Annotated in this window: 59 protein-coding genes and 1 tRNA gene (2 of these 60 only partly in view); 14 read left to right on the top strand and 46 right to left on the bottom strand. The window is 58.8% G+C overall.

Going from position 1 to position 56,616, the window contains the following annotated elements; translation table 11 throughout:
* From cysS to alaC, 12 genes are all read right to left on the bottom strand, one after another.
* Positions 1–309, bottom strand: the 5' end (the start) of a protein-coding gene (gene cysS / locus NSJP_RS03370) for a cysteine--tRNA ligase (RefSeq protein ID WP_080885523.1). The gene continues 1,125 nt to the left of window position 1, outside the view; only the first 309 of its 1,434 coding nucleotides appear in the window; the start codon lies at positions 307–309; the stop codon falls past the left edge of the window.
* Between the two features lie 3 nt (positions 310–312).
* On the bottom strand, positions 313–942 hold the full coding sequence (locus NSJP_RS03375) for a DedA family protein (protein WP_080888497.1): 630 nt from the start codon (positions 940–942) through the stop codon (positions 313–315).
* Between the two features lie 14 nt (positions 943–956).
* The gene (gene surE, locus NSJP_RS03380) at positions 957–1,751 is read right to left on the bottom strand and encodes a 5'/3'-nucleotidase SurE (RefSeq protein ID WP_080885524.1); all 795 of its coding nucleotides are present in this window, start codon (positions 1,749–1,751) and stop codon (positions 957–959) included.
* Positions 1,752–1,889: 138 nt separating this feature from the next.
* Positions 1,890–1,966: transfer RNA gene (locus tag NSJP_RS03385), tRNA-Pro, on the bottom strand.
* A gap of 84 nt (positions 1,967–2,050) precedes the next feature.
* Positions 2,051–2,395 (bottom strand): MerR family transcriptional regulator, encoded by a 345-nt coding sequence (locus tag NSJP_RS03390; RefSeq protein ID WP_080885525.1) that lies wholly within the window; start codon positions 2,393–2,395, stop codon positions 2,051–2,053.
* A 40-nt stretch (positions 2,396–2,435) separates the two neighbouring features.
* Positions 2,436–2,711: an integration host factor subunit alpha gene (locus NSJP_RS03395; RefSeq protein WP_080885526.1), complete on the bottom strand. Its 276-nt coding sequence runs from the start codon at positions 2,709–2,711 to the stop codon at positions 2,436–2,438.
* Positions 2,712–2,814: 103 nt separating this feature from the next.
* Positions 2,815–4,503 (bottom strand): citramalate synthase, encoded by a 1,689-nt coding sequence (cimA, locus tag NSJP_RS03400; protein WP_231989480.1) that lies wholly within the window; start codon positions 4,501–4,503, stop codon positions 2,815–2,817.
* A gap of 38 nt (positions 4,504–4,541) precedes the next feature.
* A complete protein-coding gene (locus NSJP_RS03405) occupies positions 4,542–5,783 on the bottom strand; it encodes an aspartate kinase (protein ID WP_080885528.1) in 1,242 nt (413 codons plus the stop codon).
* 4 nt (positions 5,784–5,787) lie between these two features.
* The gene (locus NSJP_RS03410) at positions 5,788–7,029 is read right to left on the bottom strand and encodes a phosphoglycerate mutase (RefSeq protein WP_155969843.1); all 1,242 of its coding nucleotides are present in this window, start codon (positions 7,027–7,029) and stop codon (positions 5,788–5,790) included.
* 53 nt (positions 7,030–7,082) lie between these two features.
* Positions 7,083–8,141 carry a threonine synthase gene (gene thrC / locus NSJP_RS03415; protein WP_080885530.1) on the bottom strand — a complete coding sequence of 353 codons (1,059 nt, stop codon included), beginning with the start codon at positions 8,139–8,141 and terminating at the stop codon, positions 7,083–7,085.
* Between the two features lie 4 nt (positions 8,142–8,145).
* Positions 8,146–9,447 (bottom strand): homoserine dehydrogenase, encoded by a 1,302-nt coding sequence (locus NSJP_RS03420; RefSeq protein WP_231989481.1) that lies wholly within the window; start codon positions 9,445–9,447, stop codon positions 8,146–8,148.
* An 8-nt stretch (positions 9,448–9,455) separates the two neighbouring features.
* Positions 9,456–10,652: an alanine transaminase gene (alaC, locus tag NSJP_RS03425; protein ID WP_080885532.1), complete on the bottom strand. Its 1,197-nt coding sequence runs from the start codon at positions 10,650–10,652 to the stop codon at positions 9,456–9,458.
* Positions 10,653–10,938: 286 nt separating this feature from the next.
* Here alaC and NSJP_RS03430 point away from each other — a divergent pair, with 286 nt between their 5' ends.
* The 5 genes from NSJP_RS03430 to mutS all read left to right on the top strand — a co-directional run bounded on the left by NSJP_RS03430 (position 10,939) and on the right by mutS (position 16,804).
* Positions 10,939–11,652 (top strand): pyridoxine 5'-phosphate synthase, encoded by a 714-nt coding sequence (locus tag NSJP_RS03430; protein WP_080885533.1) that lies wholly within the window; start codon positions 10,939–10,941, stop codon positions 11,650–11,652.
* Positions 11,653–11,700: 48 nt separating this feature from the next.
* Positions 11,701–13,251, top strand: a complete 1,551-nt coding sequence (locus tag NSJP_RS03435) for an NAD(P)H-hydrate dehydratase (RefSeq protein ID WP_080885534.1) — start codon at positions 11,701–11,703, stop codon at positions 13,249–13,251.
* Between the two features lie 73 nt (positions 13,252–13,324).
* A complete protein-coding gene (gene tsaE / locus NSJP_RS03440; RefSeq protein ID WP_172834126.1) occupies positions 13,325–13,819 on the top strand; it encodes a tRNA (adenosine(37)-N6)-threonylcarbamoyltransferase complex ATPase subunit type 1 TsaE in 495 nt (164 codons plus the stop codon).
* Positions 13,816–14,163, top strand: a complete 348-nt coding sequence (locus NSJP_RS03445) for a LapA family protein (protein WP_080885536.1) — start codon at positions 13,816–13,818, stop codon at positions 14,161–14,163. Before tsaE ends, NSJP_RS03445 begins: the two co-directional genes overlap by 4 nt.
* Positions 14,156–16,804 carry a DNA mismatch repair protein MutS gene (mutS, locus tag NSJP_RS03450; RefSeq protein ID WP_080885537.1) on the top strand — a complete coding sequence of 883 codons (2,649 nt, stop codon included), beginning with the start codon at positions 14,156–14,158 and terminating at the stop codon, positions 16,802–16,804. Before NSJP_RS03445 ends, mutS begins: the two co-directional genes overlap by 8 nt.
* A gap of 76 nt (positions 16,805–16,880) precedes the next feature.
* Here the strand turns inward: mutS and NSJP_RS03455 are convergent, their stop codons facing one another.
* The 15 genes from NSJP_RS03455 to NSJP_RS03525 form a co-directional block, all read right to left on the bottom strand.
* Positions 16,881–17,564 (bottom strand): hypothetical protein, encoded by a 684-nt coding sequence (locus tag NSJP_RS03455; RefSeq protein ID WP_080885538.1) that lies wholly within the window; start codon positions 17,562–17,564, stop codon positions 16,881–16,883.
* A gap of 77 nt (positions 17,565–17,641) precedes the next feature.
* Complete coding sequence (locus tag NSJP_RS03460) at positions 17,642–18,160, bottom strand: hypothetical protein (RefSeq protein ID WP_080885539.1); 519 nt, start codon at positions 18,158–18,160, stop codon at positions 17,642–17,644.
* 345 nt (positions 18,161–18,505) lie between these two features.
* Entirely contained in the window at positions 18,506–19,726 is a 1,221-nt protein-coding gene (locus tag NSJP_RS03465; protein WP_231989482.1) for a M16 family metallopeptidase, read from the bottom strand.
* 43 nt (positions 19,727–19,769) lie between these two features.
* Positions 19,770–21,890 (bottom strand): polyribonucleotide nucleotidyltransferase, encoded by a 2,121-nt coding sequence (pnp, locus tag NSJP_RS03470; protein WP_080885541.1) that lies wholly within the window; start codon positions 21,888–21,890, stop codon positions 19,770–19,772.
* Positions 21,891–22,082: 192 nt separating this feature from the next.
* A complete protein-coding gene (gene rpsO, locus NSJP_RS03475; protein ID WP_080885542.1) occupies positions 22,083–22,352 on the bottom strand; it encodes a 30S ribosomal protein S15 in 270 nt (89 codons plus the stop codon).
* Between the two features lie 29 nt (positions 22,353–22,381).
* Positions 22,382–23,320 (bottom strand): tRNA pseudouridine(55) synthase TruB, encoded by a 939-nt coding sequence (gene truB, locus NSJP_RS03480; protein WP_172834127.1) that lies wholly within the window; start codon positions 23,318–23,320, stop codon positions 22,382–22,384.
* Positions 23,321–23,332: 12 nt separating this feature from the next.
* Positions 23,333–23,731: a 30S ribosome-binding factor RbfA gene (gene rbfA / locus NSJP_RS03485; RefSeq protein ID WP_080885544.1), complete on the bottom strand. Its 399-nt coding sequence runs from the start codon at positions 23,729–23,731 to the stop codon at positions 23,333–23,335.
* Positions 23,732–23,746: 15 nt separating this feature from the next.
* Complete coding sequence (locus NSJP_RS03490) at positions 23,747–24,028, bottom strand: DUF503 domain-containing protein (protein ID WP_080885545.1); 282 nt, start codon at positions 24,026–24,028, stop codon at positions 23,747–23,749.
* Between the two features lie 22 nt (positions 24,029–24,050).
* Entirely contained in the window at positions 24,051–26,564 is a 2,514-nt protein-coding gene (gene infB, locus NSJP_RS03495; protein ID WP_080885546.1) for a translation initiation factor IF-2, read from the bottom strand.
* Between the two features lie 33 nt (positions 26,565–26,597).
* Positions 26,598–27,749: a transcription termination factor NusA gene (gene nusA, locus NSJP_RS03500; protein ID WP_080885547.1), complete on the bottom strand. Its 1,152-nt coding sequence runs from the start codon at positions 27,747–27,749 to the stop codon at positions 26,598–26,600.
* Between the two features lie 31 nt (positions 27,750–27,780).
* Positions 27,781–28,257, bottom strand: a complete 477-nt coding sequence (locus tag NSJP_RS03505; RefSeq protein WP_172834128.1) for a ribosome maturation factor RimP — start codon at positions 28,255–28,257, stop codon at positions 27,781–27,783.
* A 118-nt stretch (positions 28,258–28,375) separates the two neighbouring features.
* Positions 28,376–29,215 carry a D-amino-acid transaminase gene (dat, locus tag NSJP_RS03510; RefSeq protein ID WP_080885549.1) on the bottom strand — a complete coding sequence of 280 codons (840 nt, stop codon included), beginning with the start codon at positions 29,213–29,215 and terminating at the stop codon, positions 28,376–28,378.
* Between the two features lies 1 nt (position 29,216).
* A complete protein-coding gene (locus NSJP_RS19600) occupies positions 29,217–29,567 on the bottom strand; it encodes a protease inhibitor I42 family protein (protein WP_080885550.1) in 351 nt (116 codons plus the stop codon).
* A 40-nt stretch (positions 29,568–29,607) separates the two neighbouring features.
* The gene (locus NSJP_RS03520) at positions 29,608–29,925 is read right to left on the bottom strand and encodes a Rieske (2Fe-2S) protein (RefSeq protein WP_231989555.1); all 318 of its coding nucleotides are present in this window, start codon (positions 29,923–29,925) and stop codon (positions 29,608–29,610) included.
* Positions 29,926–30,011: 86 nt separating this feature from the next.
* Positions 30,012–30,506 (bottom strand): DUF192 domain-containing protein, encoded by a 495-nt coding sequence (locus NSJP_RS03525; protein ID WP_080885552.1) that lies wholly within the window; start codon positions 30,504–30,506, stop codon positions 30,012–30,014.
* 227 nt (positions 30,507–30,733) lie between these two features.
* Here NSJP_RS03525 and NSJP_RS03530 point away from each other — a divergent pair, with 227 nt between their 5' ends.
* Entirely contained in the window at positions 30,734–31,081 is a 348-nt protein-coding gene (locus tag NSJP_RS03530) for a 4Fe-4S dicluster domain-containing protein (RefSeq protein ID WP_080885553.1), read from the top strand.
* A gap of 208 nt (positions 31,082–31,289) precedes the next feature.
* Positions 31,290–31,640, top strand: coding sequence for a hypothetical protein (locus NSJP_RS03535; RefSeq protein ID WP_080885554.1), 351 nt, complete (start codon positions 31,290–31,292; stop codon positions 31,638–31,640).
* Between the two features lie 87 nt (positions 31,641–31,727).
* Here the strand turns inward: NSJP_RS03535 and NSJP_RS03540 are convergent, their stop codons facing one another.
* Positions 31,728–32,210 carry a hypothetical protein gene (locus NSJP_RS03540; RefSeq protein ID WP_080885555.1) on the bottom strand — a complete coding sequence of 161 codons (483 nt, stop codon included), beginning with the start codon at positions 32,208–32,210 and terminating at the stop codon, positions 31,728–31,730.
* A 269-nt stretch (positions 32,211–32,479) separates the two neighbouring features.
* Positions 32,480–34,033: a fused MFS/spermidine synthase gene (locus NSJP_RS03545; RefSeq protein WP_155969848.1), complete on the bottom strand. Its 1,554-nt coding sequence runs from the start codon at positions 34,031–34,033 to the stop codon at positions 32,480–32,482.
* A gap of 210 nt (positions 34,034–34,243) precedes the next feature.
* Between NSJP_RS03545 and NSJP_RS03550 the strand changes: the two genes are divergently transcribed.
* Positions 34,244–35,578: a UDP-glucose dehydrogenase family protein gene (locus tag NSJP_RS03550; protein ID WP_080885557.1), complete on the top strand. Its 1,335-nt coding sequence runs from the start codon at positions 34,244–34,246 to the stop codon at positions 35,576–35,578.
* Here NSJP_RS03550 and NSJP_RS03555 read toward each other — a convergent pair.
* From NSJP_RS03555 to NSJP_RS03585, 8 genes are all read right to left on the bottom strand, one after another.
* Positions 35,575–36,282: a HEAT repeat domain-containing protein gene (locus NSJP_RS03555; RefSeq protein WP_172834130.1), complete on the bottom strand. Its 708-nt coding sequence runs from the start codon at positions 36,280–36,282 to the stop codon at positions 35,575–35,577. The two genes, NSJP_RS03550 and NSJP_RS03555, sit on opposite strands and share 4 nt — an antisense overlap.
* 80 nt (positions 36,283–36,362) lie before the next feature.
* Positions 36,363–37,127: a HEAT repeat domain-containing protein gene (locus tag NSJP_RS03560; RefSeq protein WP_080885559.1), complete on the bottom strand. Its 765-nt coding sequence runs from the start codon at positions 37,125–37,127 to the stop codon at positions 36,363–36,365.
* A complete protein-coding gene (locus NSJP_RS03565; protein ID WP_080885560.1) occupies positions 37,120–38,229 on the bottom strand; it encodes a HEAT repeat domain-containing protein in 1,110 nt (369 codons plus the stop codon). The genes NSJP_RS03560 and NSJP_RS03565 overlap by 8 nt, the downstream gene beginning before the upstream one ends.
* A 47-nt stretch (positions 38,230–38,276) precedes the next feature.
* Positions 38,277–39,359 carry a HEAT repeat domain-containing protein gene (locus tag NSJP_RS03570; protein WP_080885561.1) on the bottom strand — a complete coding sequence of 361 codons (1,083 nt, stop codon included), beginning with the start codon at positions 39,357–39,359 and terminating at the stop codon, positions 38,277–38,279.
* A 72-nt stretch (positions 39,360–39,431) separates the two neighbouring features.
* Positions 39,432–39,572: a hypothetical protein gene (locus NSJP_RS19125; RefSeq protein ID WP_155969850.1), complete on the bottom strand. Its 141-nt coding sequence runs from the start codon at positions 39,570–39,572 to the stop codon at positions 39,432–39,434.
* 106 nt (positions 39,573–39,678) lie between these two features.
* Positions 39,679–41,046 carry a HEAT repeat domain-containing protein gene (locus tag NSJP_RS03575; RefSeq protein WP_080885562.1) on the bottom strand — a complete coding sequence of 456 codons (1,368 nt, stop codon included), beginning with the start codon at positions 41,044–41,046 and terminating at the stop codon, positions 39,679–39,681.
* A 117-nt stretch (positions 41,047–41,163) separates the two neighbouring features.
* Positions 41,164–41,613: a hypothetical protein gene (locus NSJP_RS03580; RefSeq protein WP_155969852.1), complete on the bottom strand. Its 450-nt coding sequence runs from the start codon at positions 41,611–41,613 to the stop codon at positions 41,164–41,166.
* 5 nt (positions 41,614–41,618) lie between these two features.
* On the bottom strand, positions 41,619–42,632 hold the full coding sequence (locus tag NSJP_RS03585) for an alkaline phosphatase family protein (protein ID WP_172834132.1): 1,014 nt from the start codon (positions 42,630–42,632) through the stop codon (positions 41,619–41,621).
* A 225-nt stretch (positions 42,633–42,857) separates the two neighbouring features.
* On the opposite strand from NSJP_RS03585, the gene NSJP_RS03590 reads away from it, so the two are divergent.
* From NSJP_RS03590 to NSJP_RS03600, 3 genes are all read left to right on the top strand, one after another.
* Positions 42,858–43,412 carry an LPP20 family lipoprotein gene (locus NSJP_RS03590; RefSeq protein WP_172834133.1) on the top strand — a complete coding sequence of 185 codons (555 nt, stop codon included), beginning with the start codon at positions 42,858–42,860 and terminating at the stop codon, positions 43,410–43,412.
* A 56-nt stretch (positions 43,413–43,468) separates the two neighbouring features.
* Positions 43,469–44,740, top strand: a complete 1,272-nt coding sequence (locus NSJP_RS03595; RefSeq protein WP_080885565.1) for a hypothetical protein — start codon at positions 43,469–43,471, stop codon at positions 44,738–44,740.
* A gap of 357 nt (positions 44,741–45,097) precedes the next feature.
* Positions 45,098–45,511, top strand: coding sequence for a hypothetical protein (locus NSJP_RS03600; RefSeq protein ID WP_080885566.1), 414 nt, complete (start codon positions 45,098–45,100; stop codon positions 45,509–45,511).
* 82 nt (positions 45,512–45,593) lie between these two features.
* On the opposite strand, the gene NSJP_RS03605 is transcribed toward NSJP_RS03600, so the two are convergent.
* The 3 genes from NSJP_RS03605 to NSJP_RS03615 all read right to left on the bottom strand — a co-directional run bounded on the left by NSJP_RS03605 (position 45,594) and on the right by NSJP_RS03615 (position 49,114).
* Positions 45,594–45,851 carry a DUF4177 domain-containing protein gene (locus tag NSJP_RS03605; protein WP_155969854.1) on the bottom strand — a complete coding sequence of 86 codons (258 nt, stop codon included), beginning with the start codon at positions 45,849–45,851 and terminating at the stop codon, positions 45,594–45,596.
* 96 nt (positions 45,852–45,947) lie between these two features.
* Positions 45,948–48,599 carry a DNA polymerase I gene (gene polA / locus NSJP_RS03610; protein ID WP_080885568.1) on the bottom strand — a complete coding sequence of 884 codons (2,652 nt, stop codon included), beginning with the start codon at positions 48,597–48,599 and terminating at the stop codon, positions 45,948–45,950.
* An 83-nt stretch (positions 48,600–48,682) separates the two neighbouring features.
* Positions 48,683–49,114, bottom strand: coding sequence for a PGPGW domain-containing protein (locus tag NSJP_RS03615; protein WP_080885569.1), 432 nt, complete (start codon positions 49,112–49,114; stop codon positions 48,683–48,685).
* Positions 49,115–49,212: 98 nt separating this feature from the next.
* Here NSJP_RS03615 and NSJP_RS03620 point away from each other — a divergent pair, with 98 nt between their 5' ends.
* Entirely contained in the window at positions 49,213–49,569 is a 357-nt protein-coding gene (locus NSJP_RS03620) for a hypothetical protein (RefSeq protein ID WP_080885570.1), read from the top strand.
* A gap of 45 nt (positions 49,570–49,614) precedes the next feature.
* Here the strand turns inward: NSJP_RS03620 and NSJP_RS03625 are convergent, their stop codons facing one another.
* The 5 genes from NSJP_RS03625 to NSJP_RS03645 form a co-directional block, all read right to left on the bottom strand.
* A complete protein-coding gene (locus NSJP_RS03625; protein ID WP_080885571.1) occupies positions 49,615–50,274 on the bottom strand; it encodes an endonuclease III domain-containing protein in 660 nt (219 codons plus the stop codon).
* Between the two features lie 56 nt (positions 50,275–50,330).
* Positions 50,331–50,525, bottom strand: coding sequence for a 30S ribosomal protein S21 (gene rpsU / locus NSJP_RS03630; protein WP_080885572.1), 195 nt, complete (start codon positions 50,523–50,525; stop codon positions 50,331–50,333).
* The gene (gene ftcD / locus NSJP_RS03635; protein WP_080885573.1) at positions 50,435–52,108 is read right to left on the bottom strand and encodes a glutamate formimidoyltransferase; all 1,674 of its coding nucleotides are present in this window, start codon (positions 52,106–52,108) and stop codon (positions 50,435–50,437) included. The genes rpsU and ftcD overlap by 91 nt, the downstream gene beginning before the upstream one ends.
* Before the next feature lie 76 nt (positions 52,109–52,184).
* The gene (locus tag NSJP_RS03640; protein ID WP_080885574.1) at positions 52,185–52,430 is read right to left on the bottom strand and encodes a sulfurtransferase TusA family protein; all 246 of its coding nucleotides are present in this window, start codon (positions 52,428–52,430) and stop codon (positions 52,185–52,187) included.
* 38 nt (positions 52,431–52,468) lie between these two features.
* The gene (locus NSJP_RS03645) at positions 52,469–52,999 is read right to left on the bottom strand and encodes a DsrE/DsrF/DrsH-like family protein (protein WP_080885575.1); all 531 of its coding nucleotides are present in this window, start codon (positions 52,997–52,999) and stop codon (positions 52,469–52,471) included.
* 277 nt (positions 53,000–53,276) lie between these two features.
* Here NSJP_RS03645 and NSJP_RS03650 point away from each other — a divergent pair, with 277 nt between their 5' ends.
* On the top strand, positions 53,277–54,362 hold the full coding sequence (locus NSJP_RS03650) for an aromatic ring-hydroxylating oxygenase subunit alpha (protein WP_080885576.1): 1,086 nt from the start codon (positions 53,277–53,279) through the stop codon (positions 54,360–54,362).
* A gap of 2 nt (positions 54,363–54,364) precedes the next feature.
* Positions 54,365–55,027 (top strand): S16 family serine protease, encoded by a 663-nt coding sequence (locus tag NSJP_RS03655; RefSeq protein WP_080885577.1) that lies wholly within the window; start codon positions 54,365–54,367, stop codon positions 55,025–55,027.
* 5 nt (positions 55,028–55,032) lie between these two features.
* Here NSJP_RS03655 and NSJP_RS03660 read toward each other — a convergent pair whose 3' ends face one another.
* Positions 55,033–56,616 carry the 3' portion of a cation:proton antiporter domain-containing protein gene (locus NSJP_RS03660; RefSeq protein WP_080888499.1) on the bottom strand. The gene runs 423 nt beyond the window's last position, so 1,584 of the gene's 2,007 nt are visible here — the last part of the coding sequence; the start codon falls outside the window, past its right edge; the stop codon is at positions 55,033–55,035.

Here is a 56,616-nt window from a genome sequence, read left to right on the forward strand (position 1 = left end):
CAGCTTCCCCATGTCCTGGTAATAGGCCTCGATAAATTCCGATGTGATGGCCTCGCAGGAGATTCCCCGCTCACGAGCCCGGTTGATGATCTTGTCGTCTACATCGGTGAAGTTCTTGACGAACTCGACCTCATACCCTGCATGCTCCAGATACCGCCGAAGCACGTCGAATACGAGCGCGCTGCGCGCGTGACCGATGTGGCAATAATCATAGACAGTCACACCGCAGACATACATTCGAACCCTGTTCGGCTCCAGAGGCTTGAAGGGTTCCTGCTTGCCCGTAAGGGTATTGAACAGCGTTAGCATGCTCTAGGAAGTGTGGTCGGATCCACGTCGTGGCCAATGCGACCAAAGAAAGTATCCGCCGGCCAGCACCAACAGCACTCCAATGACGATATCAAGCTGATGGAAATAGTCATGCAGCTGATCCCACTGCTCTCCCATTTTGACGCCGATATAGGCCAAGAGGTAGCACCAGGGCAACGCGCCGACGAACGTGAACAGCACGAAGCGGGGGAAATTCATCCCGGCGATCCCAGCCGGCAGCGAGATGAAGGTTCTGACGACAGGCAGCATGCGGCTGAATAATACGGCCGCATCACCGTATTTCTGAAACCAGCGATCGGCAAGATCAAGGTCTCTGCGGGAAACCAGCATATACGGACCATACCTCTCGACAAACGGGCGTCCGCCCCATACCCCGGCATAATACGCGACGATCGACCCGGCGACGTTGCCGATGGCACCGGCCAAGGTGACCCCCATCAAACTGAATTGTCCCGTGGTGACGAGATACCCGGAAAACGGCATGATGATCTCACTTGGCAATGGAATGCAGGCGCTCTCAATCGCCATCGTCAGAAAAATTCCGCTGTATCCGAAGGAACTGATCGTGTTCATCACGAAACGACCCAGCACTGTAATGATCGCTTCGATCATCCCTCCCATGTGCGTTACGCTTTCCTTTTCATCCGAGGGCTCCGTGTCCGGCGATTACTGTGCTTAAGCAGAGACTCCCAAGCTCGGAAGCGGTCCATCGCGTCATAGTGCGTGCTGTCGAGGCGAATGGGGGTCATCGATACGGCCCCTTCCGCAATTGCCTCGTGATCCGAATCCTTGTTTCTGCTCCACGATACGCGGGTGCCCGCGATCCAATAGTACGTTCGACCATGGGGGTCGACTTTCTCAATGATAGGATCATCGAATCGTCGCCGACTGAGGCATGTCACGCGCACGCCGGTGGTCCGTGCAAGCGGACGGTCCGGTATGTTGACATTGAGGAGCGTTTCCTCCGGCAGACCCTGCTCAAGAACCAGACGTGCGATGCGCATGGCGTGATGGGCACCCGCCGAGAAGCGGAAGGTGTCGCGCCCTTCTTGCGAAACCGCGATCGATGGTATTCCGAGAATCGTTCCTTCGACCGCGGCCGACACGGTCCCCGAATACAGCACGTCGTCGCCAAGGTTCACACCTTTGTTGATTCCCGAAACCAGAAGCTGCGGAAGCCCCGGAAGGATGTTCTGGATCGCAAGATTGACGCAATCGACCGGTGTTCCATTGATGGCAAACGCACGCTTTGCTTGTCGATGAATTCTCAGGGGCTTATGCAGGGTGACGGCATGGCCGACCGCCGTCCGCTCGCGATCCGGCGCAACCACCCACACGTCGCCCAGCTTTCCCAATGCCTCGGCGAGCGCGGTCAGTCCCGCGGATGCCATCCCGTCGTCATTTGTCACCAAAATACGCATATGGACATCAGGCACAAAAAAAGCTGCGCATCGGCAGCTCAGTCGCACAGAGGTTCTGATGTCCGGAGCGAGCCGCAGGCTCCTCCGGGTATACATGGACCGTCGATACTCAGCACTTCATACTGAACGTTGGTGATTTGGTCGGGGCGAGCCGATTTGAACGGCCGACCACTCGCACCCCAAGCGAGTACGCTACCGGGCTGCGCCACGCCCCGACAGAAAACAACGTTTTTGCATTCTCTCCTTTGAGGACCCCGGATTGCAACTGCAACAGCCGGATACTTTGAGAGTGGATTTTCTCAATTGGATTCCAGGAGTTTCAAAATGGCTCGGAGACTTCCACGCAACTTCTGCGCCAATTCTTTCGGCTTCACCCGCTGGGGGGAAATCCGCCCTCGTCTAGCCCAATACCGTTTCACTCCCTCAAGCGTGTGGCCTTCTTCATAGAGCATCCGCTTGATTTCCAGAACAGTTTCAATATCGCGCCTCACGTAGAGCCGCTGATTTCCACGGCTTTTTTTGGGATTCAGAAAGGGAAACTGCGACTCCCAAAACCGCAGGACATATGCGGGCAGCTTCGTGACCTGACTGACTTCCCCTATTTTGTAGAAGACTTTGCTTCCCAGCCGGGGCTCATTCCCCATGACCGATCCTCGTGCCAGGATGCGCCGGTGAGTAAAGGAGCTATGAATTGACGTACTTCTTGAATACCTGACTGGGACGGAAGGTCACAACACGACGGGGCGTAATCCCGATTTCTTCGCCGGTTCGGGGATTTCGACCTTTTCGTGCGCCTTTGCTCCTGACGACAAAATTTCCAAAACCAGCGATCTTGACCGATTCCCCCTTCTGCAACACAGCCTTGAGCATGTTCAGCACGAGCTCGACAATGTCCGCTGCCTCATTCTTCGAAATTCCAACCTGCTTGTAAATTTCGTTCGCAATGTCTGCCTTCCTCATGCTTCCCCCCTACGCAACTCCTCAGGCTGCTCGGTCATCTGTCGAGACAAAAGCAGGTTTCGCCATAAGTTACGTGAGGTTATGTAGGCTGTCAAGGACAAATTCAGGGGGAAGACTGGTCGGAAGATCGATCTCTGGCGAGTAATTTATACTCAATGCTGTCAGCCAAGGCCTGCCAACTTGCCTCCATGATGTTCTCCGAGACCCCGACCGTCCCCCACTTGTCTTTATGATCTCCCGACTCGATGAGGACACGAACCTTGGATTCCGTGCCACGATTGGCGGAAAGAACTCTCACCTTGTAGTCGAGCAGCTTGACTTCACGGAGCTCCGGATAAAAACGTTCCAATGACTTCCGGAGGGCATGATCCAGCGCATTCACCGGCCCGGCGCCCGTTCCTTGGGCATGTGCGACGGTCTCATCCACCTTGACCGTAACCATGGCCTCGGAGCTCGAGGTTCCGTCATCTTGCTTTCTCTCGACCACCACGCGAAAGCCCAGCAACTGAAACGACGGAGTGTGGTTTCCCATAGCCTTCCGCATGAGCAACTCGAAGGAACCTTCCGCTCCTTCGAACTGATACCCCTGATTTTCCCGTTCCTTCAGGGTTTCCACGAGTTCTGCAACCTTGGAGTGATCCTTTGCAATCGTCAGTCCGTACGACTCAACCTTTTCCAGAATGCCGCTCCGACCGGCATAATCGGACACGAGCATGCGTTGCCGATTGCCGACCATGGCAGGATCGATATGCTCGTACGTCGCCGGATTCTTGAGCACGGCGTGGATATGGACGCCGCCTTTATGCGCAAACGCCGCGTCCCCAACGTACGGCTGATGCTTATTGGGCATGAGGTTGGCGATTTCCGTCACGAAACCTGACACGTCCTTCAGACGGCCGAGTCGATCCCCCAATCCCGGCCGCTTCATCTTCAACTGCAGATTCGGAACGATGGACGTCAGGTTGGCATTCCCGCATCGCTCTCCGATCCCGTTGATTGTTCCCTGCACCTGGGTGACGCCCGTTTCAATCGCCATGAGGGAATTGGCGACCGCCATTTCACAGTCGTTGTGGGCATGGATTCCAAGAGGAATCGAGCATTCCGCTTGCACGGCACGACAGATCTCGCCGACCTCCCACGGCATCGACCCGCCGTTCGTATCGCAGAGAATGATGCGCTCTGCACCGGCGGCCACCGCCGCGCGAATCGTTTTCAAGGCATAGTCGGGATCGGCCTTATATCCGTCGAAAAAATGCTCCGCGTCATAGAAGACCCGGCGTCCTTTGGACTTCAAATGCTCGATGGAATCCTTAATGAGCTCAAGGTTCTTGCCGAGGGCGATGCCCAGAGCGTCCGTGACCTGGAACGTCCAGCTTTTCCCGAACAGCGTGATGGTCTGGGTGTCGGCGGAAAGCAGCGCCTGAATCGTAGGGTCTTTGTCGACCGGATTGCTGGCCTTACGCGTGGAACCGAACGCCACCACGCTGGCATGCTGTAGCGGGATTGTCTTGATGATGCGAAAGAATTCGATGTCTTTAGGGTTGGCCCCGGGCCAACCGCCCTCGATAAAATGAACTCCCAGGTCATCCAGCTTCTGGGCGATGCGGATCTTGTCGTCAACGGAAAAACTGACGTCCTCGGCCTGCGCACCGTCACGCAATGTGGTGTCGTATATTTCAAGCGCCGGGGACTTCGGCAACGACGCAAGCGATGCGTCGGAGCGATCGGCAGCCCGACGCTGAGGGTTGCGTGCTGGAGGGCGTGTCGGCATGACGAAGAGGGTACCAGGCACAGGCCGATTCTGTCGAGACTCAAATCACCGCGCAGAAACTACTTCGCCGCTCGGTCGTCGTTCCGAGGCTGGTCCAGGCCGAATGCCGAGTGCAGCGACCGCATGGCCAGTTCAAGATATTTTTCATCGATGACGCAGGAGATCTTGATTTCCGAGGTGCTGATCATGATGATGTTGACGCCCTCTTGCGACAGCACTTCGAACATCTTGGCGGCCACCCCCGAGTGCGAGCGCATCCCTACCCCGACCAGCGAGACTTTTGCGATCGCCTCGGTGACGGAGACGGACTTCGCCCCGATGGTCCTGGCCACGTCCTGGATGAGCGGGACGGCCTTGTTCACATCCACCCGAGGGATCGTAAAGGAAATGTCGGTCAAGGCGGCTTGACTCATGTTTTGGATGATCACGTCGACAAGGATGTTGGCCTTGGCCACCGGCCCGAAGAGACCGGCCGCTATGCCCGGCTTGTCCGGTACTCCGACGATGGTGACCTTGGCCTGATTCCGGTCGCCCGTGACTCCTGAAACCGCGACGGCCTCCATGTCTCTGTCTTCGCGTGTCACAAGCGTCCCCTTTCCTTCCTTGAAACTCGAATTGACCTCCAGCGGCACATTGAACTTCGCCGCAAATTCGACGGAGCGGCTCTGTAGGACTTTTGCTCCGAGACTGGCCATCTCCAACATTTCTTCATATGAGATCTTGTCGATCCGCCGCGCTGACGGCACGATATTGGGATCCGTAGTATACACGCCGTCCACGTCCGTGAAGATCACGCATCGATCGGCCTTGAGCGACGCCGCCAACGCGACCGCCGTCAGGTCAGACCCCCCGCGTCCCAAGGTCGTGACATCCGATTGCTGGTTGATCCCCTGGAAGCCGGCCACAACTGGAATGACGCCCCTTGTCAGCGATTCGCGGATACGCTCCGCCGTCACCTTGGTGATGCGGGCCTTGGTATGCGCACTATCCGTCAGGATGCCGACCTGACGACCGGTGAACGACCGGGCATCGAGATGACGGCTTCGCAGCGCCATCGCCAGAAGGGCGATGGTCACTCGTTCACCGGTAGAAAGCAGCATGTCGAGTTCTCGTTCATCCGGCAGAGGAGCCATTTCGTGCGCAAGACGCAACAAGCGATCCGTCTCCCCGCTCATTGCCGATAACACCACGACGACTTGATGCCCATCCTTACAGGCACGTTCGACGTTGTCGGCAACCCGATGAATCCGCTCGACCGTCCCCACGGAGGTTCCGCCGTATTTCTGAACGATCAGGGACATGGCATCAGGAAGGCTTGGAGAACAGCCGTATGACGAATTTCGTGGCGTCCCGAGGCGAGAGTCCGGAGGCCTGAGCATCGACCTCCGTGAAGCGGCGCGTGGGGTTTGCAGCCTGCTGTATCGAGCTGTCTCGAAACGCATAAAACCATTGCCCGTCAGTCGGTTTTCCCTGTTGCACGCCGCCGGAGTCGCAGAGAACCATGAGACGGTACGGACCCAATTGGGCCATTCCTTGGAGAAGCGGGCGGACCAATTCCCGGTCGATATCCTCGATGCCGGTCACCTTGGCCTTGACGTCGGTGCCATAGACGACGGTGTCCGGCAATTCGACGTGCACATAGGCAAACTCCCTTTTTCTCAGTTCTTCCAGCGCGACCGCGGCTCGCGTGGCCAAATCCGTTTCTGACAACCGCTCGGGATCCACCGCGTCAAGCCCCGCAAGGAGGCCAAGCCCTCGATGAACATCACTCGATGACACCACGGCCCCGGAGACGTGAAACCGCTCAATCAGGCTCGGCCAGGTCACGGCTCGTCCCTCTCCCCACAGCCAAAGGCAATTGGCCGGCGCGAGACCCGCCTCTCGGCGTTCGTCGTTCACGGGATGATCCCGTAGGATGGTCAAGGAGGCATCCATGAGTTTTCGAAGCATGTCCGCTCCGTCCCCCGCGGGAAGCGCATCACCGATGGGCTTTCCAACCAGAGACTGGGGATCGGTACAAAGGGCCCTGGATTTCCCGTTGACCCATACCATCAGATGTCGATGTCCCGAACCCGGATAAAACTGAATGATCTCCGATCCCAGTTGCTCATTGACGGCATCGATCAACTCTCTCGCTTCTTCGCCGGTGATCAGGCCGGCCGTCGCGTCCTCCATCATGACGTGAGGGCCGAGCTTCTTGATCTCAGCAGCCCCTCCTTTGGCTCCGGGTTGCGGCTCGGCCTTGAGCGTGACCATCGTGCATCGGTAGACCACGTCATGCTCGCCGACGGTGACGCCGAGACTGGCCGCCTCCAGCGGGCCGGGGCCTTGATAATACTTTCGCGGCTCATAGCCGAGGATACAGGTACCGGCCAGTCCGCTGCCGTGTCGGCCGTTCTCCTGTGGGACGGTCAACACTCCAAATTCACCACCTTGTGCGATGTCGTCGAGGTGGGAAATTGACGCGGCCTGAAGAGGAGTCTTGCCGCCCAGCTCCGTGCGTGGCTGGTCCGCTATTCCATCAACGTGCAAAATCACGTACTTCATGACCGAAACCACACCCAGATTGTTGATGACATGCCGTCCCGTAACCTCATCGTCTAGACCTTGAGAAACCGCGCCACATCCTCCTTGGTCGCCTGAACGGTTTTCGGTTGAACCGACACGCTGATGGCGGTATCGGCATCCTTCAAACCGTGGCCGGTCAAGGTACAGACGACGGTATCCCCCTCGCGCAATGCGCCCTGTCGACTAAGCTTGATCACCCCAGCAACGGAAGCCGCCGATGCCGGCTCACAGAACACCCCTTCTGTTCCGGCGACCATGGTATACGCCTGGAGGATCTCCTCGTCCAGCACCGAGTCAATGAATCCAGAGGAATCCCTGATCACATCCGATGCGGCTTGCCAACTCGCGGGATTCCCGATTCGGATGGCCGTTGCCACGGTCTGCGGGTTTTCAACGATATGGCCGAGCACCATCGGAGCCGCTCCGGCTGCCTGAAAACCCATCATGCGCGGAGACCGCGTCGTCTGATTAGCTGCGCGGTATTCCTGATATCCCTTCCAATATGCGGTGATATTTCCGGCGTTTCCAACCGGCAATACATGCAGGGTCGGCGCATCGCCCAACTGATCGCACACTTCCATGGCGGCCGTCTTTTGCCCTTCGATCCGATAGGGGTTCAGCGAGTTGACGAGCTCGATATGATGCAGCGCCGATACCTCTTTGACGATCGACAGCGCCTGATCAAAATTCCCGTCGATCTGAATCACCGTGGCCTGATGCATCATGGCTTGCGACAGCTTGCCCATCGCAATCTTCCCCGCCGGGATCAAGACATAGACCGCCAGCCCAGCGCGGGCGCCGTAGGCGGCCGCCGACGCGGACGTATTGCCGGTTGAGGCACAGATTACCGCCTGCGCGCCGCCTTCCAGCGCTTTGGAAATGGCCATGGTCATGCCACGATCCTTGAAGGATCCGGTCGGATTGGCCCCTTCGACTTTCAAGTAGAGATCGATCCCGGGCGCAATTTTCTTGGCGAGCTTGGCCGCCCGGATCAAAGGCGTATGACCTTCTCCCAGGGACACGACGGGTGTGTGTTCCGTCACGGGCAGAAACTTGCGGTATTCTTCGATCAACCCACGCCAGGGCTTCATGGCATCACTCGTCCTTGCCCTCCACCCGCACCAGGGTGGCCGGCTCGGACATGAAGTCCATCCGGTTGATCTCTCGCAACGCCATCTGAACGGATCGCTCCTGTGCCGTGTGCGTCTTGATGACGATCGGCACGGTTTGTCCCGCTCGACGCCCCTTTTGCAGCATCGATGAAATGCTGATCCCAAAACGGCCGAGTTCGCCGGCTATCTGTGCCAGCACGCCGGGGCGGTCCAACACCATGAATCGCAAATAGTAGAGGGAACTGATCTCTTCCATCGGCCGCATGCGCAACGGACGCCGTTGGTCCTGCTGGAACGAGGCGGGCGGAACACGGCCGGCGCCGCCCTTCAGCAGATGGCGGGCGCTGGCAATGATGTCACTCACCACGGCGCTTCCGGCAGCCATGTCGCCGGCCCCCCGACCGACAAGCACGACATCCCCCACCGCATCGCCCACCAACTGAATCGCGTTGTAGACTCCTTCGATCTTGGCCAAGGGAGAATCAGCCGGAAGCATGGTGGGATGCACCCTTGCCTCCACTTCGCCGTCGACCAATTTTGCGATCCCCAGCAATTTGATCGTGAATCCGAACTCCCGGGCGTAGGCAATATCATGCGGCGTGATGTGCGTGATGCCCTCGGTATAGAGTTCCTTGAAGTTGATCGGTGAACCGAAGGCCAAGTTCGCCAGAATCGCCAACTTGTGCGCCGAATCCGTCCCCGCCACGTCGAACGTCGGATCGGCTTCCGCATACCCCGCCCGCTGGGCTTCGGCCAAATTCTCCGCGAATCCCTGCCCTTCATTCGTCATCCGGGACAGAATATAGTTGGAGGTGCCGTTGATGATGCCATAGATCGACTGAATCGCATTGGCGGCCAACCCTTCCGTCACGGCGCGGATGACCGGAATCCCACCGCCGACACTGGCTTCAAACCCGAGATCGACTCCCTTGCGTGCCGCAGCCGCAAACAATTCTTCGCCGTGAAGGGCAAGCAACGCCTTGTTGGCGGTAACCACGTGCTTTCCGGATTCCATCGCGTCCAGGAGGATCCGCTTGGCGAAGTCACAGCCGCCGATCAGCTCGACGACGATGTCGACATGGGGATCGGCCACGACCTGTTTGACATCGTTGACAAGGACACCCGGCGCCAAATCGATCCCGCGACTGCGCGTCACGTCGAGATCGGCGATCCTGACGACCTCAAGCGGAACCCCCACCCGCCGACGGATGATCGCCGCATTGTTCTGCAAGATTCTGGCAACCCCGGATCCGACCGTCCCGAACCCGATGATTCCTACGCCCACGCGCGATCTCATTCTTCCGTTCCCTCGAGCTTCAAGGCCTTGCGAATCCCCCTCACCGCTTGCCTGGTTCGATGTTCGTTCTCAACCAAGGCAAACCGGATATATTCGTCGCCCCCCTCGCCGAAGCCAATTCCCGGGGAAACGGCGACTTTCGCCTCTCGCAAGAGCAGCTTGGAAAACTCCAACGACCCCATGTGACGGTACGGGAGTGGGATCCGGGCCCAAACGAACATCGTTGCCCGAGGCTTGGCCACGTTCCAGCCGATGCGATTCAAGCCGCTCACCAGGACATCGCGCCGTTTCTGATAGCGCAACACCGTTTCCTTGACGCAATCCTGAGGCCCGTTCAGCGCAATCACGCTGGCAATCTGCAGCGGTTGAAAGATTCCGTAATCCAAGTAGCTTTTAATCTTGGCCAATGCCCCAACCACTTCGCGGTTGCCGACACAAAACCCGACCCGCCATCCCGGCATGTTGTAGGCCTTGGACAGCGTATAGAACTCGACCCCGACATCCTTGGCGCCTTGGACCTGAAGAAAGCTGGGAGCCTTGTACCCGTCGAACACGAGGTCGGCGTACGCGAGATCATGAATGACGATGACGTTGTGTTCCTTGGCAAAGGCCACAATCTTTTTAAAGAACTCCAGATCGGCGACGGCCGTGGTGGGATTGTGGGGAAAATTGATGACGAGAATCCTCGGTCGAGGAAACGTCTGCCGGTAGACCCGCTGAAGGTCGTCGAAAAAGTCGCTGTCGGGCCGCAATTCGATCCCGCGGACTTCTCCGCCCGCAATGATGAAACTGTACATGTGGATGGGATAGGTCGGAGTCGGGGTCAGTACCACGTCGCCCGGACCGATCATGGCGAGAGACAAATGCGCCAATCCCTCTTTCGAGCCGATCGTGACGATCGCTTCCGTTTCCGGATCCAAATCGACATCGTAATTGCGGCGATACCATCCGGCAATGGCATGGCGAAGCTTGGTGATGCCTCGGGATGCGGAGTAGCGATGATTCCGTCCTTTCCGTGCCGCCTCGATCATCTTGTCCACGATGTGCGGAGGCGTCGGCTGGTCCGGGTTGCCCATCCCGAAATCGATGATATCCTCCCCGCGGTGGCGGGCGTCCAGTTTCAGGCTCTGCACCTGAGCGAACACATAAGGAGGAAGCCGTTTCAACCGATAGAAGTGATCAGCCAATCCCATAACGCGAACGTCGTCGTATTCAGATGAGTGGATGCAGGCTCGCGCCCGACATGTCTTCGTCAGCCCGGCGAACGCGTATTCTAATTGTGGCAGGGCTGTGGAGTCAAATTGTCACGTGTTTCTGTGGGGTTCTGCAAACGAATCCTTTGAAGGTTTTAAGGTCCCGGACGCGTCCACCATTTATTGCCCCATTCCGGGGATTTCTGCTACAACAGCCGACGGCTCTCCCAACCCATTGCCCGACTTCGGCTCTTTTCGTCGATCTGACTTCAAGACGGAGGTGACAGTGCCTAGATTGGGTGTCAATGTTGATCACATCGCGACTCTTCGTCAGGCACGGGGCGGGTCCGATCCCGATCCAATCGCCGCCACGGTACTGGTGGAACTGGCGGGGGCGGACGGGATTGTCGTTCATCTTCGCGAGGATCGCCGCCACATTCAGGATCGCGACGTTCGGTTGCTTCGCGACATGATCCACACGAAACTCGACCTTGAAATCGCCGCCGATGAGGAAATGGCGAAGATCGCCCTGGGGATCAGGCCAGACATGGTCACGCTGGTTCCAGAACGGCGTCAGGAATTGACGACCGAGGGCGGGCTCGATGCGGTCGGACACAAGGACCGTCTCCATCAGATCGTGGACCTTCTGCACAACGGCGGCATCTCCGTCAGCCTGTTCATCGAACCCGACCTCTCCCAGGTCAAGGCAGCCCATAAACTCTCAGCAGATTTTATCGAACTTCACACCGGGCGCTATGCCAATGCACAACGGGCCAAGGAGGCCGATGCCGCGGTGGAAGCTATTACGCAGTCGGCAAAATTGGCTTATAAACTTGGCCTAGGCGTCAACGCCGGTCATGGACTGAATTACCAGAACGTCAAACGCCTGACGCATGTGCCGGAGATCGTAGAATATAACATCGGCCATAGCATTATGGCCCGAGCGATGCTAGTCGGTCTTGATCGCGCCGTGAAGGAGATGAAAGCGCTCATCGGTTGAGATTCAGACTAAGCAGTTTCGTCGCGTCGCGATCCATCGAGGCCTCCTATGAAGGTTGTCACCGCCGCCCAGATGCAGGCGTTGGACCGTCGGACAATTGTCGAAGGCCGTATCCCCGGTATCGTGTTAATGGAACGAGCTGGCCAGGGGGTGGTCAAACATCTAGAGGCTCAATTCGGGTCTTCGCGCGGCAAAACAGTCACGGTCGTCTGCGGCAAAGGGAACAACGGAGGGGACGGACTGGTCGTCGCCCGGCTGCTCCACCGCAGTGGTGCCAAAATTCGCGCGCTTCTGCTTGAACCGGTTTCGGCACTTACCCGGGACGCCGCCGTCATGTACCGACGGTTCATGCGAGCAGCCGGCAAGTCTTCCATCATTCCTTTTCGCGTCGAGGACCGAATCCGAAGTCTCTTGGCTGCCAGCGATCTGGCGATCGACGCCATCCTGGGTACAGGTCTATCCACGGACGTGACGGGGACCTACCGAGATGCCATCAACCTGATCAATCAATGCGGGCGGCCGGCGGTGGCCGTCGACATTCCCTCGGGCATCCATGCAGATAGTGGTTCGGTACTTGGGACGGCCATAGACGCCTCTCTCACCGTCACCCTTGGCCTTCCCAAGGTCGGTTTATACGTCGGCCAGGGCATCGACCATGCCGGAATCGTCCAGGTCGTCGATATCGGGATCCCGCCATCCTTTGTTGCGGACGTCGACAGTCACGTAACCCTGCTCGACAAGGAAACCGTCCGCCACAGCCTGCCTCGCCGCCACGCCTCCGCGCATAAAGGTACGTTTGGTCATGCCGGCATCATTGCCGGCTCCGTAGGCAAGACCGGAGCCGCGGCGCTGGCCGCGCAGGCTGCGTTGCGAACGGGAACGGGGCTCGTGACGGTGGCCACCCCGGCCAGCGTGAACGACGTTCTGGAGGCCAAGCTCCTTGAAGTCATGACAGTACCGTGCCCGGAAACCGACGCGAGGACACTCAGCCGGGACAGTCTTGGACTACTCATCCCCTTCATGCAATCAAAGACCGCCGTGGCCGTCGGCCCGGGCATCTCAACTCACAGTGAGACCGTCGGGTTGATTCGGGCTCTCGTGGAGCATCTGGACCGCCCCTCGGTCATAGATGCAGACGCCCTGACCGCGTTGGCCGGTCAGACGTCCCTCCTGGCTGAGTGTACCGTCACTCCGATCCTCACGCCTCATCCTGGAGAAATGGCTCGGCTTGAGTCAGATGCGACTACTCAGTCGGTCAATGCCGACCGGATCGGCATAGCCGGCCGATTCGCTCGCCGGGTCGGCGTCGTTCTGGTGTTGAAAGGCGCCCGCTCGGTGATTGCGAAACCGGATGGATCGGTCGCCATCTGCCCTACGGGAAATCCAGGAATGGCGACGGCGGGAACCGGCGACGTCCTGACCGGCATGACGGTCGGTCTTCTGGCACAAGGACTGCCACCGTGGGAAGCCGCCTGTGCGGCCACCTATATTCATGGGATGGCAGGTGATCTGGCCGGGCAGCGTCTTGGAGAAGCCGGCCTGCTGGCCCGAGACGTGATTGAGCAGATTCCCTATGCCCTCCAAATCTTCAGTCGCTAAACATAAGTCTGCAAAGGCATCTCGACCCGTCCGGCAACGTTCCGTCACCGGACGTTCCAACCCGAGGTGGAATATGACGACCCGATCGGCAGGCGAAACGGACCGGCTCGGCCAAGCGTTGGGGCACACGCTGCGGGGCGGAGAATTTCTGGCCCTCCTCGGAACATTGGGAGCAGGGAAAACGACGCTGGTACGGGGAATTGCAAAGGGATTGGACGCAAGTCCGTCCTCCGTAAGCAGTCCTACCTTCGTCCTTGCTCATGAGTACCGCGGGAGGCTGGTATTGATACACGCGGACTTGTACCGTATACGGTCGCCACATGAACCGGAATCGACAGGACTGACGGAGTATCTGTCAGGTGCTACCGTCGCAGCCGTCGAATGGGCCGATAAGGCGCCAGGCTGGTGGCCGGACGACCGGCTCGAAATTGAGTTGCGCCACCTGACCGTTGGGAGTAGAACGATTCGACTGACTGCCCAAGGACCGCTTTCAACCGGACTGCTGGCGCGGGCACGGACGAAATTCTCCCAACTCGCAACGGCCCGCAGGAAGGTATCGCCGGCATGATTCGACTCATTCTCGTAGGCACGCTTCTCCTCTTGTGCCTGGCGTTTTTCCTGCAGAATCAGGAACAAGAAGTCACGCTTCGCTATTTCTTCGGACTCTTTTCCGCTTCCACGCCCATTTACAAGCCGATTCTGGCGGGATTTGCCGTCGGACTGCTGGTGTCTGGAATCCTGTTGTTCCCCCCCTGGGTCCGAGGCCGCATCGAGCTCCGCCGGAAGACCAAGGCGTTGCAGGAAGCAGAGGTCGATCTTGAACGGCTGCGGAAGTCCTTGGAGAAGTTGACGACAAAACCGTCGTCCACTGGGGTTGGAGACTCGTCACTTCGAGCACAAACCGATGAGTGACGCGGATGTCACGCCGCTCATGCGGCAATACCATGAAATCAAGCGCGGCTATCCCGAAGCGATCCTTTTTTTTCGCGTTGGCGACTTCTATGAAATGTTCGGCGAGGATGCCAAAGAAGCCTCCGGCCTGTTGAGCATTGCTCTCACCTCGCGCGATAAGAGCAGCGCAGCCCCGATCCCCCTCTGCGGAGTACCTCATCACGCAGCACAAACCTACATCGCCAAACTCCTAAAAGTCGGTCGCACGGTCGCCCTATGCGAACAGGTCGAGGATCCGCGATTGGCTAAAGGGCTCGTGCGCCGCGAAGTTGTGCGCCTGTATACCCCCGGCACCCTCGTCGATACTGAATTTCTCCCAGCTGGTGAATCCAGCTTCCTGACGGCCGTCTCTTACGCTCAACAGGGCGGAGTCAAGAATGGACCGGTCATCGGCCTGGCCAATCTGGATGTGTCGACAGGTGAATTTTGGGTCACGGAATTTCACGGTGATCAGGGAACTGTCGAATCCGCCTTGATCGACGAATTGGTGAGAATTGAACCGAAAGAATTACTCTACGCTGAATCGGATCGGTCCCTCGCGCCGCTATTGGGCCGTCTCGATCAGACAAGGTTATGCGCCAAACCCCTCGCTGCATTTTCCGCGCAAGAGGCGACGGTGCTTTTGACGGACCACTTCGGCGTGCACTCGCTTGACGGATTCGGCTGCGCCGGTCTCACGGTCGGTCTCGCAGCTTCCGGCGCCGTATGGCGATATTTCCGTGAGACCCAGCCAACCGCTTCATTGAGTCATGTCAGGCGCTTACAGCGGCGATGGCACGAAGAGTCCATGCATCTGGACGAAACCACCATTCGCAACCTTGAACTCATTCGTCCATTGACCGGAGGAGACGGACGGCTAGGCTCCCGCCATGCGACGGTGCTGTCGATGCTGGACCGGACGTCCACTTCCATGGGCAGCCGACTATTGAGGGAATGGCTGACTCGTCCGCTTCTCGATCGCAAGGCTATTCAAAGCCGGTTGGACGCGGTCGGTGAGTTGACGCAGTACCTCTCTCAACGTGTTGCGCTCAGGTCCGTTCTGCGGACGGTCCAGGACCTGGCCCGTCTGAGCAGCCGAATTGCACTGGGCCTGGCTGGCCCTCAAGAATGCCTTGCACTAAAAAACTCGCTTCGTGCCCTTCCCGAGCTGCGATCCAATTTGTCCGTATTCACCGCAACCCTGCTCGCCGACATCCGGAACAGCTGGGACGATTGCCGGGACATTTATGAGACGATCGAGCGCGCGATCGCGACCGATGCGCCAATGTCGGTTCGAGACGGCAACGTCATCCGTGAAGGATTTCACCCGCAGGTCGACGCGCTTCGAAAGCGGAAACTCGAGGGCAAAGATTGGATCACCGCGCTGGAAAGCCAGGAACGTGCGCGGACCGGGATCGACTCTCTGAAGGTCCGGTTCAACCAGGTATTCGGTTATTACATTGAAGTAACCAAGGCCAACCTTTCGAAGGTACCCGCCGACTTTATCCGAAAGCAGACTCTGGCCAATGCGGAACGATATATGACGCCTGGGTTGAAAGACCTGGAGGAGCAGGTCACCGGAGCGGAATCACAATTGTACGCACTGGAGGAGGAGCTGTTTATTCAAGTTCGTGAACGGGTCGCCAAAGACCTACCGCGTTTACAATCGATGGCTCAAGCTCTCTCTCACCTCGACGTGCTTGCCGGATTGTCGGAAACAGCCGCGTTGCACCGGTACGTCCAACCGACCATCGATGAGGCGGATGAAATCAGGATCGTGGAAGGCCGCCATCCGGTCGTTGAACAATTGAGCACGGATGCGCCGTTTGTTCCGAATGATACCTTTCTTGACGGCGAATCACATCGGGTCATTCTTCTTACAGGACCCAATATGGCCGGGAAAAGTACGTACTTGCGCCAGGTCGCTCTAATCGTCCTACTCGCGCAGATCGGCAGTTTCGTACCGGCTGCAGAAGCTCATATCGGATTGGTCGACCGTATTTTTACCCGTGTCGGGGCCTCGGACAACCTCGCTGCGGGCCAGAGTACGTTCATGGTCGAAATGATCGAGAGCGCGCAGATTCTCAATTCCGCCACTCAAAAGAGTTTAATCCTGCTCGACGAGATCGGTCGGGGTACCAGCACATATGACGGGCTGAGTATTGCCTGGGCTATTGCAGAATATATTCATGACCGTCGGTTCTTAGGTGCTCGAACCCTCTTCGCCACCCATTACCATGAAATGACGCAGATGGAGACCTTGCGCGACGGCATCCGTAATTATCGAGTCGCTGTGCAAGAGCGGAACGGGGATGTCCTCTTTCTTCGAAAAATCCAGCCGGGTGGAGCTGACAAAAGTTATGGCATCCATGTCGCCAAGTTGGCCGGCCTTCCCGACTCTGTCATTATCCGTGCACAGGAAGTGTTGGCGAAATTGGAAGAACCCGGATCTCGTACAGAGGGAGTCCACATACGTGAGGGCCGATCCGATACCGCCCGATCCGATCCCCAACCACATCCGCTCATCGAAGAGGTGAGACAGATCGACCTCTTCTCCTTAACCCCGCTCGATGCATTGAATCGTCTCGCTGATCTCCAAAAGCGCGCAACCGATTCCCAGTAACATTCTCACAAAAAGTAAGAGGGCGGCAGTTCCACGAAAGAACTGTCGCCCTCTTTAGTCGATCAGACCCAATCGCTTAGTGCGCGCTGCCTCCTCCGCTGCCAGGCAGATTGTATTTGGCCGTCCATGGAATCAAACCACCCACCGGCTTGCCACCGGGCAGCAATACATCGTATTGCATGGGCAACGTGGCCCCATCCGGGGTCTTCGGCGAGGTATTCAATCCCTGTTTGGCCGCATAGCAAGACGCGTCCATTTCGTTCTTTCCCACGCAATCCTTCAAGCGCAATGCCGAAATACTGACCGGCTTCCCCGGTGCGCCGGCCGTTTCCTGGAGCTTCTTGACGGCGGAAATCACGCGATGATTCTGTTCTGTTTCAGTAACCGTGAATTCGATCAGGTCGGTCGTGCTGCCAGGCGGTACTTCCTTGGCAGCAGCAGGACCAGCATGAGGCCTGCCCATCTTCTTAAGTTCCTCCCAGGCGCCCTTGTCCGCGTAAAACTTCAGATTCTTGCCCGGATGAATCTTTTGCCAGAACAGGCCGCTTTCGGCATTGCCTCCGAACACGGCAATATTGATCCAGACCGCTTCATCATAGGGGTCGAGGATAATCACTCGCCCTTGAAGCGTGGTGGGCTTACTCATATCTCCCCATTCGAACCGCTCCTGGAAGGACTCAATAGCCAAGGCGGCTGAGGCCATTGAGACCACCGATGCAACTGCAGCCGCGGCGGCCCAGCCTTTCGTATGAAACTTCATAATCGCGTCCTCCTTCAACAGTATGAAAGAATGAAGTCTTGTCGAAGTCGACTATTCAACAAATGATCCAACGGCCGTTAGTCACCCTTGATGACTTTGAAGCCGGTGATCGTCCGACCATCGAGGCTCACTTCCATGGCGACCAATTCTTGGGAAGCCTTGATGATCTGATCCATCAGCGCCTTGTCTTTGACCGCCAAGCGAACGGTCGTGGCCGCGTGATACCAGCCGGAATAGGGATTATTGCGATCCGCTCCACCAACAAAACCCCACGAGCAGCAGGTGAACAATGGGTCCGGCGGCTTGACATCGAGATCCGTTGACGAACGACCTGCGGGCGTACCGGAAGCCGGTTCGCCGGTATTCCAGTACTGAATGCCGAACAACAATTCTCCATCGGGATTATCTGCCCACTGCGACCATACCCGACCCTTGAGAGTCTTCGTCGCTTCCCCTTTCATGGGCTTCCCCCCGACAATGTTGTCGGTCGGGCCAGTCGGCCCGCCAGCAGCATCGGCGGCGACAGCAAACTCAGCCGTCAGCAAGCCGAGCACTGACCACACTGCAACTGCGGCTAGAAGTACGACCCTTTTCATACCCAGTCCCTCCTTCATAAAAGTACAACCACAAGACTGATGAACGCTCGATTTAAAGTACGATAATAATAGAACCGAAATTGAGAACCGCGCCCTCACGAGAGCAGGATCGAGAGCCACCTCCTTTGCTTTCCCTCGTGGTGCATTACTTCAATTTATAGATAGCATTATTAAGAGGGGCTCATGGTACTGAAAACACGGAAGGGAGTCAAGGAAATGTTATTCGCTGAAGATGACAGGAGGTATATGCAAAAAAGTACTTTCACAACAAATACTTACATGAGTAATTCGGCGTCGATCAAACAGTCATTTTCACGGAAGAAACCGGCGTCTATTAGAGAATTCTCATCCGAATGATTGAAGCGCGCGCTGGGAAATAGGACCGAGGCCGGTGATCGACAACCGGTCCAATCCGAAGAGTTCCCGTCCGACTCTGTCGATCTGCTCTGGCTTGATCCGATCTATCTGACGCAAAATTTCTTCAAGCGAAACGCGTGAGCCGTGGATCAACTCGTCCTTCGCCAATTTGCTCATACGGCTATGAGAACTCTCCAAACTCAGCATCAGACTGCCCTTCATCTGATTCTTGGCTCGTTCCAGTTCGCGCTTCTCAACACCCGTGTTTCTCAGACGTCTGATTTCACGGCAAATCAAATCAACGACACGGGCCGCCTCCTTGGCTCTTGTACCGGCGTATACGGTGATCGTGCCGCCATCGGAATAGCCGGAGAGAAACGAATAGATCGAATAGGCCAAACCCCGCTTCTCTCTCACTTCTTGAAAGAGTCTGGAGCTCACGCTCCCTCCCAAAATACTGTTAAGAGCATATGCGGCGTACCGATCTTGATGTCCCGCTGCCACACCTCTTAATCCCAAGCAAAGATGAACCTGCTCCAGTGCTTTCTGCCTGACGAGCAGGCCTCCCTTCACTTCCGGCGGCCGGCGAACAGGAGACGACGACGACGAGGATTCACCTGTGCGCGCAAATCGGAAATAACGCGACACCAGTTTCTCGAGGGAATGCTGCTCGAAATTCCCGGCGATCGCGATGACGATCCGAGCAGGATCATACCGAGCTTTGATGTAGGCCAGGATGTTCTCCCGTTTGAGTCCTCGGATGGTTTTTTCCTGACCCAGAATCGACTGCCCTAACGGATGGTGCCCCAGAATCTGCATCATGTGCAATTCTTGAACGTAATCCTCGGGATCATCCTGGACCATGCGGATCTCCTCGAGAACGACCTGCTTTTCCTTCTCCAGCTCTTTGGCGTTAAACTGCGAGCGGTAAAACAAGTCGGAGAGGAGTTCGAGTGCGCGCTCCAGTTGTTGATCCAGAACCTTGACGTAGAAGGTCGTCGTCTCTCGGGTCGTGAACGCGTTCATTTCGCCGCCCAGACCGTCAATCTCACGCGAGATCTCGGCGGCGGAACGCGAACGCGTTCCTTTGAAGAACATGTGTTCGATGAAGTGAGAATAACCGGCTTGCGAGGGCTGCTCGTCGCGGGATCCGGTGTTGACCCAGATCCCGACCGTGACCGATTTGAGCGTCGGGATCCGCTCGGTCACCACCCGTATCCCGTTGTCGAGAACCAGCTTGCGGTACAACGCGCTACCCGTCGGACTGGTCCTTCGTACCAGCTCCGGTCGGAGCCGGCATGGTGTCCTTGCGACTGAGGCGAATCTTACCTTGGCGATCGACCTCTAGAACCTTGACGAGAATTTGATCGCCTTCGGCCACCTCATCGGCTACGGATTTCACCCGGTGATGCGCGAGTTGTGAGATATGCACCAAGCCGTCCGTCCCGGGAAGCACCTCGACAAACGCGCCGAAGTCCATGATCTTTCGAACCGTTCCCAAGTAGGTCTTGCCGACCTCCACTTCTTCGACGATCCGACCGATCATCTCCTTTGCTTTCTCGAGCGACGCCTCGTCGACAGACGCGATGGTGACTATGCCGGTATCCTCGATATTGATCTTGACTCCGCAATCGGCCTGGATCCCGCGGATGGTTTTCCCGCCCGGCCCGATGACTTCCCGAATCTTGTCCTGCTTGACCTTTATCGTGAAGATGCGTGGGGCAAATGCAGACATATTTTGGCGCGGAGATCCGATGGCCTTCAGCATACAGTTCAGGATATGCAATCGTCCCGCCTTGGCCTGCTCCAGTGCTTGATGCATCAAGGCCGGGGTAATGCCTCCAATCTTGATGTCCATTTGAAGCGCAGTTACTCCGTGCCTTGTCCCGCACACCTTGAAATCCATGTCGCCCAAGTGATCTTCCAACCCGAGAATGTCGGATAGGATCATCACTCGATCGTCTTCCTTGATGAGTCCCATGGCGATACCGGCCACCGGTTCTTTGATCGGTACCCCGGCATCCATCATGCCGAGCGTCCCGCCGCATACCGTCGCCATAGAGGAAGAGCCGTTTGATTCAAGAATGTCGGAAACAATTCGCAGCGTATAGGGAAACACATCCTTGCCAGGAATGACCGGCTTAAGGGCTCTCTCGGCCAGAGCTCCGTGCCCCACCTCCCGCCTACCTGGGGATCGCAACGGCCTCGCTTCCCCGACGCTAAACGGCGGGAAATTGTAATGAAGCATGAACGTCCTGGTATATTCGCCTTCCAGTGCGTCAATCCGCTGCTCATCGTCCGTCGTACCCAACGTGATGACGGCCAAACTTTGCGTCTCTCCCCTGGTAAACAACGCCGATCCGTGAGTCCTGGGCAGAACTCCCACTTCACAGGTGATCGGGCGGATATCGCCGGGGCCGCGGCCATCGGCTCGTGATCCCTTTTCGAGGATCATGTTCCGCACTTCCGTATACTCCAGCCCATGGAACACGATCTTCACATGTCGTTCGCGATGGGGGTCATCCGGACTTTTCAGCTTCTCAACCGCGTCCTTCAAGATCAAATCCAACCGCTCCTGCCGCGCCGTCTTGTTCGGAATCATGATCGCGTCTCGAATCCCTTGCGCGACCAATGTCTTGACTTGTCCGGCAAGACCCGGATCGATTGTCTCCGCCACCACCGGCCGCTTGGGCTTGTCGCCAGACAGCCTTCGAAGCTCATTGATCTTCGCCACGATTTTTTTTATCTCGGCATGAGCCAATTCGATTGCGGCGAGCATCGTCGTTTCCGGCAATTCGTTGGCACCGGCCTCAACCATCATCACCGCATCGGCCGTGCCTGCCACTACCAGATGCAGCTCGCTTTGCTCCAGTGTTTCCAAATCGGGATTGACCACAAATTGCCCGTTGACGCGGCCGATCTTGACGCCGGCGATCGGACCCAGGAAGGGGATGTTAGACACGGCCAATGCGGCAGAAGCAGCCGTAATGCCAATGACGTCGGATGAGCCGGTCTTGTCCGCCGACAACACGGAGGCAATCACCTGTGTCTCAAAATAATATCCTTCCGGAAACAGCGGACGCAGTGGCCGATCGATTAATCGACTTGTGAGCACTTCCTTCTCCGACGGCCGCCCTTCCCGTTTGAAGTACCCTCCCGGGATCTTTCCGGCCGCATAAGCCTTCTCCTGATAGTCGACGGTGAGGGGAAGAAAATCCACACCCGGCTTCGCATTCTGCGAAGCGACCGCCGTCGCCAAGACTACGGTATCTCCGTACGAGGCCCAGATCGAGCCATCAGCCTGCTTGGCGACCCGTCCGGTCTCGAGCCGCAACGTCCGGCCGGCAATATCGAGTTCAACTGCGTGTACCATCTATGGTCTCCTTCTGGTTGTGCCCCACAGATGCCCACAGAGATGGGCTCCGAATCGATGCGGGTTGTTCGAAGGCGCAACATCGACGTGAGCAGTGGTCACTACCCTCCGTTGCGCGCAGCATCTTGAACACCGCCCGACCCGAGCCCATGTCAGTGTTCACCTGTGCGACTGGTCTGAAGCTGGTGCCGACTACTTCCTGATGCCCAGCCGGTCGATGACGGCCCGGTACCGGGCTTCATCCACATCCCTGAGATAGTCCAACAGCCGGCGACGGCGCCCGACGAGCTGGAGCAGGCCGCGCCGAGAATGATGGTCCTTCTTGTGCAGCTTGAAATGCTCAGTTAGGTAGCTGATCCGATTCGTCAGCACGGCAATTTGCACCTCCGGCGAGCCCGAATCTCCGTCATGTTGACGGTATTGTTTGATCAACTCGGTCTTGGCTTCCTTCAACAATGCCATGGATAATTCTCCTCTCTCCTTCGTCTGCTTCAGCGTGGCTCAACCAATAATTTTTCGACCGCCAATACCATCTCGTTCGAAACGCGATACTTCCCGATCGCCAGAAGTCGCCCTTCCCCGTCATGAACGCGAACCGGTTGATCGGATTCCGCAACTGCGTGCCGATCCTCGGGGATATCCCGAACGTGGCTCATCTGAACCGGAGCGCCGTGACGTATCCGTTCGGTCGCAAGGTCGTCCACGACGACGACCGGAAATGCTTTGAGCGCCTGGTCAAGCGAAATGACGGCTGTTCCGAGATCGCCGATGGCATAACGCGCGACCACTTCATCCACGGTCGATGCCTGATCCAGCATGAGCGGCCCGACGCGACTGCGCTCCAGTGACAGCAGATGACCGCCGACGCCCAATGCCGCGCCGAGGTCCGCGCACAATGTTCTGACGTACGTGCCCTTGGAACACACGACACGAAGGGTCACATTCTGTCCGTCAATCTCGAGAATGTCGAGCGAGTGAACCGTGACGGTTCTTGCCTGCCTCGCGACTGTCTTTCCCGCCCGAGCGGACTTGTATAAAGGTACTCCTGCGACTTTGACGGCCGAATACATCGGAGGGACCTGCTCAATAGCGCCTTGAAATCGACTGGCGACCTCTCGGATCGCTGCCGGCGTTATGTGACCCGTGAACTGCCGATCAACCAAAGTCCCGGTCGCATCCTGCGTATCGGTGGTTTCACCGAGGCGAAGCACCGCGCGATATTCCTTGTCCCACTCGACGAGATACTCGGCGATACGCGTTCCCCGTCCGATCAGGACGGGCAACACGCCGGTCGCTGCGGGATCCAGTGTCCCCGCATGTCCAACCTTGGCTCCTCCGAGGACGTGCCGGATCTTGGCCACCACGTCATGCGACGTCCACCCGACTTCCTTGCACACCGTCAGGACACCGTCCAAGGTACTCTGCGCCACGTTCGTCATCATCTAGGAATTGCCCGTCGTCGGGGAATCGTGTTCCAGCTGAGTGCCCCCGTGCAATTCGTCAAGCAACCGCAATACACGATCGCCGCGGGGTCCGCTCACATCTTTCACAAAAATGATCTCCGGGAGATATCGCAACGTCAGCCTGCGCCCCAATTCGCCCCGTACAAAACCGGCTACTCTGGCCAGGCCCGTGAAGACCTCAGTGGTCTCTTCCTCGGACCCAAGCACCGTCACGAACACCCGGGCGATGCGGAGATCACTCGTGAGTTCGGCATCAGTCACCGTCACGGACTTCACGCGCGGATCTTTGATCTTCCGCATGAGAATGTCGGCCACCTCCATGCGAATCTGGTCAGCTACACGATTAGCCCGGCTGTATTCGGTCTTGGACCTCGTCATCTATTTCCAGCGTCCCTACAGCAATTCCATCTTGACCTGGATGAGTTCCACCGTCGGATCGCTTCGAATCAGATTCAGCGCTTGATCCAAGACCTGATTGGCATGCCGTCCCTCGTTCGAGACACAGGCAAGGCCCAAGACCGCCTTCTGCCAGAGATCCTGTCCGTCGACCTCCGCCACGGACAGGTTAAACTGTCCGTGCAGCCGATCTTTTAGGCGGAGAAGCACCCGGCGCTTGTCTTTCAAGGACCGGGAATCTGAAAGGAGCAACTCAACCGTGCAGACACCGACGATCATTGCGGCGGCGACAGCCTACGCATCACAGCTTGACCGCGATCTTATCGATCGCATAGGCCTCGATAATGTCTCCGGCCTTGATATCGTTGAAATTCTCGACTCCGATGCCGCACTCATACCCCTGCTGCACTTCACGCACATCGTCCTTGAACCGACGGAGCGATCCCAGCTTACCCTGGTACACCACCACATTGTCACGAATGACCCGCACGCCGGCGCTGGCCCGCGTGATCGCGCCGTCCAGCACGTACGATCCGCCGATCGTGCCGGCTTTGGAAACCGAGAAGACCTGCCGCACTTCGGCACGACCCAGAACACGCTCTTTGAGCGTCGGCTCCAATAGACCTTCCATCGCCGCCTTGATGTCGGCCAATGCCTCGTAAATGATGGTGTAGAGCCGGACGTCGACACCTTCCTTTTCGGCCAACGCGGACGCCTTGGTTTCCGGCCTGATGTTGAATCCGATGATGATGGCGTTTGAGGCCGCTGCCAATAGAACGTCAGACTCGGTGACGCCGCCGACACCGTTGTGGATGACACGCAGCTTCACGAGTTCAGTGGGAAGTTTTTCGATCGCCGCAGCCAGCGCTTCGGACGACCCTTGGACGTCCGCCTTGATGACCAGGGCCAATTCTTTGACCGATCCTTCTTGAATCTTCGCAAAGAGATCGGTTAGCGATACCTTCCCCGAACCAGCCAATTCAGCGGCTCGTTGCTTACGCGCTCGGTCCTCGGCGATCTCCCGCGCCGCCCGCTCATCCTTGACGGCTTGAAAGACATCGCCGGCGGAGGGAACCCCGGGCAAGCCGATCACCTCGACCGGAATGGACGGACCTGCCTTCTCGACCTTGACACCGGTATGGCTGATGAGCGCCCGGACCTTGCCGCTAAAGGACCCTACGACGAAGACATCTCCGACATGCAGCGTGCCGCTCTGTATCAACACGGTGGCAACCGGCCCGCGACCCCGCTCGAGCTTTGCTTCGACCACGGCGCCTTTGGCTAAGACGTGCGGATCCGCCTTTAGCTCCAGAATTTCGGCCTGCAGTAGAATCATTTCGAGCAACTGATCGAGGCCCGTCTTTTGTTTGGCGGACACCTCCACCATAATGGTGTCTCCACCCCACGCTTCGGAGATCAGACCGTGCTCCGACAGCGCATTTCTGACACGATCGGGATTGGCAGTCGGCTTGTCGATCTTGTTCATGGCCACGATAAGCGGGACGCCCGCCGCCTTGGCATGGTGGATGGCCTCGATGGTCTGCGGCATCACCCCGTCGTCGGCTGCCACGACGAGAATGACAATGTCAGTGACTTTAGCGCCGCGTGCTCGCATGGCGGTAAACGCTTCGTGGCCCGGCGTATCCAGAAACGTGACCTGCTTCCCGCGGACGGTCACGGTGTAGGCCCCGATATGCTGCGTGATGCCGCCGGCTTCACCTTCCGCTACCTTGGTTTCACGAATCGCATCCAGCAGCGAGGTCTTTCCATGATCCACGTGGCCCATGATGGTCACCACGGGGGGCCTCGGCTCCGGACGGCCCTCTCCTTCGGTTGAAACGAGATCTTCCAGCAATTCTTCTCCCGCCTTTTCGACCGAAATATCCACTCTGATGCCGCTTTCCTCGGCGATCATAAGCGCGACCTCGGTATTCATCGGCTGATTGAAGGTCAACATCTGACCCATGTCCATGAGCTTGCGCACGATGTCCGCCGGTCGTTGCCCGATCAGTTCGGCGAACTCCTTGACCGTGGTCCCCGGCGAGAGCTTCACGCCCTTCTTGCGAGGCTTCGTAATTTCCCCCGGCGTGCTATGGTGAACATGCCGAGCCCGATCCTCACGCCGCTGAACGGGAATGGCGCGGAGATCCTGCCACCGTGCAGCATCCTCCCGTACCCGTGCGTCGTCTTCTTCTCGCGAGCGCCCGGGCTTCCGCGCTTTCTTCAACTTCTCCTTCAGGCCTTCGGCCTGGAGTTCCTCCAAGGTCTTCTTCTTGCCGGCAGCCGCATCGCCACCTGGAATCGGAGGTTTGACCGGAGGGGTCTGCGTCTGAACCGATACCGGTGGAGGCGCCGACGGAGTTGCTCCGCTCAAGGATTGCGGTTCTGGAAAGGGTGCAACAACACTTTCCGAATGGGAAGGCGCAGCGGGCGACGGGGCCGTCAACTCGGGTGCGGTCCCGGAAGAAGGACCGGCAATGACCGGTGCGACCGCTTCCTCGGCCGGACTTTCATCGGCTTTTTTTCGCTTGATGAGGATGCGGCGTTTATCCGGTTTGGCGGCTTCTTCGACGGACGCAGCGACGGTCTTCCCGACCGCCGGTTGATGATCGGCGTCGCGATGGCCGCCACGGCCTCCATCCGCTTCCTTCGTGGAGAGTTTGTGTTTGGGACCCAGTTTCTCCAGTGCCTTGTTGACAGCGTCCTCTTCCAGCGCGCTGCTGTGCGAAGCCACCGCAATACCCATTCGCTTGAGTTCGGGAATCAGGTCTCGATTCTCCATCCCAAGCTGTTTCGCCAATTCATAGACGCGCATAACAATCTTGTACCCAGCCCGATTCGACGGGCTCTATTCTCCTGCCTCGGCCTGGGCTTTCTCCTGTTGTCGAGCTTCTTCCTGCTGCCGCTGCGCTTCGGCCTCTTCGGCCAGCGCGGCCTTGATTTCCCGATCCCGTTCCGCCTTTTCTTTTTCGTACTCCGTGGCGCTGATGATATCGATTTTCCACCCAGTCAATCGGGCGGCCAGCCGAACGTTCTGCCCGTTCTTGCCGATTGCCAGAGACAATTGAGAATCGGCCACGACGACCAGGGCGGATTTCTTCTCCTCATCCACACCCACCTTTTCGATAGTGGCCGGATTCAGTGCCTCGGCGATGAACACCCGCGGATCCGTGGTCCAGGTAATGATGTCGATTTTCTCGCCCCTCAATTCCCTCACCACGGCTTGGACCCGCGAGCCTTTGATGCCGACACAGGCCCCGACCGGATCGACGGCTTTCTCCCGCGAGGTTACGGCGATTTTGGTCCGGTCGCCCGGCTCGCGCACCACCGCCTTGATCTCCACGATCTTTTCCATGACCTCGGGCACTTCCAATTCAAACAGCTTCGAGACGAACTGCGGGTGGCTTCGAGTGAGGATGACTTGAACGTCTTTCGGGGTCCGCCGCACTTCCAGCAACATGGCTTTGACCCGGTCGCCCCGGCGATAGGTCTCCCGGGGAATCTGCTCCTGAATAGGAAGGACCGCCTCGGTCTTACCGAGATCGACCAGATAGTTGCGGCGCTCCATTCCCAGGATGATGCCGTTGACCAGATCACCCTGCCGGGTCGAGTATTCTTTTTGGACCGCCTCCCACTCCGCTTCACGGACCTTCTGGAAGATGACCTGCTTCGCAGTCTGCGCGGCAATGCGTCCCAATTCGTCCATCTCGATCAACGAACCGATTTCGTCTCCGACCTCCGCTTCGCTGTCGTATTGCCTAGCTTCCTTCAGCGAAATTTCGGCTTTGGGATTCGTCACTGCATCGACGATGATCTTCTTGGAGACAACCGAGATTTCGCCGGTCTTGGCATCGATCTCAACTTGAATATTCTCGGCCTGCCCGAAACGCTTTTTGGCGGCCGTCTGCAATGCGGCCTCAATGGCGCCGATGACTTTCGTCTTGTCGATGCCCTTCTGACGCCCGATCTCGTCGATCACCGAAATGAGTTCTCGATTCATCGCTCGCTCTCCCCGCTGTGTCCGCCGACGCTCACCATGTGACTACGAGCCTGGCCTCTGCAATTGATTCGAAATCAAGGTTCATGACCCGCTCAGGAGACGGATCGGCGACCGCAATCGTCACCGCCTGTTCGGTCACATCGTTCAGCCGGCCGACGATGCGCCACTGCCCGGCACGAGGCTCCTTGAGTTTGAGGCTAATCCGCTTCCCGATAGCTCGCCGATAATCCTGAATCCGCTTGAACGGTCTGTCCAGGCCCGGAGAGGACACCTCGAGCGTGTAGGCATGAGGGAACGGATCTGCGACATCAAGCGCCGGTCCCAGGGCAACATGGGCCCGCTCGCAGTCGTCCAGGGTCACGCCCCCCGGCTTATCGATAAACACCCGGATCACCGACCGCGACCCCTGTCCCACACATAGGACATCGACGAGTTCGAGTCCTAACGTCCAGAGGATGGGAGAGATCGCTTCCGTGATGCGTTCGACGACAGGTCGGGACTCTTTCACCGACTCCTTCAGCCCCGTTCTCTCGCTGGTTATTACCTGATCAAACAAAAAAGTGGGCCTGAGCCCACTTTACGCGGCAGCACCATACCATGCCACCCCTGCCAAAGCAAGGGGACCGTCAGACGGTTTGCGCTGAAAACCACTCGGCAATTCGGTTGGTCAAACGGCCCGGCTGGCCGGAGCCAACGGTTTTGCCGTCGATCTCAACGACTCCCAGAACCTCCACTGTCGTACCGGTCAGAAAGACTTCTTCCGCAGCGAATAGGTCCCCTTGCGAGGGATAGCGCTCATGGACGGCCACACCATGGTCGCGCGCAAGTCGCAGCACCACGGCCCGGGTTACCCCCGAAAGGATCCTTGGCCCTTCCGGAGCCGTGATCAGCGATCCGTCTCGAACGACAACGACGTTACTGACGGATCCTTCTGTTACGCTGCCGTCCTTGACCAGAATCGTTTCGTACACACCGGTCTGCTTGGCCTGCTGGCGCGCGAGCACGTTGGCCAGAAGGTTGATGCTCTTCACATCACAGCGCCCCCACCGAATGTCTTCCGTCGTCATGGCCGCCACGCCGCGACTCTTTACTGCAGCGGCAATCGGCTGCAACTCACGAACAGTCATCACCACTGTCGGAACGAGGTCGGCGGCGTAGCTGTGGTCACGGGGAGCAGCCCCTCGTGTGACCTGAAGATAGATCTTGCTTTCCGGATAGGCTGCTCGTTCGATCCCCTCCAGAATCAGTTGTGACCATCTGGCCTCGGGATAGGGCTGATGCAACTGGATCGCTCGCGCGCTCCGATCAAGGCGCGCGAGATGCGCCGCGACTTCGAAGGGCCGGCCGCGGTAGGTGCGAATGACTTCGTACACTCCGTCGCCGAACTGAAATCCTCGGTCCTCGATTGAGACCGTTGCGTCGGCTAGCGGGAGAAATCGTCCGTTAAGGAAGGCCACTTCCGGCACGTCAGAGACCTCCCTGTAAGCCGGAACCGGAAACCGAGATGGAGAATACGCGCCGGTCCTCGGCCGTAAATTTCCACCCCATGCGCTTCTCAAAGATGATGTGGACGTTGCCCGGCTTGATCGGCTGAAACTCGAACGTTCTTGTGCCATTGTCCACTGCGTTGTTGCCGGCGACGCGGAGATACTCATCTCCGAGCAACGCGAGCGACGCGGCATCATAGCTCGGAACCCACTGCTCTCCTCGCGTCCGATCCTCCCATAAATGTATGGTGATCGGCCGGCCGACGACGGCCTGAATGGCCTTGACATCCGCATTCGACGAGTGGCTCCCTTCATCCGGGCTGGTCGTCATGGGTGGTCCTGCCTTCTACCGGTGGCCTCTACCGCGCCGGTCATGTTTTGCGACGCGGGCCGACGAAAATCTCCCCGTCCAACACTCGGACTTCATAGCTTCCGACACAATAGCCACCCCCGTCAGTTCCCCGTCCATTTCGAATGTCGAAAGCCAGGTCGTGCCAAGGACAGGAGACAACGAATCCTTTCAAACGCCCCTCATTCAATGGCCCGCCCTCATGAGGACAAATGTTATAGATGGCAAAGTACTGGCCTTCGATATTGAACAGAACGATCGCACGATTGTTGATAGTCACGACCTTGGACTGTCCCGGCGGAATATCCTCGACGGAACCGACCAATTGAAACCCTTCCATTGTCACCACGTATTCTCCCCGGCGGTTGAACGGGTGCGCTGAAGGCCATCGCAACCTTCTCTGCCCGCCCATTCTGTACGCTGACATTACATTCGCAGCGTGTACTTCAATTCGTCGCCGACCCCGACGCCCTTCTCTTTGATGAAACCGGCCGCGGCTTCGATCAAATAGCGGACCGCCACGGGCGGAGGGCCGTACCACGGGCACGGATCCTTTCGACAGGGCTCGACCTTCTCCAGCAGCTGAACAACCTGGTGCTGTTCGTCAATCCAGATCAAGTCCACCGCAAATCGGTATTCCTTGGTGGTAACCCGGTGAGCCCCAGCCTGCTCAAAGATATAGATCATTCCTCCGTTCGGGGGCAATGCCTCTTGGAAGGCCAAGCCGAAGAGCAGCTTTTCCGGCGTGTCCGCCACTTCCGCCTCCAATTCCGTTCCCGTGGGAAACGTCACGATGATCGTCTTCGCGTCTTCCCGTTGCACCAGAAATGTCGAGAGACTCATGAGCAAGATCGCCAGAAGCACAAGCGTGATGATCCGTGATTTCCGTTGCTGTCGATCGATGGGCTGGGGTGTGGACATAGTAATGCGTTATACCGTCTCCCTGCATCGGCCTTTGAGAAGCCGCTGGGCCCAAAGGCCCAACAATATCAGGGCATCTAGGCCTTCTGACCGACTCCGTTCTGTTGACTTGGAAAAGAGCGGCAGAATAGAATGCGCACAGCTGTCGCGCCACTATGTCGTGCTGTGGCGGGCTTGTCAATTGTGTTTGTTTGCTGTTTCACCGAGGCGAGAAGGAGGCGAGGGTCATGGCACTGTTGATTACCGATGAATGTATCTCCTGTGGAGCCTGCCTTCCTGAATGTCCGAACGAGGCAATCTTCGAAACCCGTAGCGATGCGGAAACGAAGGGAAACCATGTAGGAGACGGCCAGGGAGTCGGCGACAATATTTACGTGATCACCCACGACCGATGCACAGAATGTGTCGGACACTTCGATGAACCTCAATGTGCTGCCGTCTGTCCGGTCGACAATTGCTGTATCTCCGACCCCGCCTATCCCGAAACGACGGACGTATTGCTCGAAAAGGCGAAGTCTCTAAATCCGGATAAGACCATTGATCCCGCAAAAATCTGGAGCGGAGTCCGCAACTGACGGCTGGAACCTCAAGTTTATTTTATTCCGTCATTTGAATTTTGATTCAGAAGGCCCCGTCGCCTGCATCAGGGCGACGGGGCCTCCTTGTCTAGCCCTCGTCTGGCCCATTGTCTCGCGTGACTTGATAGACTTCAGACCACCTCGGCAGTAGAATTCCAGGTAGGATATATCGTTCCCGCCTTTACCGCTGCCATGGAGGTTCCTTATGGCAAACCGATGGGCCTTTCCTGTGCTGCTCAGTGCGGTTGCGTTGTTGTTCGAACCTCATTTTCCGCCTATCCCTTCATCGGCTGTCGCCAGTGACGTGGGAACGATCATTGAGCAATTTGTCACGCAACGGTTTCCGGAAGCCGCTACGCACTACTGGATTATCAATGAAACGCAATGGGACGGCGACGAGATCATCATCGATGTCCATACAATAGTACAGGACCGTCGAGATCCCGAACCGACGCTGAACCGATTTCTACTGTTGATCGTGGCGGGGGAACTCAAGGGATCGCAAAATATTCCCTTGGAGCCAGGCGCGGAATGCCGGCCGGAACAGTCTGCCTGAAGGGAAGAACAGGTATAAAACGTAACGCCCCCCGCCGCGTCATGCGACGGGGGGCGTTGTCGTCATCACCAAATCTCGGTCAAACGACTACTTGATCATTACCAACTTACCACCGACGTGAGCCGGATGGAGGTGGCAGCGATAGTTGAGAGTATTTCCCATCGTCGCGTAGAACAGATCGCTGGTAGGAATACCCACGTATTTCGTTTCACCGGGCTTGAGGACCAACTTGGCATTCACTGCGGTCGGAGCCGCCTGAGTCGTCGCGTCGGTCAGTTGGAATCCATGTTCGGTTGTGCCGTTATTGGTGACCTTCAGAAGAACTGGACGTCCGGGACGGACTTTGAAGTCAATTACCGTCGTGGGAGGATACCAGGTCTTCATGTTCCCGATCTCGACCGAATAGAGCTCTGCGTCCACATCCAATTCTTTGAATGGCTGGCCGACCACAGAACCGGTTTCCCAGTCACCGACTTCGACTCCGCCAGCCTGGTGCGCCAACACCGCCGATGCCCCAGCAATGACCATCACGAGGCCGAAGAAGACTCCCAACATCGTCGTCTTGCCCATGACCTACCTCCTTAAAAAGAAGAAGAGATGTGATTAGATTGGTAAATAACTACCGCTCGGACCAGGTAGCCTTGACCGCTCCGACGACCACTCAACTGCGTACTTTGATTGAATCTTATTGTCATATCGCTCTCAAGGAGGGCTCCTTATATCATAGCGGGGAAAACGGAAGCAAGAACGTTAATCAAGCCGTCTGACAGAACCACTCCTTGCTAGGTTGAGCGATTTCCAACAGAACAATGCTATAGATTCAATATCTTATTAGCTGTCTACTCAGAGCGACTTTCTCGAACATTCGAACCGATTAGAAGGTCATACGGTGCATAATCGTCAGTGAGTATTTCTCCCGGCTTCCAGGGTTCGGTCCGGCGGGTACTCAGTAGGGCGATCGATTCCGGAGGAAGGCGTTGGTGTTCGACCATGGCTGTGACTTTGATCGCCAAATCTTCCGGAGGCTGACTCTCAATTGCCAGACCGGCAAAAAAAATCAGATTCTCAGCCTTCTTCAGTGATGGCCATGGACCTTTGACCGCATAAGTCTGGATAGTCGAAAAGGACTCTTTCATAGTCTGCACCACCGCGCTGGCCCTGAGAAGATCCCCACCCTCTCCTGAGGAGGCCAGATTTACTGCCAATACTCCGTCTGGTTTCAGGTGTGCGCGCAGCTCCGAGAAAAATTCCTTGGTGGTCAGGTGGAAGGGGATCATGTGGCGAGCGAACGCATCCACCCATATCAGATCGTAGGACTCCTTCGTACCGTTCAGAAACACCCGAGCGTCGCGGGCATAGACATGATGGTGAGACGGCGCCTGATACGAGAAAAACTCCTCGGCTATCCTCACCACAACGGGGTCGAACTCCACCACATCCAGTTCTAATTCGGGCCATCGATGAGCCAGCCATTTGGCGAAGGACCCGCCGCCATGGCCGAAAATCAAGCCTCGCTTTGGTTCGGGCACCCAGGCCAAGGAGGATACCATCAACTGACTATACGGAAGGAACAGCGTGATCGGCTCAGCCTTCCACATGACCGCGTGAAACGTCCGATCGAGTATCAGGTAGCGGAAGAGCTCGTCGTCCCGAATGCGGACCTGTTGGTAGGGGCTGTCTTCCTGGTAGACCGGGGCCTTGAGCATTTCGACAGGATTGATCGCGCCGACTCCCAGTCCGCTCATACCCAGCACTAACGCCGCGACAACGAGCGCCCTCGGAGCCGTGCCCTTCAACAACCACCAGAATCCAAGGCCGACCTGAATGGCGCCCAGCCACCCGACAAGCGCATGACTCCCGATCCAGGACAGGAAAAAAAAGGCGGTTCCCCAAGTTCCCGCCAAACTTCCTACGGTCGACAACGCGATCATGCGGCCCGTGTGACGACCAAGATGGTTGAGATCGGACACCGCCAATCGCAACATTGCCGGCAGCACCCCACTGAGGCCGAACGCAGGGGGCGCAAGCAGCAGTCCTGCTGCAGCACAGGGTCCCCAGCGGGGATCCTCAATCGCTGCGGCCACCCTGAACAACACTGGCTGGCTCAGCCAGGCGATCAGAAAGGTCCATGAACCGGAAAACAACAGCAGGCAGGCCAGCACTCTAGCGCCGGGGTATCGGTCGGACATCCAGCCTCCGAAAGCATATCCGCTGCTCATGGCGGCCAGAATAACTCCAATCAGCGCTCCCCAGACGAACAGCGAATTGCCGAACACCGGTGCCAGCAAACGGCTGCCGAGTATTTCCAGCGCCATAACGACAGCACCGGTGATGAAGGCAGTGACTAATAGATACCAGCGAGGGGTGTGAGAGGAGTTACGCGACGAGTTCATGCCAGATATTCAACGGACGACAGGAGAATGACATCGATCTTCTAGGCCTTTCGAATGGAGGGCGCTCATAGTACGCAGAGCCGCCCAAAGCTGTCAATGAATCGCCTGCCTACCGACGGGCAGCTGACTTTCCGGCATCCGTTGCCCGCTCGCAGGAAGTAAAGATATACTCTGCCTCGTCGTCGAATCACCGCTGAAGGAGGAGAGAAGATGCAGATTAGCGTGATCGGAACAGGATACGTCGGATTGGTGAGCGGAGCGTGCTTCGCCGAATTCGGCGTCAATGTCCTGTGCATGGACACGGACGCGAAACGCATCGCTCGGCTTGAGAAGGGCGACGTACCGTTCTATGAGCCTGGCATCACCGAACTCGTCGCCAAGGGAATCAGCCAGAGCCGATTGAGTTTTACCACCGATCTGACGCGCGCCGTCGACCACGGGCAGGTCATCTTTATCGCCGTGGGCACTCCTCCGAAAAAGGACGGGTCGGCTGATCTGTCGTATGTCGAAGAGGTCGGCCGAGGCATCGCGCGAACGATGACGTCATATAAAGTCATCGTGACGAAATCGACCGTCCCCGTCGGTACCGGAGAGTTGCTCAAGAAGGTCATCAGCGCCAACCAGCCCAAGAAGGTCTTGTTCGACGTCGCCTCCAACCCTGAATTCCTCCGCGAAGGTTCAGCGATCGAAGATTTCATGCGCCCCAATCGGGTCGTCATCGGCTCCGAAAGCGAGCAAGCCGCGAGCATCATGAAGGATCTCTATCGGCCCCTCTATCTGCTCGAGACCCCGTTCGTCGTTACCGATGTACCGACTGCGGAAATGATCAAATATGCTTCGAACGCCTTTCTGGCGACAAAAATTTCGTTCATCAATGAAATCGCCACGCTGTGCGAGCGGGTCGGAGCCGACGTTCAGATGGTGTCGAAAGGAATGGGGTTGGATCACCGCATCGGTTCAAAGTTCCTGCACGCCGGCCCGGGATTCGGAGGATCTTGTTTTCCCAAAGACCTGGCCGCGCTGGTGCAGATGGGAGACCGAGCCGGCTATCCGATGCAAATCGCCCAAGCCGCCGCGACAGTCAATTCACAGCAGCGCGACCGCATGATCGACAAAATCTCCGCGGTATTGGGCACAATCAAGGGTTCGACCATCGCCATGCTCGGGCTTTCCTTCAAGCCGAATACCAACGACCTGCGTGAGGCTCCGGCGCTGGCGATCGCACAGGCCCTGATGCAGTCCGGAGCCGGTCTTCGCGGCTATGACCCGGCCGCCCTTGAAGAAGCGGCGCAAATCCTTCCGGGCATGATTGCCTGCAAGGATCCTTACGATGCGGCGACCGGAGCAGATGCGTTGGTCTTGATGACCGAATGGAATGAGTTCAGAAATCTCGACTTCGCGAAGCTCAAGACCATCATGCGGAAACCGGTGCTCGTCGACCTCCGCAATGTCTATGAATCGAGCCGGGTCACGAGCCTCGGGTTTCACCACGTCTCGGTCGGACGGGCGCCCCAGGACCCTGTCGTCCGGGCAAAGAACGGCTAGGTGAGGCGGGGCACCTCAGCCTTCTCTTCGTCTTTCGCCTTCGGCTTGTAGCCCATTCGATCCAATACTTTCAGAATGCGCGTTTTCAACCGATCGTCGGCTTCTGCCAATGCGGTGGCCAGCGGCTCAACCGCCGGTTTGCCGATTTTGCGGATGATCTCCGTCACGGACTGGCGCAGTTCATCTTCCTCGGAGACCAGCAGCGGCACGAGCGAAGATACCGCTGCCCCCCCGATCTTGATCAGCGAATCATAAGCGCGCTGCCGGACATCCCCGACCTCGTCGGTCAACGCTTCCACCAGAGGCTTGACCGCCCGGCCTTCCTTCAACTCTCCCAAGATCTCCGCCGCATACTTTCTGTTAAGCCAATGGGTATCCTTCAAATCGAGCAGCATGGCGTCGGCGCGGGCCGCCGTGGGATCCTTCGGACGGATACGAAAGCTCTTCGCAACGCGTCGGCCGCCTTCTTCGATGACGCGGATCGTCGCGCCGTCGCCGACCTTGAGCTGTTTGAGTTCCTCGAGCGCTTCTTCGTCGACGTCCAGGAGCACGGTCTTGCCGTCATAGGCCAAGAGCTCCACTTCGACCTGCTTGGCCTCGGGATTGACCGCCACGACCCGTTCCGTGACGAGATTGAACCCGTCCTTCTTGGCCCCGCCTTTGGGACCGATCTGAATCAATTTCGCCGGAGCTTCATCCGCCATGATGTACATCCTTCTTTACTCGGGAGTGGAGGTTCACAAATTGTCCCGCACATCTGCGCCGTACAAGAGGCCCGGCACGGCTAGGGTGCCGATTTCCACCCCAAGCTCGCCAGCACCCCTTCGACGGTTTCTTGCACCATCGTGTTTTCGTCTTCGAGCAGAGGGAGCAACGGATCGATCGCCTGTTTCGCCCCCAGCCGCGCCAGTGATTCCGCCGCGTTCCTCCGCACGAGCCAATCTTCATCCTTCAGTGATTCGATCAAGGGGCCGACTCCGCGATGATCACCGATTTTCCCCAGTGCTTCGGCCGCATGACGCCGCACCATCCAATTGTTGCCGAGCAATCCCTCGATGAGCGCGTCCACCGCACGCGAATCGCCGATCTTCTTCAGGACACGCGCGACGTCTTCCCGCAACGTACTGTCGGTGAGCGCATCCACGAGGCCCGGAACGGCGCGCGAATCGCCAATACGCTCAAGCGCCCAGACCGCGGCCGTTCGGACCGCACCGTCTTTGTCCTTTAGCGCCTTTACCAGCGGCTCGACGCCGCGAGGATCTTTCAGCTTGCCCAACCCCGAAGCCGCCTGCTCTCGAATTGCCCATTCGTCGTCCTCTACCGCATCGATCAATCGATCGACGGCGGCAGGCCCGATTCGGACCACGGCAGTCGTGGCGGCCTCCCGAATCAATACGTCTTCGTCGGCCATGAGGCCGATCAACGGACCGATCGCTTCTTCTCCCACCTGGCTCAAACTTGCGATCGCATGGTCCCTCAGCGCTTCGTTGTCATCGCGCAACGCGCTGATCAACTGGTCGATCCGATCCGGCATTTCCCCGTCACTCATGACTCTGTCCTTCCTGGTCTCCTATCTGATCTCCGGCAGGTTCTGCGGTCAATGCCTCGAGCTTGTCGGCAATCAACCCGGCATTGTAGGCTACCAATCCGTCACGATCCGTCCGCAGGCGGTCGAAGAGCTCCTTGTGAGGCCGCAAGACTTCGACGTCTTTGATTTTTGCCAGCGCTTCCATCGCATAGACGCGGAGAGGTCGGATCGGAATGGCCTCCAAATACAGGGCCGTAGGACGGGCGTCACCGATAAGTCCGAGCGCCTTGATGGCCAGCTCCTTCACCCCGGTATCCTTGTCGTGTTGAAGCCGCCGCATGAGTGGCTCAACCGCCCGCACGTCCGCGATCTTCCCGAGTAAGTCCGCCGCGGCTTCACGTACGAGCCAATCCTCGTCTTCCAGGTATTCGATCAAGATTTCCACCGCTGGACGGCCGATCCCGAGCAGATCCACCACCGTCGCCATTCGAGCCTCCTCGCGCTCGCTGGCGCCTTCGACGTCGCGCAATGCGTCGAAGGTGCCGTCGATCCGCTCTCGGATGGCGCCAAGTTTTCTCAGCGTGCCGACCGCGATGTCCCGTACGGCGGGCTGGCCCATTGCGTCGATGAACGCATCGACGGATCGAGGATCCAACAATTGATCCAACATCAGCGCGGCAGTCACCTGCGCGTCGGGATCCGGATGCTTCATCATCTGACACAGAGGCACGACGGCGGTAGGAATTGCTCCGACCAGATGCGTGACGAGCCGCTTGGTTTCACCTTCCTCGGTCTTCGGGAGCAATGCAACCAACGCAGCCGCGGTTTCCGTATCGAGCACACCGGCCATTTGTTCCAATGCGGTGGCACCGGACTTTCGCACGGCCGCTTCTCCGTCTTCCAGCAATCCGACCAAGGCCACACCGGCATGCGGGTCTTTGATTCGAGCCAACATGGCCGCCGCTTCCTGTTTCAGCACGGGCGGTCCCGAATGCATGGCGTCGATCAAGGCCTGTACCGCCTTGGGGCCTCCGGCCAAGCAGGCCGCTGTGGCTCTCATGCGTCGCCAATCTTCCTCGTGGACCAGCTCGGCGACGAGCGTTTCAATACTTTCCTTCGACATAGCACAACATGGCGAATGACGGCCAGCGTGGAGCCGTGCGGGGCGCGCTACACTCGACCCGGGCGCCAGCCGACCTTGGTCAGCGTTTCATTCACGTGAAACCGGAGATTCTCGTCCGTCTCCTGCGACAACATCGTCAGCAACGGAGCGATGACCTTGCTTCCGAAGTACGCCAATGAACCGGCGGCATCGGCCCTCGTAATCGTATGGCGCAAGGCCCTGATCAAAGAAGGAATCGCCGCCTCATCTCCGAGAGCTCCGAGGGCCCGCGCCGCAGCCGCCATCGTCACCATTTCCTCGCTCCAATTGTCTCCGCAGCCGGCGATGACGCGTGAGTCCGGCGGCTGATCCGATCCTTCCAGAACCTTGATCAGTACCGGCACCGCGCGCTGATCACCGATCTGACCCAGGGCTTCCACGGCCAGCAGGCGCAAACCCGGCTCCTTCATGGCCAGCATCAGGAATTCGACGGCCCGGCCGTCTCCGATCTGGCCGAGGGCCCGCACGATATCCTCCCGAACAGCGGCATCACGATCGTTGAACAGCGCCGATAATAACGGCTCGACCGCGGCCGACGACTTCATTTTCCCCAGCGCTTCCACCGCATGGAGGCGGACGAGCCAATCGGCATCGGCCAGTGCCGTTAGCAGTGAGGGAATGGCCGCGTCCCCGATGGCGACCAGCGCTGCCGTCGTTTCCTCGCGAACCGCCTTCACCTTGTCCTGCAACAATGGAATCAAGGGTTCGACGGCTTCAGAATTCTTGATGCGGCCCAAGGCTTTGGCCGCGTGCATCCGGACGATCCAATCTTTGTTACCGAGCGCGGCCAGGAGCTGGGCCAGCACCCGTTCATCGGCGATGCAGGCCAGCACCGCGGAGGCAGCTTCCTGGACCGCTAGATGGGAATCTGAGAGACACAGCCCGAGAGCCGGAACCGAGGGAGCTCCGATGGCCGTCAACGATCCGATCGCCGCCTCGCGCACCGCGCGGTCCGAATCCTGCAGCATCAAAACCAGCGGCGCCACGGCGCGCGGGTCTCGTAATGTCCCCAGCATGGCGGCGGCCTCCTCGCGGATAGCCCAATCTTCGTCTTTGAGCGCTGCAATTTGCTCCGCGACGGCATCGGCCATGGTCGTTCCTATTGCGAATTCGTGAGCGTAACACAGCCATTTTCGCAGGGTCAACGGAACGTGGCTGAACAATTACGCCGTCGCGGGAAGCATAGTCGCCAGGACAAAGGCAGCGACGATCATCAACGTGACCGACGGGAAAGAACCGACTGACGCCTTGATCACCGTGAGGCGATAGACGTGCATGGCTTCGCGGAGAACCGGGAGGGCCATGCCGCCGGATGACGACGGAAATCCAAAGCGGAAGAACCCCGCGTGACTTGGGCGAACCCGACATGCCTTTGTCGGCCAGATCGCGAAGCGCCGCTGAGAGGAAACTTCAGCTGCTGCCTTTGGCAAAATCTCCGGACGGCCCGAATCGACCGCCGGCGCCGAGGGGAAGATCGACCCGAGCATTGTCCACGTTGCTGGAATCAACCGTTGAATCCTCCTGGGGCAGGATCCATCCGAGCTTCTCAAGCGTCTCCATTACCAGTTGCCGCAGCGCATCCTTGGCGCTCAGGCGGACAGAGGCGTACGAAAGGACCCGTTCGCCCTCCGAAGCGACTTCGGAAGCCTTTGGATCGTATAAGAACGCGATCAAGGGTTCGATGGCCGTGTCGCCGATCGCCGCCAACGCCGCGCTGGCTTTCTCGCGCAGCACACCGTCTTTCAGCAGCATGATCAAATCAGGAATGACCCGGGGGTCGCGGAACTGACCCAACGCCGTGGCCGCCGCTTCCTTGATGAAGGCATCCTCGCTGACGATGCACCCGGGAGTCGGCGTGCCGTCTTGCCGGATGCCCTTTCCTTTCAAGGCATCGAGCACGGGCGGGAGCGCCCTCGGATCCCCGATCATGCCGAGTGAAGCGATCGCATGCCGTTTGACCGCTCCGTCCTTCATCGCCTCGATCAACGCGTCGATGGCGCGAGCATCGCCGATCATACCGAGCGCGATCGTCGCATCCTCACGCACGGCGCGGTCGGGATCCTTGAGCGCGGCGACGAGGGCGTCGACGACCTTGGGCTCCCGGACCCAGGTCCTTCCGATTTGATAGTCGGTCGTCATGCCGCCCAACGCGCGGGCCGCATGACATCGGACGACAAAATCCTTATCGGCGAAACAGGAGATGAGTGGATCGACGGACGGCGGCCCGATATACACGAGCGCTGTTCCCGCCGTCTCCCGGACGATCTTGGAGGTATCGCGGAACAGTTTGATCAGGACCGGAACGGCTTTGGGATCGCCGATTTTTCCCAAAGCCTCCGCTGCCGCGCTCTTCACGGCTCCGTCGCGGTCACGGCAGGCAACCACCAAGGCATCGACAACTCTTGGGTCCCGGATCTCGCCGCAGGTCTTGGCTGCATGCTCGCGCACCCGCCACCGCTGGTCCTTTAACCCCGCAAGCATCCGGTCCAGTACGGCCGCGCCGATGCGGGCGGCAGATTCCACCGCTTGGTTGCGCACTTCCATGATGGGATCGTCGAAGAGCTCTACGAGCGCCTCGACGGCCTTTTGACCGCCGATCTTCGCGATCCCCGAGGCGGCGTGGGCGCGCACGGACCAGTATTCGTCGCTGCACGCGCTGATCAGCGCCTCAAGGCCTTTGGGATCGGCCAACTCCGCCAACGCCTTCGCCGCTTCCTCGCGCGTGGCATCGTCGACGTCCTCGAGTGCATCCAAGAGCCGTTCTAATGTCTGGGCCATGACGATTTCCTCTGTTCGACAGGAACGGGGCACGGTCCGTTTCGCATGAAACTTCCCGGCCGTCGCACGATCATGATGGACGACGCCGTCTCATGCCAGATAATTTCCGCACCCACCTCAGTACTTGTAATCGGGCTCGCCGCCGTAGGGATAGGTCCGCTTGCAGCGCACGAGCAACGTCTGCGTGCCACGGCCGCCCACACACTGATCCAAAGACGACGCAAACTCGACCTTCCCTTCCAGATTGACGGAGAAAGGAAAGTCGAAGGTGAAGCTGACGAACTTGTACTTTCCGGGACGGAGCGCCAAGGTCTGTTTGTCGGTCGTCTTGTATGCATCCATCGACTCCGGATCCGAATTATAGATGGACGGTGTGACGCCGGGAACCTGCCACCAGGATGGAGGATCCAACACGGTTGCATCGATCGTGATCGGATGCTCGGTGGTATAGGCCGCCGGCGGTCCGGCTTCGGCAGAGGCGTAGCATAACAGCACGCTCCCCAGCAGTAGACACAACAGCAGCAGATTGAACCCGCACTTTGCGCCGATACTCTTGGGACACATCATCGTCATCACTGGGGTATGGTCGAATTCGGCTCGGCCGGGACAAAGGCGGACTGAAAAATTTCCTCGACTGAACGGCTTTCCCACTCCGTGTGAGTCTCGAGTCCCAGGCTGCGCATTACCGTCGCTCCGGTGTCGATGATCGACACCGGTTGATGGATGGCATGCCCCTGCTTGATGCCCACTCCGGACGCGATCCAGGGAACGACCGGGGTCACGCCGTCCGCTTCCTTCTGATTCGCATCCCTGCCCTCTTCACTCAAAGAGGTCACGAATATGGTCGTACGCTTCAAGAGCCCCTCTTCCTTGTACAGATCGAGGACGGAAGTCATGGCCTTGTCGACCACCCGCAGCGCTTCCCGATATTCCTTCGATTCCCAGCCGCGTGCGGCGCCGACCCGGCCGGCTTCGGGAAGGTGCACAACGAGGAAATGCGGCAGCGAGAGGATGGCATGGCCGTATCCGTGGCCGCTGGTCGCCTTCTTAAAATATTGTCTGATGTAGGACACCACTCGATCCGGATTACATTCCGGCTTGAGAGGTCCGCACATCTGATAGTCGGTATAGGGCTCCGGCCTGGCAAGCTGGTAAAGCGCCTCGTCCATAAAGAAGATCGCGCTGTCGCGGCCGCCGCTCAAATCGAGATAGTCGAAGACGCTGGGAGCGCGCGGATAGCCCCGGCTGAACTCAAACACATTCCACGTAATGCCGTGCTTTTCGACCGGCATGCCGGTGATCAACGACGCCATGGTCGGCAAACGCAACGCCGGCTTTACCGAGGTGGCGGACCACGTCACCGAGCCTTCCTTGACCAGTCGGCTGAGGGTCGGCATCGTGCCGCCGGCGAGGGACCGGTGACTGAATCCTTCCAGCACGAACAGGATCACGTGCTCGGTGAGAGGAGCGGACGGCGGGGTCACGGGCACCGGTGACGTCCTTGAGGACTTGGACGTCGCGGAGGCAGTTTCGAGAACGAACAGTGCCAGAGCGACGCCGATCAAGACGATTCGCGAGTACCACATAGTGCGAGTTTCGCCTCCAAAATTCAAAAAGAAATGGTACCTTAGCACGCGAATTTTCAGGAAGGCAAGCCGCCGATTCTGACGCCGTGATGCCGGCGGCTCGGCTTTCTTCACGGCCTCCTCGGTGTTATGCTCAAGTTCATTCGGGTGAAGCGGAGGTTTGCCTCTTCGCTTCCTCGAAGCATCGTCCCGCGTGATCGAGGTAACGCCGTGATGGCTCGCCCCATGCGTTGGTCTCCCCGTCCGGGCTCCGCGCACCTGGTCGGGATCGTAAGCCTCGCGTTCTTCAGCATCATATGGTCGGAAAAACCCCCTGAAGCCGCCGCGCCCGATCAAGATGATGTCCGATCCCATGCCGAGCAATCTTTTAGCCGTCTCCCGCCGGCGACCGGGGCGGCACCGTCACACCGCGATCAGGGAGCGGCCTACCCGCCGGACCAATACCTGATCGGCACCGGTCAAGGCGATATGGCCAAGGGAACCAGCGTATGCCGACGCGTTTCGGAACTGTCGGCACGGACCGAGATCGCCAAGCAGATCCGTATCCTGGTCAAGGAACACATGGTGGACCGCGTGCGGGAACGGAACGGCCGCGAAACCGATCAAGACATCGAGCTCACTCGCGAGGAAATCGTACAGGAATATCTTCAAGGCGTGATGATCGTCGACCGACAGGTCGACGAAGCCGCCCACACGTGCTCGGCAACCGCCGTCATGTCGAAGAAGTATCTGCAGGTTTCTCCGACCCAGCCCGACTCCTCACCGGCCCTCGTGCGCTGACGCTTCGACCTCCGACACGTTGCACTCGAGTCGCTTCTTCGGGTAGATAGCTGCTCATGCCCGTCGAAAACAATTTCCAGCACGACGAACTCTCCCGTAAGAGCCCCGGGGACAGGTTGGGGACCGCCGAGTTGACGACCGGCCCGATGCCCGACTCTCCGGCCTGGGCGGAGGCGATGGCCGAACACGGTACACGGCTGGCCCGGGCGGGAGTGAGGACCGTTCTCTTCCTGCACGGCTCGATGCACGGGACTGACCTTTTCGGCATGCAGCGACTCGACCAGGTCGGCGGCCTCAAGCGCGGGTATTCTCGCGGCGTTTCCGGGCTCGATGCGCTGCTTGCCGCCATGCGCCAGGACAGCAACGGCATCCCGCCCCTCCCGGGGGGCCTCACTCCTCCATTCTACGACGACGTGCCGACCCGTCAGGCACTCGACCATCAGCTCAAAGACGCCGGTAATTTCACAGAGGCCGACGTCACTCTTTACGCGAAGGCCGTCAACCGGTCGATTGCCGACCCTATCTCGTGCCGGCGCCTTGTATGGGCCTCGGAACACCATCATTTGGGCCGCGCCGTCGCCACGATCCGGTTGCTCGATTCCTTGCGAGCGTTCGCGCTGCAAGAGCACTGGACCTCCGGACAGCGCGTATTGATCCAGGCGCATGGGCAGGCCGGATTGGTCCTCGCACTCGCGTCGAACTTCCTCTGTCCGAGCCCCGTCACAGGACGAGCCGCACTGCTTGGCATTCTCTCCTCCTATGCCGCCCAGGCACAGCTGGAGGATCTTGCTTCGACGCTTGCCCGACTCGCACCTCACATTGAGTCGGGCTCCTTGCTGAATGGCGCGGCCCTGGACGTCGTCACCTTCGGAACCCCTGTCCGGTACGGATGGGATCCGTCGGGCCTTGGCGCGCTTCTGCACATCGTGAATCATCGCAACCTTCGGACCGACGGGAAGAGCTGGCTTTCAAAAATGGAACTGCCCCAGATCACCATGGAAATGCCGATTGCGTGGGGTGGTGATTATGTGCAGGAGCTCGCCGTCGCAGGCAGCGATGCCTTGCCGTCCTCCGAATTGGCGACCGCCGCCAACAAGGCGATTTGGGAAATGGTCGAACCGTACGACGGCTTCGAGCGGTGGCTTGAATGCGCGCGCCGGGCGGTGCGCTTTCCTACAGAAGGGCGATGCTTGTCGGTGGACTACAAAGATTCCACAGGCTCGACCAATCCGCGGGATCACTACTACGGACACGCCGTCTATACGCGCCGCGAGGCGATGCTCTTCAACACTGCTCAAATTGTCAAGTTGCTCTACGGTCCCGGCTAGCTCAGTCAGCCGGGCGACGCTCAGGCCGCTTCTGCGCCGTTCTCGAAATCATCTCCGGGCCTCCTGACTGTGATCTCTCCGAACATTTTCGGGCCAGATGTGTCATTTTTCGAAACCTCCTGAGACCGGTCCCCAATAAGCCAGCCCGAAGGTCTCCCGCAACCCATTGAATTTATTTTTAACCCTACGGGGCGCTACTGATTGTCCCCGGCCCGAAGTTTGCTCCTCTCCCGTCCGACTTTTTGCAGATGCGAAAGGAGGGGACATGGCCGGATAGTGAGAATCAGCTGATGGAACTCGCCGGACGTTCTTTCACGTGTTCTGAATCACTTATTTTTTTCCAATGGAGGACAGGGAATGCGCAGTGTGAAGACTGTTTCACGGTTCATCGGATCAGCGATCACGTTGACGCTCTTGGTGACATTGACCATTCCGGCGGCGCACGCAGCGCCGGCGCGGGTGGCGAAAGACGGCGGCGAACGCAGTAAAGCGGTGGCCATGGCGGCCCGCTATCTGCAGGGACCCGGTTTCGCCGACCCGATGCTGGCCGCGGAAACCGCGCCGGATGCATCTTTGAGCGTCGAAGTGGATCACAAGGGTTGGGCCAGGATGGATCGGGAACAGAGGATGGATTTTCTCGATCGGATGAATGGCGGCGTGCTCCGAGCCAACGGCGGCGTCTCGGTCGACATTCACGTGTCGATGAACGGAAGCAAAGTCGCCACCTCGACGTTCTCCTCGGGTCAACAAGTCATGCGGTTGGTCGACTGACACTGCGTCCACGTGCAGCCTGCGCGGAGCGGGGCCCGATGCCCCCTCCGCGCACGGGCCATGCCTCTTTCTCTGCCGGTCGCTACTTCTTGAAGATCAGCTTCGGAGACGTAAGATTCCCGGCGCTCACCGCGACCAATTCCCAACCTCCTGCGCCGTACTCGTTCAACGCTTGCTGCATGGAATCCGTGTCGTGCAGCACTTCGACGATGCGATATTGAAACCGCTTGGTCTCCTGGGCTTTTGCCAGGAAGGGCTGCGCGACGATCAGCGTCATGGCGGACACGATCACGCTGGCTACGAGGGACATGACGACTAGTGAGATAGGTCCTCGATTCATGACTTCCTCCTGTTCTTGCCGATTTGTCCGGTCGATCTCAATCGAGCGTCCGGATGCGTCCAAGTCCGCCGTGAAATCTTTCACGCATCCTGGCGATCAAGGATGAGCCACCCGCCAATTCTTGCCCACTCCCATATCGACTTTCAGCGGCACCGATAGGCCGAGCTGCGATCCCACTCCCTCCATTTCCCCTTTGACCAGGGCCTGTGCCTCAGCCATCTCCTTCTCGGGGACCTCAAAGATCAATTCATCGTGAACCTGCAGGATCATCTTGGTGTGCGGGAGATCCTTGTGAAGCCGCCGGTGGACGTTGATCATGGCGATTTTGATCAGATCGGCGGCGGATCCTTGAATGGGGCTGTTCACCGCCATGCGTTCACCGACCCCTCTCTGCACGGGATCACCGCTTCGCAGTTCGGGGATCGGCCGGCGCCGGCCCAGGATCGTCGTCGTGTAGCCTTTGTCTTTGCCTTCGGCGATGTTTCGATCCATGAGCGCCCGTACGGCGGCAAATTTTTCAAAGAATGTCTCGATGTACTTCCTCGCCTCGGCCTGCGGCACACCGATGTTCTGCGAAAGCCCGAACGGACTGATGCCGTAGACGATCCCGAAGACTACGGTCTTGGCGGCCCGGCGCATGTCCCGCGTAATTTGTCCGGAAGGAAGCCCGAAGATCTCCATCGCGGTGGCCATGTGGATATCCTCGCCTTTGGCGAACACCTCTATCAAGCGAGGATCCTGGGAAAGATGCGCCAAGATGCGCGGCTCGATCTGACTGTAGTCGGCGCAGAGCAGCTCGTGCCCCTTGGACGCGATGAAGGCTTCGCGGATCCGGATCCCGTAGTTTCCCTTGACCGGAATATTCTGGAGATTCGGATCGGTCGACGACAACCGGCCGGTGGCGGCGACCGTTTGATTGAGCGAGGTATGCAGACGTTTGGTTTCCGGACTGATCAACGCCGGCAGCGCGTCGACGTAGGTCGATTTGAGTTTGCTGACGCTGCGATAGTTCAGGATCTGCTCCGGCAAGCTGTGCTGGGCGGCCAACTGGGTCAAGGTCTCTTCATCCGTCGAATAGCCCGTCTTGGTTTTACGGAGGGGCTTCAAACCCAGCCGCTCGAACAAGACGGCGGCCAACTGCTTCGGGGAATTGATATTGAACTCGCCTCCTGCCAATGCCGTGATGGTTTCCATCATGCGGTCCAGCTCGCGCTCCATCTCCTTGCCGAGTTCGTGCAATTCCTGGACGTCCAGCAAGAATCCGTTCCGTTCGATTTCAGTCAGCACGGGCACGAGCGGCATTTCGACGTCGCGAAAAAGCATCACGCTCCCCTGCCCCGCCAGCCGCTCGGTCAATGCGGGACCGAGAAGCGCCAGAACCGAGGCGGCTTCAACCGTTTCCGAGCGCGATCCGACATCCGCATCGAACAGAGACCGGGGCGCGGCCGCCTGCCCGGAACCGGGTCGCCGGCCCAGGACCTCGAATGCCACTGTGTCCAGCTGATGGTCGCGTCGGTTGGGGTTGAGGAGATAGTCCGCCACCATGACGTCCATATAAGGCCCGGCCAATGTGATGCCCATGCGATGAAAGGCCAGCAGCGTCGTTTTCAGGTCATGGACGATCTTGGGTCGCGTGCCGTCGTTCAACAGCGACGTAATCGGCCTCATGTAGGTTTGTACGTCGAGCGGAAAGAACGCCGTCTTGTCTCCCGATGACAACGCCATGCCCTGCATCGAGGCAAGCACCCCACTGCCTCCCGCCAGAAGACAACGAACGCCGATCACCCCGCCTTCGGGCAGTTGCTCGACGAAGCGCCGCGCGGTCTCCTCGTCGGACACCACGTCGAACGCCGCCGCGACCGGTTGGACCGGCTCGGGCGCCGGCTGAAGGGATTTCAGCAAGGTCGTGAATTCCAACTCCCTGAACAACTCCGCGAGGCGATCGGGCTGTGGAATCCGGGCCGCATACCGAGAAGGATCAAACTGCACGGGAGCATCGAGGACGATGGTGGCGAGCCGTCGGCTCAGCTTTGCGCTCTCACCCTGTTCGGCCAGCAAGGCCCGCACGCGAGGCGGCGTCACCTCATCGACGCGACGCAGCAATTCCTCGATCGTTCCAAATTGCGACAGGAGCTTGACCGCGGTCTTTTCGCCGATTCCTTTTACGCCGGGAATGTTGTCCGTGCTGTCTCCCATCAAGCCCATCACCTCGACGACACGAGACGGCTCGACGCCGAACCGTTCCAGGCACTCCGCTTCCCCCGACCACTTGTTCTTGACCGGATCGAAGATCCGGATATGCGGAGTCAACAATTGAAACATGTCTTTGTCGCCCGTCACGATAACGACGTCGTAGCCCGCGGCTTCCGCTTGGCGCGCCAAGGTTCCGATCAGGTCGTCTGCTTCGTAGCCGACGTGCCTGACCACGGGTATCGAGAAGGCTTCGACGAGGCGATGGATGTACGGCACCTGCGCTTGCATCCCTTCCGGCATCGGCGGGCGTTGGGCCTTGTATTCCTTGAATTCCTCATGCCGGAGCGTGGGACCCCTTTCGTCGAAGGCCACGGCGAGGCAATCCGGGCCGTGCTCGCGGACGATCTTCATCAACGTCGTGGTAAAACCGTACACGGCATTGGTTTGAAGCCCTTTCGACGTGATCAACGGAGGCAGGGCGAAGAACGCGCGATAGACATACGCGCTCCCGTCAATCAGATAGAGCGTGCGTGGTTGTGCGTCAGTGGGAGTCATAGCCGGCCAAACTTCGCGTTCATTCGTGTGACAGCCGCTCGTTCCATCCGCCCGGATGGTGGCGACCGTCGAGAAGGCTCACATTACAAATCCGGTGCGAGGACAAGCGGAGGCTTTTGAAACTTCCGGCGCATCGCGTTGACGGCCCCGAGGACGGTCGGTTGACCGATCATCTTGGCTTCGACCCTGCGTTTGCCGGGAAAGTCGAGCATCGAGATGCCGATCAGCATCGTGAGGATGCCCTGCCCCGGCAGGAACAGCATCAGGAACCCCACGAAGACGAACACGGCACCCAAGATGTTCTTGACGAGATGGCCCGCCATACGAAGCACGGGGTGATGATTTTCCATCCATGGCCGCGGCACCCGGACGTCAAAATAGTCCGCAGGAAGCCGCACCAAGATGAAGGGGATGGCGATAAGCGTGCCGACGAAGAATATCAGCGAGAGGACCGTCAACGCGATCAAGGTATCGGTCGAGACGACCTGCTCCACCGTCGAAAGGAGCCAATCCATGGGGTCGGCATCCTAACACGCGACCTACAGGCACTCAAGCCGAGAACCTCGCGGGCACCCGTGTTTACTGCGTGACACATGAACGCTATAATTCGTGCATGTCGATCTTCGCGCGCACTCAGAGCCGGCCGTGGTCCTTCCCGGCGCTGCTGCTGGCTCTTCTGACCGTCTTTCTTGCGCCCATGCCGGCGCTCGCCGGATCCGATGACCTCCGAATCGAAATCACGAAGAAAGGCCTCGGCAAGGAAGTCGTCATCACCCAGGGAACTCGCGAGTGGTACATGCTGGTCGAGGTCACGCCGGAAAACACCGTGGTGGTTAGACAGGAAAAGGAGCAGGACCGGTATCTGGTGGATGAAAGCGAAACACACGACCGCCCCCTCGCTCCGATCGAGGTCGACGGCGCGATCACCGATTACATCAACAGCGTGAAGACGCGGGTGCACAAGAGGTAGCCCCGCCTGCAACAGGCGTTGTGGCCGGAGATAAAGCCATCCGGCTCAGCGGCTCTTGGTCACTCCCGTCCGATCACAATAATCAGTCAACTTGCATCGGCTGCAAAAAGGCGACATCGGTTGGCAGAGATTCTGTCCGTAGGGAACCAGCAAGTCGTTGAGCGTAATCCAATACGGCTTCGGCAGCTTGTGGCGCAGCGCCTGCTCGGTCTCCTCGGGCGTGCGCGTCTTCACATAGCCCCAGCGATTGGCAATGCGATGGACATGGATGTCCACGCAAATCCCCGGCTTTCGATATCCCACCGTCACCACGAGATTGGCCGTCTTGCGTCCCACGCCGGACAGCGTCAGCAGTTCGTCGATGGAATCGGGAACGGTTCCCCCGTAGACGTCGATGAGACGGCGGCAGATGAGACGAATCGATTTGGCCTTCGTACGATAGAATCCCACCGGGTAAATGGCCTGTTGGATCTTCGCCAGTGGAAGGGACAGCATGGCGGCAGGAGTATGGGCAAGGGCGAACAAGCGTCCGCTAGCCTCGCCGGTGGTCTTGTCCTTGGTACGCAGGCTCAGGAGACAGGAGATTAAAATGCGGAAAGGGTCACGGTCCGATTCGCGCGCTACCACGCCCACGACCGGCTCCTGCCATTGGCGCACTTCGCGCCTGACAAGGGCGATCGCCTCATGGATTTGGTCCTGGCGCATCCGAAACAGGAAGGAACGGGACGGCAGACCTGATCAGGACATGAAGGAAGAAGTGTCTATTCCGGCTTCCGCTTCGACAACCACTTTTGCCGGCGCCGTTGCGCTTCGCGTTGCTTGGCTTTCTTCCTGACGCTCGGCTTCTCGTAGTAACGCCGCCGCTTCAGTTCCCGGAAAAGCCCTTCACCTGCGAGCTTCTTCTTGGCGACCTTGAGGGCCTTTTCAACGTTGTTATTGAAGACCTTGATTTCCATTCGCGTCGCTTCTGTGCTTTCTCAGGCCGTGCCTGTGCTGATTTTTCCTTAATGACAGACCGATCAGGCGGCGGAGTGTAGCACAGCCTCCTCAGTTCCTCAAGGCAGATTGCAGTCCGGCGCATTGCAGCCTCAATTTGCCCTATAAACATCCGATTTATTTGATGTTTAATGTTCTCTCCCGCAATATGAAGACTGGCTTCTGCCGCAGCGAGACAAAGGATAATCCCGACGGTCGAATCGGCTTGCACCCTCTGCTTGACGTGTTGCCGGCCGATGTAAAGCCATTTCCCAGCCCGTCCCGTCAGCTCGGCAATCTGCAAGGGAATCTGCGTTGCACGATGCAGCGCCTGAGCCAGTCGAGCGGGGCGTCGCGAGTCGGATGCCGGAAGTCTTGAAGCCTCAAGATACTCCCCATAGGCAACCCCGTCCGCCTGCGCCAATCTTCCAAGCCGTTCGGCAATGGAAGCGAGGCGCGCCGTCTCGCCGCGCCGACGGCTCAAGCGCGCGCCCATGATTCCCAGCGAGACGGCACAGGAGGCGACCAGAGCCGATACCGAAGCCCCGGCCGGGCTGGGTGTCGCGGCCGCAATCGCGTCCAAGAGTTGGCCGACGGAGAGGGCACGCAGGTCCCTCGCCGGCTGATGGCGTGCGATCGTGACCGAGCCCTGGGAGGCTTCCAAGGCCGATTCGATTTTCTTTTCCAGGATGAGCGAACGATCAAACGATTCGAGGCGAAGGGCATCGGCAGCCGCATCGACCAGCGCCGCCTGGGGGACCAACCCTACGATCTCACTGTCAGCGACGGCCACCCCGTGTAAGGAGGCCAAGGCCTGCACGGCTTCGAACACGGCGTGGACGGGTGTCACGCGATAGTCGGTCAGATTCATGGCCACCTGCACCATGCCGCGGCTGGACAGTTCGACCCCGATCGCCTTCACATGCGACATGCCTCCGTTCGATTCGCGGATCGTCCGGGCAATCGACCGGGAGACTTCGAGATCCCCCGACTGCAGATTGACGTTGAAGGCGATCAACGGAGGCCTGGCCCCGATCACCACCGCTCCCGCGGTCCGATGCAGCGTGGCGGGGCCGAAATCAGGACGCCACCGGCGATCGGACCGCATCCGACGCGCCAACCCTTCCAAGCCCCCGCGCCGCACGGATTCCAGCGGCGCACGGTCCGGTCCGGCGGCCGCTTGCTCATAGAGAAATACCGGGATCTCCAACTGTCTTCCCACGCGTTCCCCGAGACGCCGGGCCAGCCGCACACAATCATGGGCCGTGACACCCTTGGCCGGCACAAAGGGCACGACGTCCGTGGCGCCGATTCGGGGATGCACTCCGCGATGCTTCCGGATATCGATCAGTCTGGTCGCCACCCGAATGGCACGAAACGCCGCGTCGGCCGCTGCATCCGGTTCGCCCACGAACGTGAGAACGGACCGGTGATGATCCGGATCCATCGTCCAGTCCAACAACATCACGCCTGGCACCGATTGCACGGCCCGGATCAAGGCGTGGACGGTCGTCCGGTTCCGTCCCTCGCTGAAGTTCGGCACGCAGGTGACCAGATGGTCCACAGCCTGTCCTTTGTCCAATAAAAAAGCCGGAGGATGAGGATCATGCCTCCGGCTTCATATGCCCGTGGTGGAGGTGTTACTTGGTCTTCTTCACAAATGCTTTGTAGATGCGCCCGGACTGGGCCTGTTCCTCTTCGAGCCCCAGCATCTGATGTCCCGTCGTATCGCACCAGGCCGGCATGTCTTTTTTGATACCCTCATCGTCGGAGACGACCTCGAGGACTTGTCCCAGAGCCAATTCCTTGATTTTTTTCGACGTCATAATGATCGGCATGGGACAAAAATACCCCAGCGTATCGAGCGTCACATCAGCGGTGATCATGGTACCCCCGTCACGCATGACGGCGTGAATATCGCCCGTCAAATGAAGAGATTGACGCTACCGTGCTTCGCCTCGGCCAAATACGTCGTGACACCCGCGAATTGGTCTACGCCGTCGATCAGGGTATCCTTCGTGATACCCATGAGTCCCATCGTGGTCGTGCATGCGATGAACCGGACTCCGAGGTCCATCGCCGTGGCCATCAATTCAGGCACACCCGGCATCCGGCTCTGCTTCATCACCCTGTGCATCATTCCTGTTCCGATTCCTCCGAAATGGAAGCGGGACAGCGGAAGGGTCTCGGCGCCGCCTTTGTTCAACAATCCGAACATGCGTCGAAGCCAGTCCTTGGCGGAACTCGTCGCACCTTTCCGGCGGATGGCGTTCAATCCCCAGAAGGTGAAGAATATCGTGACCTGCATTCCCATTGCCGCCGCCCCGGTTGCGATGATGAACGCCGCCATTGCGCGGTCGAGATCGCCGCTCAACAGCACGATCGTCACGCGGTCAGGCTTCGAAGCCTGCAGATCGGACAAGTTGACCGCGGGGTCCAGTTGCGTCGTCGTCATGGAGTTTCGTCGTTACGTCCAGAAAATGCCAAATTTACGAAGGATTTTTGACTATAGTCTCCGCGACTTTTTCTTGTCAAGAAACGGGGGCCCTTACGAGCACAGCGGCGTATGGCGGCGCGGAGTGGCATCGTGCCGCATGAGTGATGCGTACGAAGCGCCGCGAGCCGAGCGCCCTTGCGGCATTGCTTGACCTTCGGAAACTCGCTCGTTATAGTCCTATGCAGGTCGCACGCGGCTCCCGGCGTGGCATTAGCGCCCATCCTCCCCACTCATAATGAACTCAGACTCGATCGTACAACCAAGACCAGCCAAGAGTGCGCCGCTTTTCGGATTTTGGTATCCCGCCTGCCGCAGTTCCGAACTCGGACCCGGCATGCTGAAAGGTACCATTCTACTCGGCCTGCCCATCGTCGTATGCAAAACGGATCACGGTGTCGTGGCCGCCATGCGCGATATTTGCCCCCACCGGGGCATGCCGTTGTCGTTCGGGCGGATGCGGGGCGATTGCGTGGAGTGCGCCTACCACGGATGGCAGTTCGACCCGAAGGGTCGATGTCGGACGATTCCTGCGCTGGTCCAGGATTCCCCCGTTCAAACGGACAAGATCGGTGTCACGAACTACCCGTGCCGGGAACGGGACGGATATGTCTGGGTCTTCATCCCCGACTCTCAACGCCCGGATCAACCAATTCCTGATGTTCCGCCGCTGCCCTTGCCCTCTACGTCCTATCGGATGATCCAACTTTCCACATTGCTCGACTGTGCGATCGACGACGGCATCGTCGGCCTGATAGATCCGGCTCACGGCCCATTCGTCCATCAAAGTTCCTGGTGGCGCACCGCAGCCGAGATGCGTGAGAAGGCGAAGACCTTTGAACCGATTCCCTACGGATTCCGCATGGTGCCCCACGCCGCCTCCATGAACAGCGCATACAAGCTGCTCAATCGGTTGTATCCCGGACCGCTCATGACGACCATCGACTTTGTATTGCCCAATCAGAGATTTGAGTTCGTCCAAATCGGAAACACCTTCATGTCGAATCGAACGACCGTGACGCCGATCTCTGATCAGCAATGCCGAATCGACTTCTGCGCAGCCTGGAACACCCTGAAATGGCTCCCTTTCGCCAAAACTCTTTTTCGCTACTTCGGCAATATGTTCTTGTCGCAGGATAAGTTGGCGATGGAACGCCAAGCGGTGGGCCTCAGATACAAGCCGGCCATGATGCTGATCGACGACGCGGACACGCCGGCGAAGTGGTATTACAAGCTCAAGGCCGCCCACCTCGACTCTCTGCAAACCGGATTGCCGCTCGACCATCCGCTGAAAGGCCGTGTGACGCTTCGCTGGAGAAGTTGAGGATGTCGAGCGGTTTCCGACGCCCGAACCCGTTCCTCATGGCGTGCCTGCTCGCGCTCCTCCCTTTTTCACCGGCCCCCGCATTCGACAATCTCCACGTCGCATCCGTGCCCGCCTTGGCCGTTCTCAGCGATGGACGGACGGGAGCCGTCCACTACATCGCCCTTCAGATCTCTTCCGACCCCGGAGCGGACGGACCGGTGATTCAATTCAGCGAGATCAATTTGGGAGGCGGTTCGCTGGTCGGGGACGACTGGAAGGCCGGCGTCCGGCAGGCCGTGCTGACCGCCTTGCGCCATCTCGGAATGGACGGACGTGATTGGGTGGTCACCGTCAAGAATCGATCCCACAATGCCATGACCGACGGCATGAGCGCGAGCGGCGCGGTCGCAGTCGGCATCATGGCGGCCTGGCGTGGCGACGCCATACGACCCGGCGTGGCCATGACCGGCCAAATCGCGCCCAACGGCGACATTCTCGGCGTCGGCAGCGTTCCTCAGAAAGTCGAAGCGGCCGCAAGAGAGCAGTTCAACACGGTGCTCGTGCCGCGCGGACAATCCAATATGGGAGACGGGAACTTCGGCAGTCAGGCTCGGCGAGTGGCCGTCATCGAAGTGGGCACGTTGGATGAAGCCTATCACGCGATGGCCGGCCCGCGGTACTGACGCGGCTACTCCTGCGATAACTCAACCAGAAGACTCATCGCGCGCCTGATCTGCTCGCGCGACCCCAGTAGCACCACAATATCGCCGGCCTTGAGTTTGGTCTTCATCGACGGATTGGATTGGGTGACGCCGGCTCTCGTCCATGCGATCACGGACGCTCCCGTGCGGGGACGGATGGCCAATTCATCCAGAGTTTTTCCCACGGAGGGCGCCTCCTGCTCGATCCGGCAGGTTTCAACCTCCGCATCGGTAAGCGTGCCACCCCTCAGGTGATGGGCCAGCTCGGGCAACTCGCTGCGCCGCAACAGGGCATAACCCTCCCGCCTGATCTGCTCGGCCTTTCGAGTCACGAACTCCTGCGGCATGTCATAGGTGCGCAGAACGAGCGCAAAGATCTCGATGGATGTTTCGAATTCCTCCGGCACGACGTCGTCGGCTCCCAGCTGATGGAGTTCCTCGAGCTCCCGCAAGTAGCGCGTGCGGACGACCACGTGCAGTTTGGGATTGAGCCCCTTGGCCACTTGAACGGTCCGCCGGGTGACAAACGGATCCGAGATGGCGACGACCAGCACTTTGGCGTCTTCGATCTTCATGTGACGCAAGACATTCGCGTTCGTAGCGTCGCCGTAGTACACCGGGACGCCATGTTGTGCCTCCCGTCTGACCGTGTCGCCGTCCAGATCCAACGCGACGTGTGGAATCTCCGTTTCACTCAGAACGCGCGCCAGATTCCGCCCGTTGAGCCCGTACCCGACGATAATGACGTGGTCTTTGATTCGGATGTGCTTGCCTTCCGTTTGCAGCGCATGCGCCGTGGTGCGAGTGGGAAACCAATGCCGCAGCCGTTGCATCGCCTCGACGCGCCGCGCCATCGACGGAGACCACTCCATTAAGAAGGGCGTGATGATCATGGACAGCACCGAGACCGCCAGGAACACCTGGTAGGGATCTCCCCGCAACAATCCGCTCTCCTGTCCCTGTTGGGCCAGCAAAAAGCTGAACTCCCCCACCTGCGCCAACGCCACCCCGACCATCAGCGCCGAACGGGGTGGCGCCTGCACCGCCAGCGCGGCGAGCGCTCCGGTCATGAACTTCACCACCAGGATGGCCGCCAGCAGTCCGGCCACCACCAAGGGATGTTCGATCAACACGCGCCAGTTCATGAGGATGCCGATGGAGACGAAAAACAGGCTGTTGAAACTATCGCGGAACGGGAGCACCTCCGCCATGGCCTGATGACTGTACTCGGACTCCGAGATGACGAGGCCGGCGATGAAGGCGCCGAGGGCCAGGGAAAGGCCGCCCAAGGAGGTCAGCCAAGCGATGCCCAGGCAGAGCACGATGACCGTGAGCAGGAACAACTCCCGACTCCGGCTCCTGACGATATGCTCCAACAGTTTCGGGACGGCATACCAGGCGGCGGCCACGACCAAACCGACCACGACCGCGGACTTCCCCAGCGTCGTGAGAATCGTGAGTCCGGCTCCCTCGGCATGGCTGGCGAGGATGGGCGTCAACAGCATCATCGGCACGACCGCGAGGTCCTGAAAAATCAGAATGCCGATCGTGGCGCGCCCATGGATCGAATC

Origin of the sequence: Nitrospira japonica, assembly GCF_900169565.1 — a bacterium.
Lineage (GTDB): Bacteria > Nitrospirota > Nitrospiria > Nitrospirales > Nitrospiraceae > Nitrospira_C > Nitrospira_C japonica_A.

What these genes read in the sequence shown, in the direction of transcription:
- NSJP_RS03375 (WP_080888497.1), bottom strand. Translation starts at nt 942, where the DNA reads ATGATCGAAGCGATCATTACAGTGCTGGGTCGTTTCGTGATGAACACG.
- surE (WP_080885524.1), bottom strand. Translation starts at nt 1,751, where the DNA reads ATGCGTATTTTGGTGACAAATGACGACGGGATGGCATCCGCGGGACTG.
- NSJP_RS03390 (WP_080885525.1), bottom strand. Translation starts at nt 2,395, where the DNA reads ATGGGGAATGAGCCCCGGCTGGGAAGCAAAGTCTTCTACAAAATAGGG.
- NSJP_RS03395 (WP_080885526.1), bottom strand. Translation starts at nt 2,711, where the DNA reads ATGAGGAAGGCAGACATTGCGAACGAAATTTACAAGCAGGTTGGAATT.
- NSJP_RS03405 (WP_080885528.1), bottom strand. Translation starts at nt 5,783, where the DNA reads ATGTCCCTGATCGTTCAGAAATACGGCGGAACCTCCGTGGGGACGGTC.
- NSJP_RS03410 (WP_155969843.1), bottom strand. Translation starts at nt 7,029, where the DNA reads ATGAAGTACGTGATTTTGCACGTTGATGGAATAGCGGACCAGCCACGC.
- thrC (WP_080885530.1), bottom strand. Translation starts at nt 8,141, where the DNA reads ATGAAGCCCTGGCGTGGGTTGATCGAAGAATACCGCAAGTTTCTGCCC.
- alaC (WP_080885532.1), bottom strand. Translation starts at nt 10,652, where the DNA reads ATGGGATTGGCTGATCACTTCTATCGGTTGAAACGGCTTCCTCCTTAT.
- NSJP_RS03435 (WP_080885534.1), top strand. Translation starts at nt 11,701, where the DNA reads ATGAAGGTTGTCACCGCCGCCCAGATGCAGGCGTTGGACCGTCGGACA.
- tsaE (WP_172834126.1), top strand. Translation starts at nt 13,325, where the DNA reads ATGACGACCCGATCGGCAGGCGAAACGGACCGGCTCGGCCAAGCGTTG.
- NSJP_RS03445 (WP_080885536.1), top strand. Translation starts at nt 13,816, where the DNA reads ATGATTCGACTCATTCTCGTAGGCACGCTTCTCCTCTTGTGCCTGGCG.
- mutS (WP_080885537.1), top strand. Translation starts at nt 14,156, where the DNA reads ATGAGTGACGCGGATGTCACGCCGCTCATGCGGCAATACCATGAAATC.
- NSJP_RS03455 (WP_080885538.1), bottom strand. Translation starts at nt 17,564, where the DNA reads ATGAAGTTTCATACGAAAGGCTGGGCCGCCGCGGCTGCAGTTGCATCG.
- NSJP_RS03460 (WP_080885539.1), bottom strand. Translation starts at nt 18,160, where the DNA reads ATGAAAAGGGTCGTACTTCTAGCCGCAGTTGCAGTGTGGTCAGTGCTC.
- pnp (WP_080885541.1), bottom strand. Translation starts at nt 21,890, where the DNA reads ATGGTACACGCAGTTGAACTCGATATTGCCGGCCGGACGTTGCGGCTC.
- rpsO (WP_080885542.1), bottom strand. Translation starts at nt 22,352, where the DNA reads ATGGCATTGTTGAAGGAAGCCAAGACCGAGTTGATCAAACAATACCGT.
- rbfA (WP_080885544.1), bottom strand. Translation starts at nt 23,731, where the DNA reads ATGACGAGGTCCAAGACCGAATACAGCCGGGCTAATCGTGTAGCTGAC.
- NSJP_RS03490 (WP_080885545.1), bottom strand. Translation starts at nt 24,028, where the DNA reads ATGATCGTCGGTGTCTGCACGGTTGAGTTGCTCCTTTCAGATTCCCGG.
- infB (WP_080885546.1), bottom strand. Translation starts at nt 26,564, where the DNA reads ATGCGCGTCTATGAATTGGCGAAACAGCTTGGGATGGAGAATCGAGAC.
- nusA (WP_080885547.1), bottom strand. Translation starts at nt 27,749, where the DNA reads ATGAATCGAGAACTCATTTCGGTGATCGACGAGATCGGGCGTCAGAAG.
- NSJP_RS19600 (WP_080885550.1), bottom strand. Translation starts at nt 29,567, where the DNA reads ATGACGACCAGCCCGGATGAAGGGAGCCACTCGTCGAATGCGGATGTC.
- NSJP_RS03520 (WP_231989555.1), bottom strand. Translation starts at nt 29,925, where the DNA reads ATGGAAGGGTTTCAATTGGTCGGTTCCGTCGAGGATATTCCGCCGGGA.
- NSJP_RS03525 (WP_080885552.1), bottom strand. Translation starts at nt 30,506, where the DNA reads ATGTCCACACCCCAGCCCATCGATCGACAGCAACGGAAATCACGGATC.
- NSJP_RS03530 (WP_080885553.1), top strand. Translation starts at nt 30,734, where the DNA reads ATGGCACTGTTGATTACCGATGAATGTATCTCCTGTGGAGCCTGCCTT.
- NSJP_RS03535 (WP_080885554.1), top strand. Translation starts at nt 31,290, where the DNA reads ATGGCAAACCGATGGGCCTTTCCTGTGCTGCTCAGTGCGGTTGCGTTG.
- NSJP_RS03540 (WP_080885555.1), bottom strand. Translation starts at nt 32,210, where the DNA reads ATGGGCAAGACGACGATGTTGGGAGTCTTCTTCGGCCTCGTGATGGTC.
- NSJP_RS03545 (WP_155969848.1), bottom strand. Translation starts at nt 34,033, where the DNA reads ATGAACTCGTCGCGTAACTCCTCTCACACCCCTCGCTGGTATCTATTA.
- NSJP_RS03550 (WP_080885557.1), top strand. Translation starts at nt 34,244, where the DNA reads ATGCAGATTAGCGTGATCGGAACAGGATACGTCGGATTGGTGAGCGGA.
- NSJP_RS03555 (WP_172834130.1), bottom strand. Translation starts at nt 36,282, where the DNA reads ATGGCGGATGAAGCTCCGGCGAAATTGATTCAGATCGGTCCCAAAGGC.
- NSJP_RS03560 (WP_080885559.1), bottom strand. Translation starts at nt 37,127, where the DNA reads ATGAGTGACGGGGAAATGCCGGATCGGATCGACCAGTTGATCAGCGCG.
- NSJP_RS03565 (WP_080885560.1), bottom strand. Translation starts at nt 38,229, where the DNA reads ATGTCGAAGGAAAGTATTGAAACGCTCGTCGCCGAGCTGGTCCACGAG.
- NSJP_RS03570 (WP_080885561.1), bottom strand. Translation starts at nt 39,359, where the DNA reads ATGGCCGATGCCGTCGCGGAGCAAATTGCAGCGCTCAAAGACGAAGAT.
- NSJP_RS19125 (WP_155969850.1), bottom strand. Translation starts at nt 39,572, where the DNA reads ATGGCCCTCCCGGTTCTCCGCGAAGCCATGCACGTCTATCGCCTCACG.
- NSJP_RS03575 (WP_080885562.1), bottom strand. Translation starts at nt 41,046, where the DNA reads ATGGCCCAGACATTAGAACGGCTCTTGGATGCACTCGAGGACGTCGAC.
- NSJP_RS03580 (WP_155969852.1), bottom strand. Translation starts at nt 41,613, where the DNA reads ATGATGTGTCCCAAGAGTATCGGCGCAAAGTGCGGGTTCAATCTGCTG.
- NSJP_RS03585 (WP_172834132.1), bottom strand. Translation starts at nt 42,632, where the DNA reads ATGTGGTACTCGCGAATCGTCTTGATCGGCGTCGCTCTGGCACTGTTC.
- NSJP_RS03590 (WP_172834133.1), top strand. Translation starts at nt 42,858, where the DNA reads ATGCGTTGGTCTCCCCGTCCGGGCTCCGCGCACCTGGTCGGGATCGTA.
- NSJP_RS03595 (WP_080885565.1), top strand. Translation starts at nt 43,469, where the DNA reads ATGCCCGTCGAAAACAATTTCCAGCACGACGAACTCTCCCGTAAGAGC.
- NSJP_RS03600 (WP_080885566.1), top strand. Translation starts at nt 45,098, where the DNA reads ATGCGCAGTGTGAAGACTGTTTCACGGTTCATCGGATCAGCGATCACG.
- NSJP_RS03605 (WP_155969854.1), bottom strand. Translation starts at nt 45,851, where the DNA reads ATGAATCGAGGACCTATCTCACTAGTCGTCATGTCCCTCGTAGCCAGC.
- polA (WP_080885568.1), bottom strand. Translation starts at nt 48,599, where the DNA reads ATGACTCCCACTGACGCACAACCACGCACGCTCTATCTGATTGACGGG.
- NSJP_RS03615 (WP_080885569.1), bottom strand. Translation starts at nt 49,114, where the DNA reads ATGGATTGGCTCCTTTCGACGGTGGAGCAGGTCGTCTCGACCGATACC.
- NSJP_RS03620 (WP_080885570.1), top strand. Translation starts at nt 49,213, where the DNA reads ATGTCGATCTTCGCGCGCACTCAGAGCCGGCCGTGGTCCTTCCCGGCG.
- NSJP_RS03625 (WP_080885571.1), bottom strand. Translation starts at nt 50,274, where the DNA reads ATGCGCCAGGACCAAATCCATGAGGCGATCGCCCTTGTCAGGCGCGAA.
- rpsU (WP_080885572.1), bottom strand. Translation starts at nt 50,525, where the DNA reads ATGGAAATCAAGGTCTTCAATAACAACGTTGAAAAGGCCCTCAAGGTC.
- NSJP_RS03640 (WP_080885574.1), bottom strand. Translation starts at nt 52,430, where the DNA reads ATGATCACCGCTGATGTGACGCTCGATACGCTGGGGTATTTTTGTCCC.
- NSJP_RS03645 (WP_080885575.1), bottom strand. Translation starts at nt 52,999, where the DNA reads ATGACGACGACGCAACTGGACCCCGCGGTCAACTTGTCCGATCTGCAG.
- NSJP_RS03650 (WP_080885576.1), top strand. Translation starts at nt 53,277, where the DNA reads ATGAACTCAGACTCGATCGTACAACCAAGACCAGCCAAGAGTGCGCCG.
- NSJP_RS03655 (WP_080885577.1), top strand. Translation starts at nt 54,365, where the DNA reads ATGTCGAGCGGTTTCCGACGCCCGAACCCGTTCCTCATGGCGTGCCTG.